The organism is Pedobacter jeongneungensis (assembly GCF_000633455.1).
GTDB lineage: Bacteria > Bacteroidota > Bacteroidia > Sphingobacteriales > Sphingobacteriaceae > Pedobacter > Pedobacter jeongneungensis_A.
Genome location: NZ_AYMG01000004.1, coordinates 57,672 through 115,342 on the forward strand (window position 1 = coordinate 57,672; position 57,671 = coordinate 115,342).

Consider the following 57,671-nt stretch of genomic DNA (forward strand, 5'->3'; position numbering starts at 1 on the left):
GATGAGTATTAACCTCTACGTTACCGGCCTGATTATGTTTTATGCAGGTCAGCTGGCCTATAAACTGAGGAATGAAATTGTAAAATCAGAAGATGCACCACCAGCGGTTAAAGCCATTCCGCCAAAAATAAAAATTGCATTTGCAGGTAAAGGCGCCAGAATATTCGATTGGTTTACCGCGGTAAATCCGGCCGCAGCCGATGATTATTATACGCAGATGTTTATCAGGGGAATGGGCGGAGAAGCAGTGGCCAAACAAACCATTAGTCCGATCACCACAAGCCCCTTAAAAATAATCGATATCAATTCGCAACGTGGAACAGACAATGCCGATGTTAAATACGAAGTATCGAAAGGTTTGGCCATCCCAACCAATATCACCAGTATTCTGGTGCCGACCAACAAACAGGCCATTGAAATATTGGGCGAAGACAATTTCTGTGTGGTTACGCCAAATGGCGAATTTAAATACTTAGAATCAACCAATTCCATTACGCCGGAAATGCTGGAGCACATTGGCAATCATTTTATCTGTTTGCCACAGGAAGGCAAACCGCACTGCCCAAGGTTTATGGATTTTGCGGATCTGTTTTACAAGGTATCATCCAGCATGTTTGGTTTAAAAATGAATGCCACAGATTTTATGGCGGGTTTTCAGGATATGAACATCGAAAATTACATCAAAGGAGAGCCTGATTTTATCAAAGCACAAAAGCGGAAACACGATGATCAGAAAGATTTCGATTATGTAGCGCCAATCATCATTCTGGAAGGGATGAAATTCTTCGAAAAACACCTGCTTAAAGGCATTCAAAAACAATAGTAATGATGGGATTCTGTGTATTGGCAAAAATATCGAAGCGGACGGTTACTTTCTGGTATCAATCAGACAGTAACCCTTATGCCCCATTAAAAATGAGGGAATCGAACGAGATTCCCTTATACTTTTATGTAAATGGCAACGATTTTATTTTTGGTGCTGCCGCCAGGGAACGCTTTTACAAAAACGATCCATACGCTTATGGCAATTATTTCGAAATTGTAAAAGATCCGGCGAAACATTTCAGTATATATGGCAACAAAAAACCTGTTAAACAGCTCTTTTATTATGGTGTTGAACAATACTTATCACACTTTTTAAACACCGTATTATACAAATCCGATTCTATCGAATCGTACAGGCAGCAGTTTCCTTTGCGCTTTTTATTTGATGATGATATTGAAGACAATGAGAAATCGCTGATTGAAAACCTGTTTCAGGAGGCTGGCTATTTTAATTTAGACCGCATTGCATATCACCATACCCTTTTTAATATACTGGCCCAAAAACAGATTTTATCAAACAACAAGGCTATTTTATTCATGAATGGCATTGATGATGTACTTTATTTAAACCTTTACAAAAATAGTAAGGCCGAAGCGCTTGGATCGGCAAGACTGCCAGGTCAGGGTGCCGACCCCAGGGTAAAAATCCTGGCCGATATGATTGTAGAATATATCATCCTGCAAAATTCTTATCTGTCGGTTAATAAAGATACCGAAATCGCTTTCCTGCTTCCGTTTTGCGCTGCTTTACTCCAAAACATCAGCCCGATTATTAAAGGCGAAGCCGAACTATCTGATGGAAACCGGTATTGGTTTAATGTAAGGGAAAGAAACCTGAACGACAGGCTGCAATATTATGCCAATGACGGGATGATTTTTGCCGCAACAGACGATCTGCTGAGGGCAAACAATTTACAGGCCGATGGGGTAATGATCCTGCTTGGATCAGAAGAAATCAGCACCCCGTATTTTTCTGATAAACTGCTTAAAAAGTATCATCATGTTATCGCCTTGCAACCTGTTGATGTTAAAGATAGCATGCTGGCTATTTTTCAGGCCATTGCCAATGCTGGTTACAGCGTTAAAGCAAAAGTACCCACTGCGCCTCCGGTACTCTCGCGGCCAGCCCTTCCAACACCAAAACTGCCTCCGCCGTTACCACCCAAAAAGCAAAGCGATGTTCCAAAACCGGTAAACATTCCCAGGTTACCCGAAATAAAAGCAACACCAAACAATAAAAACAATCCTGTAAAACCACCGCCTTTACCTCCAAAAAAAAGTTAGGGCATATAAAATCTAAAACTTAACAAAATGGCTATACAAATAGAAAAAAGAAAACCCGTTTCCCTGATTGGGGAAGAACCGGGCTTAAATCACCTCATTGCAGGCCTGGGCTGGGATACTGCTGTTGTAAACGGGCACCCGGTAGACCTCGACCTCTCTGTGTTTATGCTGGGCGAAAACGGTAAACTCCTAACCGATGAATACTTTGTTTTTTATAACAACAACACAAGCCCTGATGGTTCTACCCATTACCCGGGCGATAGCAGGGGTGGCGAAGGCGACGGCGATGATGAGGTAATCCATATCGATTTATCCAAAATAGATCCGAAAGTGGAGTTCCTCTATTTCGCCGTAACCATTGATCAGAGTGAAGAAAGGGGCCATCATTTTGGCCACGTTCAAAACTCTTATATCAATATCAGGAACAATGCCGATAAATCGGTTTTATGCCAATACCTGCTTAAAGAGGAATTTACCAATGAAGATTCCCTGATGATTGCTTCCATCTCCAGAAACGGGGGAGCATGGAATGTAGAGGCTCTTGGGCAGGCCTTCTCTGGCGGCCTTAATACATTAATAGAATTATATCAATAAAAAGATGAGCAGTTTTAATTTAAATAAGGGAGACAGGTTCTCTCTATCCAAGGCAGCGCCTGGATTAACCGTTGTAAAAATAGGAATGGGCTGGGATCCTAATGAAGAACCCGGCGGTCCGGAGTTCGACCTCGATGTTTCGGCATTTTCAATTGGTGGCGATTTCAAGATCCCTTCTGATTCGTACTTTACCTTTTACGGGCAAATCCGTATGGGTAATAAAATTGAGGATAAAGTAGAGAAAGGCCTCTTTAGGCCATTTACCGAAGACGGGGCAATTATCGGCGCCATTGATGATCCGGATGGGAGCAGAAGTGATGGCGACGACGATGAAGATATGTTTATCGATTTGTCTAAAGTCAGCGATAAAATCGAACAGATTATTATATGCTGTACCATCTGTAAATATCCTCACGACAATAAAAAAGACCGGAGAACATTAGACCTGAATTTTGGAAAAGTAAATGACTGTTACATCAGGATTGTGGATGAAAGCAATGGTGCTGAAATACTGCGTTACGACCTGAAAGACCAATATACCAACGAAGATGCGGTAGAATTTGGGCGTTTGTTCCGTGCTGGCGAAAGCTGGGAGTTTGAAGCCATGGGCAGGGCACATACGGGCAGTTTGCAAACTTTGGTTGATATGTACACCTAAAAAATAAAATTATGGCATTCGATTTAAATAAAAATGATGGCTCCAAAAAAGAGCCATCAAAATTTGATCTTTCAAAAGGAGAGATTGAAAAACCCGCTGGCAAATCAAGCGGCTGGTTAATCGGTTTATTGGGGATACTGGCTGTTGCTGGCGGCATCTGGTATTATGCATCAGGCAAAACAGATCCTGCAGCAAAAACACCTGCTTCAAACGTTTCTTCCGATCCGGCTTCGGTTGTTGTACCTGCTACACCAGTAAAAGAAAAAGTTAGCGGTATGGATACCACTGCTGTAGCACGATTAAAATCACCGGCGAAACAAGAAGATTCGATCAGTAAAACCAGTATTGATACAGCCCCTGCTAAATTACCAACAAAAGCACTCAAAACATTAAACCATGCTGTGCCTGTAACATTTGTTCAGGGTTCATCATCTTTTGCCAGTACCAACAGCGCTTTAATCAAACGCATTGTCGCTTATTTGATCAAAAACCCTGCTGCATCCATCCATATTGATGGTTATGCCAGCAGCGATGGTCCGGTAGCCCTAAATCAGCAGATCTCGCAGGCAAGGGCCGATGCATTCAAAAATCATTTAACGGCATTAAATATTGAAGCAAGCAGGATAAGTACCACAGGAAAAGGTATTGAAGATCCGATTGCTTCAAATCATACTGTTAGTGGGAGAAAAAGGAACAGGCGTGTTGAAATTACATTGCTATAAACCTAAGTTCGATTATTAATATAATTATAAAGGATTTCCATTGAATATTTTTAACTCATAGCCATCATCCTGCCCTGATGAAAAATCCTATTGTGTGGACGCAAATACATTTTTTTCCCGCTCTATGCCGCGGGGGCATGGTACTTTGGAGCGCCAAAGTACCCAAAGCGCTTCGTCAATCCAGCAATGTGCTTTCGCGCAAATCCATCTCACATCAAAAAAACAGCGGCACTTTGTTTTGTGCTATAAGTGCTTGATTAATGTTTGTGGAAAATGTGCACAAAACCACTGCGTTTTAGGTTTGGTAGTGCCCGTTGTTCTATTTCGCAACTGTTTTTTTGATTTCCCTGCACTTGGGATTGACCGGCGTCCTTCGGTAAAACCTGTTTGTTATCAAAGCAAGCTAGCATAATCCTTTAAAAAGACGTGTCTATACGATAGGGACAGGATGGCAATCGCGTTAGGAAAAAGAAGCTAAACATATTAAAACTCTTAAAGATTAACCAGACTCAAGTTATGAGTTAATTATTAAAAAGAATTAATGGCAAAAAGAAGAACCAGAAAAACAAAACAAAGGGGTTTTAAAGAAATCTTAATCTTATTGGGGATGCTTTTTAGCTGCATCCTCTTTATCATCAAAATCATTTTCGGGCGCATAGGCTGGTTAGAAGTTTTTGCGCCTGTGATCGTCGTATTTCTGATCCTTTTTCTCCTCTCGGTATTAAAAACGGCAGTGAGGAAAGTATAGCTCGAAAAAGCAAAAATTTAATAAACCCTGCTCCAACCGGGTATAATCGCCAGTTAGGGCAGGGTTTAATGGTTAAGCCTGGGGTACGGTAAAACTGCCCAGGTATTGACTGTTAGACACCACATTGTTTTCGCGCTTAATGGCAAAGGCCCAGGCATAAAGCACATCGCCTGCAGCGGTATTACCTACAATTGCCGTGTAGGTTAAAGCTGCCCGTTGCGCATCTTCGTACACGAGGTACATTTTTTTGGTATCGTTAAATAATACCACCATCAGCATATCATCGTCGAAAGCATTGTAACGGTTCGAAATGCCCTGCCAGCTGAGCACAATATCAGTCCCCTGTAAAACAGCACTTAAACCATGGAATACGGAGAGTGAACCTTTACTGATTACGATCTGCGAAAAATCGATTGTAAAATCAGGGTAATCGCCAACAATGGCATTGTTTAAAAAAATCTTTACCGCAGCGTTGTAACCCGTGGTTTTATTGAGCTGTTTATCTTTGAAACCAATATTTAAAATGTCTTTAATTGGGCTGAGGTAAATTGGGGCGAGGGCAAATTTGCGCCGTTGTGCCAGCTGAAGGTCGGAACTTTGTTTATTGCTTTTTTTCGGCAGACTTTTAAGGTAATCTACCCCACGCCAGTTGCTCCCAACAATACTGCCTACTTTACCTGAGAATGCGCCATTGGCGCCTTTTGAATACGTTGCCATGATCAGTTTTTTTAAGTGAAAAGATGTTTAATTAAGGACCCTCCCCTTTTATCAGGAATTTTAAATCCATACCCAAACTTAGCTACAGGCTTTCATGATGTATTATTTTAGACTTTAATGGGCCAAATTGAACCCCTTATGGGTAGGCTTGAGCCAAAATGAACCTTTAAAAACTCAAGCTATAGACAACATACTCCCATGGTAGCATACAGCTGGTGTAGCACCTAACCCTATCGCAGGCATAAAAAGGCCCCGGTATTACTTTTTTGGTAAACAACAGGTAATGCCGGGGTAAACAAAAGGTAAAAAACAGGTAAGCAAAGGGTAGAGAACAGGTACAGAAATGGTAAACATGGGCTTAACCTGGTACCTGCAAAACGTAAAAAACAGGTACAGGATCAGTACCTAAATGCGTCCTTTTCTTTGGCTTTCTAAATAAGCGGCCAACAGGTCTTTCAGGTAAAAACGGTCGCCGCCCGGTAATTTTATGGGTTTTAAAGTGCCATCTTTTACCTTACGTTTGTAAGTACTTTCGCTTATTTTAAGGTAATCTTTTACCTGCTGGCGCGTGAGCTGCTCGTTGGGGCTGCCAAATAGATCGATAAACGTAAAAGGCCGGTTTTCTTTATTGAGTACGAGATAAATATTGTACAAAATCTGTACAAGCGCTTCATAATCTTTCATGTGTATAGTGTTTAAAAAACATGAAAACATTCTGCTAAACTTTTAGGGACATTCAGGTTCTAAAAATGTTTCAGTCGTTCCTGTGCTGAAGGTTAAGCCAATCGTTTTGAAATCGCTAAAATCTCATCAAAATGGTTATTTACAATTCGATTTGAGCAGGTAAACAAAAATCAACTGGTATTTAATCCTCAGCTAATTCAGGTTAATTATCATTTTGTGTGTGGTGTGTGTAAATTGCGGTTGTGCATGGGCTTATGGATAGCCCCGACTCAGCCCAATCAGGCCAATACAAGATCTAATGCACAACACCTTCTGCGGGAGCTGGCAGTGTGCATCAACGAGGAGAGCATGCACAAATTGGGATGATTTAACTGTTAGGGATGGGATAAAAACTTGATTTCGTTTTTCCATCAATGTAAGTTTAATTAGTAATTAAACAGCAAAATAAGCGACGCTGTATATCTTGTATAACGAAAGGAAGTTTTGGAAAGTATGTTAAGCTAAAGGTTACAAAAGATTTATTTTTTCAACAACAGGATCGGCTCGTTTTTTAATGGTGATATATTCATTTATAGCGGTTTAACAAATCAGTTTTTGTTAAACGGCCTTTTTCTTAAGAGATATCTTCAATGAGGCATTGGGGGCATTACGTTTAATGGCATCAATGCCATTTTCCCTGTTTGCGGCGGTAGTATAGTTCTCGCTTCGACCGATGATTTCGCCATTGGCCGCTTTTAGATTAAAGGTATAATTGCCAACGGCATCTTTACACATTATAAGAATTTATTAATTGAGATAACTAATAATATAATCATTTGGCTCATAATTAAATATACTAGATAATTGTCGAAATTTTATCCATTTGGTATAAAGTTAAAGGTATATGACGCTCACATCTGACTACCTCAGAGAGAATTAGGATAAAATATTTATGTAGATCAAAAAATATTTTTGAATTACTCAAATTTTTATCATTTTCGTGATGTTCTTCAATCAAGATATTTATTTATCCCTACTTTAATTACTCTCAAAATGATATTTAATTGGCCATGGTCAAAAACTAGAAAACATCGATGCCTCGATGGTTCCGTCAAGCTTATTTTTAACAATATTGATGATGCATTTCCATTAGCTTTAAAGGATACTAATATCAAAATTGAAGCCGAGGGAGCTGTGCAAGAAGCTGCCACCGCGAATTTAAAAGCAGAGCATCAATCAAAAATCCAGAGTTTGTTATTTAGTATTACAGACCAAAATCAAAGCTTGATGATGACATTCCGATCCGCTTACATTGGATATACTACAGATCCATGTGGAGATGGAGGTTTTTTTACCCGTCAAATCGAGTCAATTACACAAAGGCAGTACAGATTGATGGAGCTTAGAACTCAGATTACTGGTTTAATTTCTCTAGCTGAAATGTTCCCAGACAACTCACAACAGATCACAAATACTTATTTTGAAATCATGAACCAGCTAGGCGGTAAGGGAATTGCAGAAATGGCTAAGGTTGAAATTAAAGAAAATCGTGAGAATGCTCAGGAATGGATAGGAGGTCAAAATGGCTAAAATAATCTGCATGGCAAGTGCAAAAGGTGGTTCTGGTAAAACTGTCTTAACTTCTACCTTTGCGTCTTTTCTTTGTGCTTTGGGTAAGAAAGTTCTTATGGTTGATACAGATGCCTCAACGAACGGCTTGACTTTGATGTATCTGAAAGAGGTCATGGTCCAAGCAGAGCTGGCCCGTTCGGAGAAAAGGGAACCTAAAGGGAGTTTTGAAATTAGCATTCTCAAAAACTATGCTGAAATTGTTTCTCTTGAGAGTGGAATTGATTTAATTCCGTCAACATTTTCTTTTCAAAATACTGAAGAATGCGAAATCGCTAAATTTCGAGAAGGTTTAAAACAAATTCTTCGTGACCATTCTGGAAATTATGACTTTATCTTTCTTGACGCTCAGGCTGGTTCTGATAGTTTTGCAGGATTCTGTATGAAACGAGGCGTTTCAGATCAGGTCATAATTGTAAGCGAATATGATCCATTGTCAGCAGCGGGTATAGAAAGGTTAAAAGGTATTTTTCGCGATGATCTAACTTATGATAGAACCTGGGTCTTGTTGAATAAAATGCTTCCAGACTTTGTTCAGTCATTCAGCGATTTTTTAGAAGTAGCAAAATATCTTTCCCCAATTCCATGGGATGCGGAAGTCGTGAAATCTTATGCACGACGTAGATTAGCTTTGAATCTCGAGTCTGGAAATGAATTCACTCTGGCAATAATTCAAACTTTACGTTCGTTTATTGGAATAGAAATAGAAGACGAAGTAAATAACTGGTTAAATAGTCGATCTGCACTGTTGCGTGAACCTATCGAAATACAATATGACGATGCTAATCGTGAAATGAAGCTTCTTTTTAAGATTATTAAGTCAGAAGAAAGGAAACAGATCCGTAAAAGATGGTTAACACTTTCTATGTTCTTGTCCGCGGCCTTTTCATTGTTTTTTGTTATTTGGAATGTTACAGATGATGGAATGACTAGAAGTTTTTTCAAGCAAAAGATAAATAATGAACAATTATTACTGGTGCTTCTTGGGATTGTGACAGTATTTATTCCTTTTATTTTGAGGGATTTTATTATTCCAAAAACTTCTATAGAGGATGAAAATACTAAGGATAGATTGCGTAGGTTACAGGATCGTCTGGAAAAACTTGACAGCCTAAGGCGGGCGAATGTTGACGTGCTTATTAAATATAATATAAAAAATTCAATTATAAACTAAGCGAATTACTTAGAGTGGTAAAGTCTTGACGTTTTAATAATAATTTTAATCACGCTAGACGAGTGATTTTTTTATCGTCGTAACCACTCCTTCCGCCAGTAGTTACGTATAACTGCTGGCGTTTTTGTTTTTAAGGCGGCGAGAAATAGGGAGAGAATATTACATGGAATCGATTGAATATGACTCATTTTAAATTTTGTATAAACCTATCATTCTCTTAGAATGAAATCTAGCTATAAGATGAATGTCTTCAAGAATAATTGCTCATATTCTTATTGAAGTTTTAATCCTAGAAGTCCCAAAAGATAAGTGTATAATATTTCCCCTTGCAATTCTGTCTGTTGATTCAGCATAGATTGAAAAGAATCATGGTCGTAATTTAAAAAATAATCTTTCCCGTTTGCAACGGATGGCTTATTATGTTTATTAAAAGGACCTATTTCGACAGATAACCTATAGATCTCTTCAATCTTTTTAATGCATTTCACCAATGATTCTGGAAACTGCTTTTTGTCCATCTTCATATCGACTAAAAAACTAGAATCAACAGCAGATAGGTCTTTTACCAATACACCATGTATCTCCCCAATTAACCTAAGCACCTGATCCAATGAACCTTGCGGAGCAGCGTGCCGCAGTTGCACACTTATTGTTTGATTTCTAACGACTATAAAGCCTTTATTTTCCAAGTATTGCTTTAAGATAATTTGATAATCATTAAGCCCCACTTGATTTGTAGTAAAAATGGTGTCCAACTTCAGTAATTTCATTGTTGAAATAGCGGATGCCAAACTCATTTGAATACTCTGATAAACAACCATCGTATTTTTTGCACACAAATCCAAGAGTTCATTTTTCGAATAAAAATCAGCATAGGTTGCATACATTTGCTGTTTATCCTGTTCGTAAAATTGTAAATAGTGCTGAAGGTAGCTGACAACAACTTGCTTGATATTACTACCCTCACTTTCCAAAGCCTGACGAAAAAATTTTCTGAGCAATATAGAGATTTCTTTTTGACACGCAGAAGCTTTCTCTGAAGGCATGACGTTACTCCTTGAAACGTCAAAATCAATTCCGCCTGGCTTAAAATTAATTTCTCCACCAATGATATATGGGAATTTATAAGGAATAATTGGCAATGGTAAATCTGTAATAATAAAACCACTATTTGATGCTATCAGATTAATGGCATGAGGAGATAGGCCCAACTTTAATTCATAACGGTCATTTGTCTGAACCTCTGTATATAAACATGATTCAATATTCCAACTCTCGTGTTTTTGTACTCTAGAACCATTTTGGTAACATTCCAAATTCGCAATATGGCGACAATAATGCATCGCTTGACTAAATGCAACTTGAGGTATATATCCCTGTTTGAGATAGATTCTCACAATTGTGCCAGTTGTCTGAAGACGATTTTCCAAATTCGACTGAGAATATTCAAATCCTTTAAAGACATTTTTTATCTTAAACGTAACTTGTTCATCCATTTCGTGTTTGGTTGAAATTTGGATTTTATCAGCAACGATAAATGTGCTAATGAATCCAATACCAAACTTAGATATTAAACTGAAATTTCCTGTATTATCATTAAACTCTTGACTAATACTCTTTCCGATTACCGAAAAGTGATTTTTAAGAACTTCTTTAGACATCCCATCTCCCTCGTCAAGCACTTCGATATAATTTTCAGTCGTATTCAGACTAATAATAATTTTAGGGGATAAGTGCGTATGAACTTGCTTTACACGATTGCACGCGTCTACTGAATTTTGGATTAGCTCTCTGATAAAAATATAAGGATTTGGATAAAGGGATTTGCCAATAAGAAGTTTGACAATACGATCCACATCTGCAGTATAGCTGTCCGGTAAATTTTTATCATCATTATTTGATTGCTCTGCGAGTTCGTAATATCGATTTTTTATAGGAAGCTTTCCTGAATGGCAACCATTGGGAAGAGAATCAGTATCTTTGTCAAAACGATATCCATTGAGGATAAACTTTCTAGCTTGAATTTCATAAGTTTGGTGATCAACATCTACGTCAAGTACGATGTACCCAGGCTGAAAAACACTTGAAATTTCCTTTGAATTATTGAAAGCAGAACGTCCGTTGATTGTGAGAAATCCTCCATTAGCTGAATGCACAGATTCTGCACGGTACTTGTGACTGTGCCCGAAAAAAGCAACATGAAAATCTTGGGCTTTAAGTATTGCTTCAATTTCTTCTGCCTCCGCACTATTTATTGCTTCTAGTGGGTGATGAAAAAGTGCAATATTTAGTTTCGTATGCTGAGCTGCAAACCGTTTTTTTGCGTTGAACAGTTGGTTTATTCCAATAAAATGCTGTTCTTTTTTTAGATCCACAGAACACCTCCAAGAATCATTGATCATTACTAATCCAACTTTGTTTTCTCCATCACTAAGTATCGCTACAGATTCATTATTTGAGTAAAAATAATCAGGAGTAGATAAATGAAATTTTTTTTCAAAATTTTTAAATAATTTAATACGCTCATTGTAAGTATTGAATTCATCTTTCATATCATTTAGATAGGTATTAGCCATATCCTTATCGAGTTTTTCAGCTAAATAATATTCCGAATGTTTCTCTACCTTTTGTCGCTCAATGTCATGATTTCCTGGTATCATTAATATTTGCGAATTGGAAATACCTAGCCCTAATGCCAAACGAGAAATCACTTCTTGCTCAAAGATTTGATAGGGGTCAGTTCCTAAAGAATCTCCTCCTTTGTCAACCAAATCTCCGGTAAAAATAATAACATCGATCGGCTTTTTAAGGTGCTCAGCCTTCAAATCAGATAAAAGAGCTTCCATAAAATAATTTTGAAGGTTAGTCAAATTACTGTTGGATAAGTGTATATCAGAAAGTTGGATAATCTTCATATTTAGTTTAATAATTAGTATCCTCAAATGTAAACAATACTATATAGTATAAAAAGGTAAGCTACAGTTTAATTCGATCTCGGACCCCTGAGTTTTAAATGAATATATGTATGTATTTACATTCTTCCCATAAGTCAGATTAAATATTTCAACTTGTATAAATTTAATTTCAATGGAAAATCTCAATAAGTTGGTAAGGGTGGTTCAATAGTCGAATTAGACAGCTACACTATAAAAGCTTAAGGGAATATCTAATCCATAGATAGCCTCGACCTAAATATTAATTGATCTGAGGTTAGAAAGGGCTATAGCTACTTCGAGTTTTCCAAAATCTTAATTATTTAACAACTGCTTCCGCGGTTTCCGCCACTCCCATGGCGCTACCGCATCTGCTTCCTCCCATAATCCTATTTTATTTTTCCTGGCGGTCATTTCCAGTTGCGCATAAAGCGGATCGCTGGAGTACTTTTTAAAATGCCAGGCCATACCCAGTTTAACCATTTCCTGATTAAGCACCTGTTTTTTATCGTTAATCACTACAGCAATCAATCTTTTATAGCGGTCGTATTTTTGGCCCTGCACAGTAACCATTTGTCCGAAACAGAGATCGGAAAGGGCTTGTTTCGCTTTGGTACCAAAAGGCTGGTGGCCACGTTTCTCGGGGCAATCGATATGTGCCAAACGGATTTTAACGGGCTGGTCCTGATACAATACTTCCATGGTATCTCCATCTAAAATGCGGATGACCCTTGCCGTAAAAACAAGATTACTATAATTAATGCCTTTATTTCCAGCTGGCCGGATGAAGCAGGACTGAAGCGTGAGCAACAACAGCAGCAGGCTTACTTTTCCCAGCCGCATAATGTTTTGCCGTCTTTTTTGGCTTTTTCGATATCCACTTTTACAATTTTATAAGTACAGTTACTTAAGCCTTTGCAACTGGAGCTGTTATGGTATCTTTTTGCATTCGGACTGTTGCAGATGTATACGGTTGTACTTTCTTTGCAGGTAATAATGTTAGCAAAGAAGAAGATGAGTAGCGAGAGTGTTTTCATGATGAGGGGATGATTTTAAATGAGTTATGCTATTTTAACTTTAGTGGTGGATTGGTTATGATTTATTACCTCCTGAAATAATTTCTTGTAGTACAGGTGCTAAATTGGCAGGCAGATCAGCCGTTTTTAAATAGTATTTTTTCACTTTCATGGCTTTGAACCAATCTGTCCAATACTGTTTAATTATATCTTCTTCGTATGGGCTTTGCTTTGACGGATTAATGCCTAATACAATAACCTCGAGGTTTTGCAAATTGCCGGTTGCAGGGATAAAACCAAGATTGTTCTTTTTTATGATCGCCCTATAATCAGCGGAGGTGAGCTTTTTTGCCTGGATAAATGCCGGTGTGATGTAAGAACTTTTTCCATTATCTAAAAACTTACTGTCTTGATGGTACATGTAGCCATCGGTTAGGATAATCAAAATATTTCTATGCTGATCTTTAATGCAATAATCCTGAACATTGTTTTTGAAAAATTTCCAGATATCGGAGCCTACATAATGACCATATTTAATAGTATGCTGATAGATTTTTGCAGAGATCTGTGTGTACGAGTTATCCACACTTAAGATGTCTTTTTTACTTGTTTTTGGATTAAAACTGACTTTTAACTGTTGACTCAGCAGATTGATATTCGGAATTTTAGGTATTGGATCGAAGAAAACCTGCATCTGATCGTTCAAAAGCATCATCTTTTTCCCTTTTACATGGTTTACAAAAGCTGTTTCTATCGATTTTATGTAGCCTAAGTCTCTTTGATAAAGATCAGGATTCTTTTTAGGATCTATTCTGTCTGATAAATCGAGTAAAAAGCTGATGTTAAGGTTCTGTTGCGCTGGCTGGGCTTTACCCTCTCTCGCAAAAGCAGCTGTAATTAAGAGCGGCAGTAATATGTTTAGTAATGTTGACTTCATGATGCCTGATGGTTATAAAGTAGTGACATAAACAGAATTTTGCGAATCTTCGCTGGCGCCTACACTTTTAAGGTTTTCGTGATAAGTTTCCATACATTCAGTTTGAAGAACAATTTTTTCGTGTTGGGAAATGCGGAGTTTTTCATTAACGAATGTAATCCAGCCCTGCATGTACTCAGAAGCATATAATACATATTCTTTAGTAGGGATAATTACGGCATCGATGATGTTCTGAAGGGTAGCAATGCGCCCCTGAGCTTCGAGCGAACTTTTCTTGATGCCGCTAAGTTCTTCTATTAATTTTGCTTTTTGAATTTCAATATCGCTTATCCTATCCTGATGGATCTGGATGTCTTTTTTCCTCCGAAACTGTTCGTGTTTTATTTTATCTTTCTCGCGGTGTTCCTTCATGATAAAATCGAATACCACACCCCAGATGAGGTACACCACAAAACCGGCAAAGATGATTCCCCAGAACTGGATTTTGCCAAAGGCAATAGGGATATTAAATTCAGGTGTATTAAACGTTTTGGTTAGCTCGTAAATCTTTTCTTCGATCTGGTAAGCCAAAATGGCATCGAAAACAAAAGTGGTAAGTAACAACAGACCGATTTTAATGTAATTCCCAATGCTTTTAACCTCTCCGAACATGTGTATTAAATAACCCAGTCCTAAAAACACAAAAGGGATAAAGGTTACAAAAGCACCTTCGAGCGAACCATCGTGCCAGGCCTTTTCAAAAGCTTTCGAATCGAGCACATTCATGATGATGGTGCTGGTGGCATCGAAGGGTTTAAAAAAGGCAGAATAAGAGGTAGAAATATAAAAGGTAAATAAATACAGGCTTAAAGGCATGAGGATGATTAAACCGATCCAGAATTTGCTTGAAGCACCTTTTGAAGCACTGATGTGGTATTTTTCGGGATTCCGGGGCAGGTCGTTAATTTCGAATTTCAACTCTTCAATATTATCCTTTACCTCCCTGATATCGGTTTCTACCTTGTTAATCTGCTGTTCCTTACTTTCTTTACTGATGACCAGTGTTTTTATTTCGGTTTCTTTAGTTTTCTGCTCGTTGATATAGGGCTCTTTGGCCAGTTGCTGCTTTTCTACCAATTCCTTTTCTTCATTTTGGAACCTGGCGTAAATGGCGTTCAAACATATCGAAAGTGCCAGCGGACTACCACTGTTTCTCGATCCATCTCTGAAACCCGCTTCGTGGTAAGTTCTTTTTCTTACCTCCTCTGTTTCTTCGGAAGCCGGCTCCTTAATCTCTACATTTTCATCCTGAGGCGGATCGGCTGTTTTTGGGTTAAAAAATTCTTCTATTTGGGCAATCATAACATTAAGTTTTAGTTTGATTTATGATGTGATTAGTGTATTTCTCTTTTTGCCGAAACAATCCGGTCTCTGGAGTATGTTTTTTGAACGGGTAAAATTTCAGTCGCTTTTTCTTCTTGTTTTGCAGGTTCACTTTTCTTATAAAAGGCAAAGATTAAAAACAAGAGCCCGGTGATGATATCAAGTGGGATCCAGATGCTTTTTCTATGCAGGTAAACGGGGAACAGGGGATTAAAAAGGATGAGTATGATAACAAAAACAACTGTTAAAGCGTAGTTTTTTTGTTTTGTCCAAACGTAAATAAGCAGTAAGGCTCCCAGCGAAACTATTGTTCTCAGAAAGGTGTAATATTCGATAGGTAATTTTAGTATAGCTACGAAACAGCAGAGGGCACAGATAACAAGAAAAACTTTCATAATTAGGGAATTGAATGTTTTAACCTCTGAATACAATTGCCTCATTAAGTGCACTTACAATATTCTGAACATATAATCTGTCTTTCGAAACAATACTGTTCACTTCTCCGGCATTTGTACTGATCCTTACTGTAAATTCATTTTTATTGAGGGTCAGGATTAAAATACCTACAGCCAGCACAATAAAACCTAAAATCCGTATGTCATTTGCAAAAAGCATTAGTATTCCCGTAATAATCATCAAAACTGGCGCTGCTTTACTTTTTACGATTTCAAAAATATGGACAGAAGATATGTTCCGCATTGCATAAGTTTTTGAATTGGTAACATACCTCGATTGAGTAACCGTAACATTTACATCTTGATAAAATGTTACTTCATTTTGTAATTGTGTTTCCATGTTTAGTTATAAGAGTGTTTGAGTTTGTTGATCAAAAGTATACAAGCCCAAGCCCTAAACCTTACGGGAACCCGTAACGCAAAAAACTATTTTCATGATACCTGCAATCTAAACAGACATTAAAAAACACTAAATATCAAACAGTTAAACAAAACTTAAATCACAGTGAACAGTAAAAGAAGTATGACTATATTTTCTCAGCAGATTTCTCCACTGCGGTCGAAATGACGACCTATCGAAACCTATAGTTTAAGATTGCTTTCTTGGCTGAAAAAGCCTCCTCAAAATGGCGAATCATCACAAATTATTCCTTCGGCTTCATATAATCTTCCGATTTTTCTTTCTTCCACCAATTGTTATCCAGGCGTTTAACAGAGGTAAATGTTCGGGTAATGCCGGTTTTCATGGTGGCGGTATCGAGGTGCCTGGGCCATACGTGGATAATGGTATCTTTCCCGATGCATAGCCACCAGAATGTTTTTCCATAACGTTTGGTGGTGTAAACTTCGCTGATGGTTCCGTTAATTACTTTGGTGTTAAAACCCGGTTCCATTAACTGATAGGTTAAAATTTTCTGTGCATGGGCGGTTGCTATCGCGGAGGTGATTAACAGCAGTATCATCAGGTTTTTCATAGCGCTAAGGTATTCAGGCTAGAAACGGATTCTTTACGGCTAACCTTAGGGTAATCCTTCAACTTCATCCGATAGCTATCGGATCAGGATGACGAGCGCTTTTTAACCACAGAGATCCACTGAGATAAGATACGGAGATCACAGAGGTATTAAATTATGTGATATAGATTTCTCTGCTCCCGAATTCGGGACAGGTTACGGTCGAAATGACGGTGAGCGGTGAGGGTTTCGCAAGCTTAAATGATCTTATATTTCTTATATGGTTGAAAATGTTAATAGTTATTTAAAAGATTCTTCGACTCCGCTACCAAGGATAGATTTAAATAAAAAGGGGCGTCATTAATAGGCACGAAGCAATCTTAATGCGCACGCTGGTAGCGACCGTTGTAAGATTGCTTCGTCGGCTGAAAAAGCCTTCTCGCAATGACGACCCTTCTAAGCATATTAATTTAAAAAAAGCCACTGTCATCTCTATCGATTTTTATACAATAAATTATCCCTCAGGATGACAAATCGCGGAGCGTTTGCGTATTTAAAATGAGAGGTCGCCCTGTCCTGCTCCCAAAACAGGCCAAAAAGCAACCCCTGCATTTTGTGAGCGTGGAGCGTTTAATTAATAATTCGCTATGGTTTGATGGAGCTGATCCCTGTAGTTATAAAGCTCATCAAGGCTAAACAACTGTTTTTTCTCGCCCGCATCCTTTCCGTTCTGAAAAGTTTCGAGGTATTTATTGGCGGTATTAAAATGGAACCTGCAGATTGGTTTGCGGTTATTGTCATCCAGCAATACACCAAAGTAAGATTGCGTATCGCGGGCTGCAATACGTGCCGAAGGAATCTTTTCGCGCAAAATGGCTTTTACAATCTGGAAAGCTTCCAACTCTTCCTCTGTGGTTACAATTTTTGAAGCCTCAGGATCTTCGACAACAGGAATTACTTTACCCTCTTCCTTTTTCTCGATTTTCTCGTTGATATTCAGGGCGGATTTCAAACGGTCGCTGATCGATTCGTTAATGGAAATGGCCAGGGCTTTTTTGGCGTATTCTTTAAAAGCAATCATCCGGTTTGCCGTGAGTGGTTTGTCGAAAAACCGGTTCACCAATAATTTCACCATTTCGTCGGAGGGGTTGTCGATCTCTTTTTCAAATTCCTTCCTGATAGCTTTGATGTATTTTAAACCTTCGGCCGAATCGAGGATCGTTTCTAAATTATATTCGTTTTTGGTAAAACTTTCGAGGATCTTAATGGCATTATCTTTCAGGTCTTCAATATCGATGGTGAGGAAAGGTTTCTCGTCCATAATATTTGGCTTTTCCAGATCGGCGTAAAAGTTATAAACCGTACCGTTGGTTAATACACCAAACCTGGCTTTTGAAACGTGGTAATAGCGATGCAACTGCGAATTATGGGCGTCGGCACTTTCTTTCCAGTGTTTACATTCAAAAATGAGGATGGGCTCATTGTTTTTACGGATCACGTAATCTACTTTCTCGCCTTTTTTGGTGCCGATATCGCAGATGTGTTCGGGTATTACTTCTGTTGGATTAAAAATATCATAACCAAGGATTTGGATAAAGGGCATTACAAATGCATTTTTGGTGGCTTCCTCAGTATTGATCTGATCTTTTAACCCGACCACACGCTGATGCAGCTGTTCTAACTTTAATTTAAGATCCATAACTTTTTGCATTAAATGGTTTCGTCTTCTACTGATGCATTAGGCGAGTTCTCTTTAACCGATTCAATGCCGTTATCACGCGTTTCGGCAGTGCTGTACATTTGACTGGTACCGATAATTTCGCCATTTGCGGCTTTTAAATTGAAATAGAATGAATCATTTTTGGCGGCTTTTCTATCGTACCTGGTATCGGTTGGGGCATTGGTTTTTACAGATTCGATGCCTTTATGGCAAGATGCTTTTGCAGTGTACCCCTCACTGGTAAGGATAACCCTGCCGTTTGATGCCTCAAGGTTAAACTGGTATTCGCCGTTTGTTCTTTTAGTAATGATAAATTTTCCCATAGTTAAGTTTTTTTAGCTGCTCAAAATTATGAGGGGAATGTGGTGGATCCTTACGGGAAACCGTAGTGAGGTGGGTTAACTGGTTAATTGTTGAAATTGGTTAACTGATCCAAACACTAGCCCTATTTATCACAGATCCTTAGACTCCGCTTAGGATGACAAGCGCTTTTTTTAACCACAGAGAACCATGGAGAAGGGCACGGAGAGCACAGCGCTTGTTAAATGGCTAAGATTCACTTTCCATCTCAAAAGATCCTTCGATTATGCTACCATTGGCAAAATCCATTAGCACGTCCGTCATTCCCGCGCAGGCGGGAATCTTAATGCAACCTACAAACCCTACCAAGGCATTACGATTCCCAATCGAGTTGGGAATGACGATCTCTCGCAACCTACCATTCGCAAAAAAAAATGTCATTTATATTGATTTTTATAAAATAAATTATCCCTCAGGATGACAAGCGCTTTTTTTAACCACAGAGAACCATGGAGAAGGGTACGGAGAGCACAGCGCATGTTAAATGGCTAAGATTCACTTTCCATCTCAAAAGATCCTTCAAATATGCTACCATTGGCAAAATCCATTAGCACGGCCGTCATTCCCGCGCAGGCGGGAATCTTAAAGCGCTTGCATTACGATTCCCAATCGAGTTGGGAATGACGATCTCTCGCAACCTACCATTCGCAAAAAAAAATGTCATTTATATTGATTTTTATAAAATAAATTATCCCTCAGGATGACAAGCCCTTTTTTTTAACCACAGAGAACCATGGAGAAGGCACGGAGAGCACAGCACTTGTTAAATGGCTAAGATTCACTTTCCATCTCAAAAGATCCTTCGATTATGCTACCATTGGCAGACTTCAATAGCGCGGTCGTCATTCTTCGCGCATGCGGGAATCTTAATGCAACCTACAAACCCTACCAAGGCATTACGATTCCCAATCGAGTTGGGAATGACGATCTCTCGCAACCTACCATTCGCAAAAAAAATGTCATTTATATTGATTTTTATAAAATAAATTATCCCTCAGGATGACAAGCCCTTTTTTTTAACCACAGAGAACCATGGAGAAGGACACGGAGAGCACAGCGCTTGTTAATTGGCTAAGATTCACTTTCCATCTCAAAAGATCCTTCAACTATGCTACCATTGACAGAATCCATTAGCACGCCCGTCATCCGATAGCTATCGTTGTAAGATTGCTTCGTCGGCTGAAAAAGCCTTCTCGCAATGACGAATTTGGCGGCTTATCATTGCGCTAGGATTTGTCTGTCATCAATATCGATTTTTATGCAATAAATTATCCCTCAGGATGACAAGCGCGCGGAATTAACTGAAATCAATTGACTCCAGACTATGGACTGAAGACTTAGGACTCATCAAATTATCCCTACATCTTTACAGTAAGCGATCAGTTGTTCGTTTTTGGAGAAACCGAGTACCTCTTTCATCAAATTCAAACGCTTTTCAACGCTGCTGAGCCCAGAGGGTTTAATATTGTTTTCCTGCAGGTAATAAGGAATGTTTTTCTGGGGTGTTCCATCAACCAATTGAGAAATGATGGCGATATCCAGGTCTGTAAAATCGTGCGAATTATTTTCTTTTCTGGCCAGTTTTAAATCAGGCGAAAGGTATTTTTTATCGTTATAGATGGCGTTTATGGCCAGTTTTAAGTATTGGGCATCGTGACGGGCTTTTCGCACATAACCATCAATATGCAATTCTTTAAATAACATATCGATTACAGCAGATTTATTTTCGACAGAAAATACAAGGATTTTTAAACTGGGTTGTACTTTTTTCGCAGCTTGTATAAGTTCAACACCACCCGCAATTCTTTGTTTATTATGGTCTTCTACAAAGGATAGATCAGTAACTAACAAGTCATAAGGCTGTTCTGCTCTGATGGAATTTTTTATCCAGGTAAGTGCATCATCACAATAATAAACGTATTCGGGTTTTTCTATACTCAGATCAGCTAAGGTTGTTTGTAGCGAAATATTCTGCGTTTCTTGATCTTCGGCAATAAGTATTCTTTTAAACATATATCATACAATTAGGAAACCGGAAAAGAGATTTGGATTTTAAGCCCCTTTTCAACTCTGGTATCAAAGGTAATTGTACCACCAATTGCATCAATACGGGTTCCCGTATTTGTGAGTCCATTATTAGGCTGCACTTCACCCGAAATGCCTATACCGTTATCGGTATAATAGATATTTATTTTTCGTTGGGCCTGTTCAAATTTGATCACCACATCACTTGCCTGGCTATGTTTGCCCATATTTACCATCAGTTCCTGAAGGATATGTTCTATTTCCTCCCGCGCCTGTTCGGATACTTTTTTCCATAACAGAGCTGAATTTCCGACAAGTATTACCCTTGTATTTTCGGAAGCGAAGGATTTTAACAGCTCAGATATTTTTTCGTTAAAAGGTTGGTTTTTCGATTTTGGCTTTTCGTAAGAGAGATCACGCGATTGCTCATAAAGTTCTTCTATTTCGTTAACAATAGGATTGTTTTTTAAGCTTTCCTGATTATCGAGTTTATTCATGATCCTGTACAATCCGTTGGCAACTACATCGTGTACTTTTTGAGAGGTTTTGAGTTTATTTTCACGGATGGAGTTTTGAGCTTCAAGTTCTAATCTTTGTTTTCTTTTTTTATACCAAAGGGTACCAGCGATAGTGAGTAAAAGAATACCAATGATGAGTATGATGATCTGATACCTTTTGCCTTCATTGTCTTTTTGCAGCACAAGATTATCGGCTTTGCTTTTTTCTGTGTCGTAACGAATAAGTGCAAATTGGTTTTTAGCCGCGCTGCGGGCGGTTTGCAAACTATCGTCAATTTTTTGGTACTTTTGAAAATACTGTTTAGTTGCCGCAGCCGGACTAAGTTTGATTAATTTCTGGAGTGCTTCGAGCCGATCGTCAGGACTATTAAGTTTTGTTGCAATTAAATACATCTTTTGCGCATAATTAAATGCTGAATCAGGTTTTTTCTTTTCGTAATAATCAGCAAGATGTGCATAGCTGGCATTTTGCCCCCACTCATCCTTTTCTGAATAGCGAATCTGCAATGCTTTTGATAAATCTGCTATCGCATTATAATTTGGATTTTGAAGCCATTTAGCTTTTGCCGCATTAGAAAGTACTCTTGCGTATTCTTTCTTGTCCCGGATTTTTCTCAGAACTTCACTGTAAATATCGATTGCGTTTGAATAGGCTCCACTTTTTTGATATGCTAATGCTTTATTATTGAGGAATCGTAATCTATATGCCTCGTTTCTACAAAACTTTAGTGCCAAATTGTAATAATTTATGGCATCGGTATATTTCTTGAAATATGTACTATTTAATCCCAGTTCATTATAATTAGAAGCAATACAGGCAAGGTCAGTTTGTTTTTGTTCATTTAAAAACCTTAATGATAATGTTAAGCTTTCCTGCCCTCCAAAATAATCTCCGGCATCTGATTGTATCACTGCCATGTAATTATAAGCCATGGCCACTTGTAAGCTATCTTGAGCAGTAGTAGTTACTTTGTTGAAGTAATAAAATGCAGAGTCATTATTTTTAAAAAAAAATGATTCTGCTCTCTCAAAATTTTGGTTTTTAACAAGTGCTTGGGTGCTGCTTTTTTTCTTACAAGCAAATACAACCAAAATAAAAAATAAGAGAATGTATGTTTTTTTCAAGAGCGAGAGTAATTATTTATTCAAATATAAAAAAACAGGATAGTTTTTGCTTAGATATTTCGGGATAGTTTTATAAACAAAAAAGTAAGGCAACATTTGCTGCCTTACTTGTTAATAATCGAGATAGTTTATAATATCAGATGATTGCCAACTATGGATTTTTTGGCGGAACATGTGAGCCCTCACCACCTGTATCATCACCACCAGGGTCGTTACCCGGGTCATTACCTGGATCGCCAGGGGTATTACTGTTAGTGGTTACCGTTGTACCGTCATTGTGGGTACAGTTGCTACTTGTATTCGATGGGCTTACAAAGCCTAATAATATGGCAATAAAAAGTGGAATAAACATGATTCAAAAATTTAAAAAGTGATGTACACGTAGTTCCCCACGCCCCATGCGTGGGGGTTGCTACAAACTGTAAATCAGAAGGCCTTCTGAAATTTTTGGGAAGTGGTGAGTGTCTGTCGCGGGAGCTAATAACTGCTTCCCAAACCGGCTAATAACGACCGCGATTTCTACTCTTTTATTAATCAGTTTTTTATTTTAGCTTTGATAATGAATCGCCGCCTGTGCTGATCAACGATACAAATATGGGGGCTTCAAATCGCTAGTTATCAAAAGATTCCGTTCGTTCCTGTCATTCCGTTAGAATTCCGGTTAACCGTAAAAATTCCGGAAATTCCGTCTTATTTTTACGACTAAATTTTTGAAAAATGCCCGAAGAGTATAGAAAAGTTGTATTTGATGCCTATCAAAAGAAAAAGAGAGAAGGCAGTCTTTCGTCAAATTTATTGGATCCAACTCCTGGAAATGTACGCGAAGAATGTTTAATTATTTATCGAGAAAGAGAACGTGATCCTAAAGATGACGAGATATTCAAACAATTTTTCAAAGGAGTAGATAAGGATAAAGGGTATCTTACTGTTCTTGAGAATTCTTTAGCAGAAAAATTTAAACAAATGCCAAAAATTTTAAAAGGAGGTGTACCGAAGTATGGGCTGAGGTATGCTGAACTTTTGGCATGGTTAATAGATTTCCAGCCTAGACCAAGTACATCTTATTATACAAGTTTTTATAAAGACAAGCCATCAGATATAGAAGAAGTTATCGATACAACTGATGTTAAAATAGGTGAAACACTTACTACGATAACAGGTGGAAACGGTGACGGTACTCAGAATCCTGAAAATGAAAAAATAAATAAAGACGAAGGAGAAAATAAACAAGACGACATAGTTGAAGAAGTAAAGGATTCCATTGTTGAAACAACTGATATGGGTGTTACCGGTCAACTTATTGATATAAAAGAAAAGGAAAAAGAAGATACTAAAGTCGATTTTCCTGAACCAGAATATGTCCGTCTCTTCTCAACCCGCTACATCACCATTTCCTGTGTCATTTTGCTATTGATTGGAACCACTTCTTTTGTGGCCTGGGAAACTAGTATCGCTTCAGTTCGAATGCCAAAAGAAGATGAGAAATGTATGTATTGGAATGAGGATCATTACGAGCCGGTAAAATGTAATGCACAAATAAATGGGGTTACTATAATTCCCTTAGATCTAAAAAAATTACAGCATCAAAGAAAAATTAATTTACCCGATACCCTCACCACCTATTCGTTAGGCAAAGTATGGTATAAAGGTTTTGTAAAAGACCATGAGTTTTTTACCGATAGCGGTGCCTATCCTCAAGATATACAAAGGGTATTAAAACCACTTACTAACACGATTTTAACCAAGTACACTTCCAATTACAGGTATATGCTTACCCGTTTAGTATGGTTTTTATGTGCAGCTCTTTTTGTAAGTCTTTGCGGTATCGGAGCCAGTAAGACCAAAAAGAAAATTAAAGTTGGCAATCAGAATGAAACAAGCAATAGTCATATTCAGGATTTACTAAAACAAATAGCCCAATAATAACTTAGTTACTATTGGGCTATAAAGGTCTGTTTTAAAGGTTAAGAATAGTTTTATTTTCCCCAGTTTACCTGGATATTGTGCTCCTGGGCATATATCTTGCCTTTTTCCATTAACGCATTAAAATGTTGTTCGAAACGAGCTCCGTATTTTTCATCGATATTCTTAATGATTTCATCTTTAGCTGTTTGGCTGCCTTTACTATCGCACAATTTAGCGTAAGCCAGGTATTCGTTTTTATAAACAGGGATAACGAGCTCATATAATTGCTGGGAGAGGGCTTTAATTTCTTTTTCTTCTTCTCCTGAAGCCGAAAGTTTTTTCACTTTTTCGAGCGATTGTTCGAGGTATAATATTTTGTTATTGAGGCTAACCGCAGCTTCGTCGCCTTTCTTTTTACTGGATGGAATATCCTGGTATTCTTTGGTTTCATCGTTAATATGACGGGCCAGATCGACGCTGGCAAAATCGTTGATCATATTGGTGTTCAGGATGGCAATGTCGAAGAAACGTTCAGGGGTTTCGGAACAGGCGGAGAAAAAAAGAGTTAGGAGAATTAAAATAGCGAATCTTGATTTTTGGGATAGTGCTTGTAATTTGTTCATGATCTAAATGGGTTTTCCTTATTAAATTTAAGCTTCGGTAGGAGCAAAGATTGAGCCGTTTTTAAGTTGGGAGCAGGGAGATGGGAGTCTGGAGTGGATTAACCGATTGATCAATTCAGAGTCGGAAGTCTGGAGTTGGTTTACAAAAGATGTTTTTAACATTAAGAGGTTAAGCACATTAAGATAACCAACTAGCCTGGTGTTCTCTGTGGTCTCTGTGGTAAAAAAAAGCAAGGAGTCCGAAAGTCCGAAGACCGGGGTCCGAAGTTAATAGCGCAAAAATAGCCACCAGCTTTGTGTTCTCCGTGCTTTTTCTCTGTGGTCTCTGTGGTAAAAAAATGCAAAGAGTCCGAAAGTCGGAAGACCGGGGTCCGAAGTTAATAGCGCAAAAATAGCCACCTGCTTTGTGTTCTCTGTGGTCTCTGTGGAAAAAAAAGCAAGGAGTCCGAAAGTCAGAAGACCGGGGGTCCGAAGTTAATAGCGCAAAAATAGCCACCAGCTTTGTGTTCTCCGTGCTTTTTCTCTGTGGTCTCTGTGGTAAAAAAATGCAAAGAGCCGAAAATCGGAAGACCGGGGTCCGAAGTTAATAGCGCAAAAATAGCCACCAGCTTTGTGTTCTCTGTGCTTTTTCTCTGTGGTCTCTGTGGTAAAAAAATGCAAGGAGTCCGAAAGTCAGAAGACCGGGGTTAGAAGTTAATGGCGCAAAAATAGCCACCAGCTTTGTGTTCTCCGCACCCAGGCGCTGCGAAATTGCGATTAAATGAGCTAATATCAGATAGCTATCCGGCAACTATCTTTACTGCGAGAATGTGTTTACAGATGCCTCTTTTGCCCTGATAAGCTGTAAACCACTCACAGGTACAGCGATAGCCCTGCTGATTAATAACCACTTTATGCTCTACACCTGTTCCCTTAACCTGGGCTTCGATATAATCGTTTTCTTTTTTTAGGATCTGAACCTGCTGTTCATCAATCAGTTTTTTGGCATTTTTAAGTCGGGGGTTTAAACTTAAAATCCTTTTGGTTTTAAAAGGAAGCTGACGGTAAAAGTGGCTTCTGCCTACAACATCGTAACCAAGCAAACCAATAGATGATAAACTTGAAGTAAGCTGGTCCATTGTACCAAAATCGATATCGTGCTCTATGGAGAGTAAGGTAGGATCGAAATTTTCGTTTGCTTTAAGTAAACTATTCAGTCCATATACCCACTCAACCGGTAAGCTTTCCGTCATCTGTTCAAGTGCCTTACCTTCACCCGAAAATCCGCGGTATGCATCAGGAGAGAAAGCCATCAGCAATTGCATTTTAACAAATTCGTATACAAAAGCCACTGTTTGCTTATCGGCCGATTCGTAAATGTAAACCTTATCGGCAATGGCCAAAACCCCATCCAATAAACGCAGACGGTGTAAACCGCCTATACGCACAGCATCAGCAGTTGCCAGAGTTGAAAACATAAATTTACCAGCTCTTTTGGAAATGAAAAAATCGCCTTTAACCGTTCCTTTCGGCATATTTTGGAAAAGCTGTATGGTTTGTATCTTATTTAGCTCAAACTTTAGCTCCATATCGGCAAGGTAAAGCTGTACACTGGTTAAACCTTTAATCCAACGGGTTGGCAGCGTTACCTTTTTTTCTACTACTTTGCTTTTTGTGGTAATTACCTGTACTTCCTGCTGACCAACGGCCAGGGTTACTTTTTCGTTTTTCTGAATACTGTTCAGGGCATTTAACATCGGATCGTTAAAATCGACGTTAGTAGTACCATTTGCAATAAATTCACCCTCGATGGATTCGGGTTTCATATCGAGTCTAACGTATACGCCATTGCATGAGGAAAAACCTTCGAACCTGATGCGTTCGGTACCAGCGGTAACTATGGGATCGCGAAGGCTTGGAGGGATTGGTCCAAAGCTTGATCTTACCACTTTAGCAATGGTGCTCCAGCACTTAGCTGTAATATAAGGATCGGTTAAATTGCCCCAAAAAAAGCAGGGGATACTGTTTACAGATTCTATTTCAGTTTGATGGGCCAAAACCAGATTATTTATCCCTTTTGTTTTGGTAAAAGTAGAAAGCCCATTATAATTGTATTGCAGATCGGTCATGTTAAGCCTTGATGATTTGTTTAATTAAACCTTTAAGAGAAGCATTATCTTTCCATCTTTCGAAAAAATTAATTGCTGCGGCCGAAGGTTGTTCTTTGGTTTTGTGAAGGATATCGATATAATGCTCAACCAGTTTTTTAAAATTCACCGGAAGTTTTTCGGATACAACCAGGTGTTTAAAAATGGCTTCGACCAATTGCAGGAAAGCCGAATTATGCAAAGCAGAAACATCTTTCAATGCACTGATACTTTCTACCAGGCGTAAAAATGCTCCATATTTGTTCGAAGCCAGATACGCCAGTTTAATGGCAAAAAGTTCGATATCAATGTTTCTTTTTTCAATGAGATTGATCAGCACCTCAGAAGCCATTAACCTGATCTCTTTCTTATCCATAAAAAACATACAGGCAAAAACAAGCATAGAAATATTAGAAAAACGGAAACCTTTACCATTGGTTACATTTAGAAAACCCTTTAATTCTTGTACCCCACCACTGGCATGTACACATGCCGATCGTAAAACAAACCAGCTCAATGCATCGTTGTTCTGCGGCATCAGGCTGTTCCAGTAATAAATATTTCCCTCGCCACTTGTCATGTATTCCCAGCTATTTTTTCTGCCATAAATGTCTAAACTGAAAAGGAAATATCCATTTTGACCGTTATAAACAGGAGAATCAAACTCTATCGCATACCAGGAAGGTGATCTTTCCTTTTTCTTTGTCTGGTAATTCATATACTCATTCCAGTGTTCTTTGATCCTGACCTCCGGTTTAAAAGGTGATACAGCCATAGGATGATCTTTAAGATATGTATTCTTAAATTCCATAAAAGTTTCCACAGGATAATAAGTACGTGCTGCTACTGCCCACACACTTTTAAGGCTTGCATCTGCTGTATTATTGATTTTAGTTAACAGTTTATTAAACATGTTATCCGATTTGAAAACAATCTCTTTAGTGGCGCGCAGGCAAAAAGCCATTAAAGCTTTAAGCTCTCCAGTAAGCTTGTTTAATAAAGGGGTAGCTTCGTCTACCTGTTTGCGTGGCATCCGGCCTATGGCGATTGTTAAATCGAGTGGATGGATTTCTTCCCCATTTTGCTGATAAGCAATTAATCTTTCTAAAAGTACTTTCGGAGCTATCCAATGTGGGTAATGACTAGGGAATGATAGCATGGGCAAAGCGGTATTGCCAGCCATTCTCTTTTGCACGAGATCTAAATAAGGCCTGATGAGCAAAAGTGTGTTTATTTTGTGATAGGTGCTTTTCGCTATGGTAAAAACTGAATCAATATTTTTTATTTTTTCGCGTAGAAATATGCTGATGTAATTTTTATGAATACTCTCAAAATATTTTTTTTCAACTTGCTGTCCGTAAGGTGCTAGTTGTTTAGCATAATCGGCCGGGAATAGATGTTTTTGTGTGATGTAGGTATTTAACAGTATTTCGCCATCTGCTATTTCTTCTGAAGCAATAAATTTTCCGAAGAGGTAAATAATGTCATTCCAATCTTGAGGTAATACAACCGCTTCATTTAATACCAGCTCCTCTTTTGGTTCAAAATGATAAGTTTCTAAATCATCATTTGCAGGCAGAAGATCATCTGTACTTAACAAATTGCTTAATCCAGTACGCACATTACCCAGCATGAGTGCTGCGTAGCCCGATAATTTATCGCGCAGCGCTTCATCTTTTGGAGCCGCAATTTTTAATAGCAGTTTATTTGCCCTTTCCTGTAGGTTAAGATCGGGTACCACATAAACATCGGCAATGAGCGACGTAATTTTTTTATTTAATTTAGGATGAAATTTATTGAGTTTTTCTAAAACAGGTAAGACATTTTTAATGGCAGTTTTATTATCATTGCTCATCATTAGCGGTTCGAGCCAATCGAGAAAAGAATTTACATTAAATTTTTTCTCCCCATAAATCTGTTTAATCAGTTCCATAGCCCCGTTAACAACAGGTGCATACGCATATTGCAAACAGGCAAAAATATACTCCTGATTAACAAGAAGTTCTTCAGGGCTTGGATTTAAATCGATTAATCTTTTGCGATAAAAAGATTTAAGGTTATTGTTCCATTCCTTGGTCTGGATTAAAATCGATTGTTCTATAAACTCCTGCCGGTTTAACTTCCCTTCCTTTAACAGGGTATTATAAATAATTTCCCAAACAGAAAAGTGGTTATAAGGCTGCGTATCGTTGTCTCTGAAATGAACGTTCTGTAAACCTGTTTCATAATTGTACAAATTGGGCACGTCGCGTTTATAAGCCAGCTCATCATTTAAAATGTACCCGATAAAATCCCTTGATTTTAACTTTGCTGTATATTCGTTATAGTTAGCCAAACATAGCGCATAAAGTTCATCCCGTACGGTTATTAAACCATTGCTTTCTAAAAACCGCAGGGTTTGGTAACTGAAACCCCGCCACTCATTCTTTTTTATTTTATCGAGCAAATAATCATTAATCCAATCGGGTTGCACCCACTCTAGTAGTGTTAAAATAGTTTTCTTTCTTTCAACCTGGGCAAATATATCGAAAGCTTCATCCCAGGGCATAATGTCTGTTTTACTCATTATACCTATCGCCGTAAGGGTGATTATCTCCTTTATTTTTTCATCGCCCCTGGTCCCCCAGCTATAATTTTTTCCTTTAAACTGGGGCTCGTTGGTTAGATCAACAAACGACATCCAGTAACGCTTTTTAGCCCTGATATGCTTTTTAAGGACTTCAATATTTCCTTTGGTATTTTCCTGGAGAAATGGTAAAAGTGCTGCAAGATTTTTCTCTTCTAAAATGGCATCGTAGGCAGCTAGAATTTCTTCAGTTTTTTTACTATCGCTATTCTTCGATGATGATATGCTCTGGCTAATTATCACCTCTCCTGTTTCGGAGTAACCCTTTTTTATTTTTTCGTTTAGCAGTTTCTCCGCAGCTTTTAAGCATTGAACATCATCATCAAAACTTTTAACCTGCGAGGTACCGCTTGTTCCATTTCGCCCGTAAGTGACGGTATAACTATTGTTGAGTACTTCGATCTGCCAGAATTTGTCAGAGCTACCATCAATATATTTAAGGTGTTTTTTCATGCCGGAAGCACTATTTTTAGAATTTGAGATACGATAATTGTATAGTTAGCTAAACTATTCAATTTTTTCTAAAATAGAGAAGTTTTAGGTTCGTACTAAATCAATTAAGTTAGACGGCTAAAGTTTGGCGCCGATAGGTGAGTGCCCTGCCATAGTTAACCGATTAACCTAAGGAAACGATCAAACTATACACTTCCCCTTCATAAACTCTCTCCAATAATTGCACTGCCATTTTGCTCCGTTGCCCGGTTTGGCAATAACATACCAGTTTTTTATTCTTTGGAATGGTTTCAAGAGAAGCTGTTAATTCATATAAGGAAATATTCACTCCACCAATGTTCCCTTCCTCATGTTCATAATCTTCACGAACATCAATCAGAAAAATTTCATCAGAAGATTTTGAAAGCCATTGATCTAAAGTTATTTTATCAATTTCTTTTGTAGTTTCAATTATAGCTTCTTTTTTAACTATTTCCAGTTGTTTTTCCTGAGCAATTTTAAATACGAGCACCATATTGTTCAATGCATCGATGGTCATTAATTTTCCCGAAAGGGTTTCGCCTATTCCACAGATCAGTTTAATCGCTTCGTTGGCCATATATAAACCGATTATTCCAGGCAAAATTCCTATTACTCCGCCTTCCACACAGTTGATGTTTTCAGTTGGTGGTGTTGGATAAAGATCCCGGTAATTTGCACCGCCATGATGGTTAAACACCGCAACCTGACCTTCAAACTGTAAAACGGAGCCAAAAATGAGTGTTTTATCTAAACTCACGCAAGTATCGTTTACGAGGTAACGGGTGGTAAAATTATCAGAACAATCGATCACCAGCTCATAATCCTGACAAATAGCTATGGCGTTATCAGCGGTAAAGCGTTCGTGATAGGCAATGGAACCTACATGCGGATTAAGCAATTTAAGTTTTGCTGCAGCAGTTTTTGCCTTAGGCAGACCTATATCGGTATGGTTATATAAAATCTGACGGTGCAGGTTGCTCAGTTCTACCACATCATCATCTACAATTCCGATTGTTCCGACCCCAGCTGCGGCCAAATATTGCAATACCGGACAGCCTAATCCGCCGGCACCAATAACCAATACTTTGGTGGCTTTTAACTTTTCTTGTCCTTTTAAGCCTAATTCTGGCAAAATCATCTGCCTGTTATAGCGGCTCAGTTCTTCTTTTACTAACATGATTTACTGATCAAACTCATATCCCAATCTTTCCAAATTGGCTCATAACCTTGTTTTCTGATCATCGCTGCAATTTCCTGTGCCGAACGTTCATCAGATATTTCGAACTGCTCCAATGATTGAGGTTCTACTTCGTAACCACCGGGATTGGTTTTAGAACCCGCACTAATGGCCGTGATCCCCAATTTAATTACCTGATTTCTGAATGCCTGCGTTTCGCGGGTAGAAATAGAGAGTTCTACTTCGCTGTTAAATAAGCGGTAAGCACAAATCAGTTGTACCAATTCTTTATCGTTCATCACCACTTTGGGTTCTAAACCACCGCTAAAAGGGCGTAACCGTGGGAAAGAGATACTGAACTTACTCTGCCAATATTGTTTTTCGAGATAGGATAGGTGAAGGGCCGTAAAAAACGAATCGGTACGCCAGTCCTCCAGGCCAATTAATACGCCCAATCCCATTTTATGGATGCCTGCCTGCCCCAAACGGTCGGGAGTTTCTAAGCGGTACATAAAGTTAGATTTTTTGCCTTTTGGATGGTGTTTTCGGTAATCGTCCTGGTGATAGGTTTCCTGGTAAACCAATACGGTATTTAAGCCGTGTGGAATCAATGTTTCATAATCGGCTACATCCAGCGGCTGCACTTCCATCGAAATATGGGCAAAATGCGGACTGATCAAGTCCAATACTTTTTTAAAATAATCGGTATGCACACTTTGATTAGCTTCACCTGTTACCAGCAGCACATGATCATAGCCCATACCCTTAATTACAGCCACTTCCTGCATAATTTCCATTGGGTTGAGCGTTCTGCGCCTTACCTTATTGTCATAACTGAAACCACAATAGGTACAGATATTATTACATTCGTTGGAGAGGTAAAGCGGGATGTACATCTGGATTACGCGGCCGAAGCGGTCTAAAGTTAAACGTTGACTGATCTGCGCCATATCCTCAAGATAAGGCAGTGCAGCGGGAGAAATCAGCGCTTTAAAATCCTCCAGATTCCGCTGTGTATTGCTCAAAGCTCTTTCTACATCAGCAGCCGTTTTATCATAAATACTGGCTTTGGTATCGTCCCAACTGTATGATTCGAATATTTCGTTAAAACTCTTCATCTAAAAATGCGGTTAGTGGACTGCTTGCCGCAGCATAGTGTGTTTGCGCGCCTAATTTAGATTCGAAAGCCATTCTACCAGCTTCTACAGCCAGTTTAAAGGCAATGGCCATATTGGTTGGATCTTTAGCTATGGCAATGGCAGTGTTCACCAAAACAGCATCTGCGCCGATCTCCATGGCTTTAGCCGCATCAGATGGCGCGCCAATACCTGCATCCACAATTACCGGCACCCGGCTCTGGCTAATGATAATCTCTAAAAAATCAATCGTTCTTAATCCCTTATTACTGCCAATTGGAGAGCCTAACGGCATCACCGCTGCGGTACCCACATCTTCCAAACGTTTACATAACACCGGGTCGGCATGGATATAAGGCAGCACCACAAAACCAAGCTTAACCAGTTCTTCAGTAGCCTTTAAGGTCTCAATCGGGTCGGGCATGAGGTATTTGGGATCGGGGTGAATTTCGAGCTTGATCCAATTGGTTTCTAAGGCTTCGCGCGCCAGTTGAGCGGCGAAAACGGCCTCTTTTGCATTACGCACGCCAGAAGTATTGGGTAATAAATTGATGTGCGGATATTTAAGGTGATGAAGAATATCGTCGTCCTTATCTTTTAAATCTACACGCTTAAGGGCCACGGTAACGAGTTCGGAAGCCGAGGCAATTAAGGCACTTTCCATCTCTTTTGCCGAACTGAATTTTCCGGTTCCGGTAAAAAGGCGGGAGCTAAAGGTTTGATCTGCTATAGTTAACATATCTGTAATTTTTAAAGCGAATGAATATTGAATTTGCTATTGATTTCTTCAAGAACTGTAGCGGTTTGTGTTTGGTTAGTGAGCGCTGCTGAGATGGCAATTCCGTAAATTCCGGTTTCGAGTATAGCCGGAATATCTGCAGCTTCGATACCGCCAATGGCGATAATCGGCGTTTTGATACCGGCCCTTCGTACTTTCTCCATTAAGTGCTCGTAGCCCTCTAAACCCACAATCGGACTCAGGTTTTCTTTTGTACGCGTAAACCTGAATGGACCCAAACCGATATAATTGGCTCCTTCAGTTACCTTTTGCCGGATATGTTCGAAAGTATTTGCGGTACCTCCGATGATCTGGTGTTTGCCGATAATTTTTCTGGCTTCCAGAACAGGCATATCCTGCAGCCCCAAATGCACGCCATAACTATTTACGGCTTTGGCCAGGTGTGGATAATCGTTTATAATCAGTTTGGCACCATAATTTTCGCATAAGGCCTGAGCGGCTTTTGCAAAAGGCAGGATTTCGACTTCGGCCTGATTTTTAATGCGGAGTTGGATCCATTTTCCACCGGCCTGAAGCACCTGCTCAATGGCATCGATATGGGTGCCTGTTTTAGGGGCTTGCGAGATATATTGTAAGGGCTGAATCATGGTTATATGGTTAAATTTTGAGCATAAGCAAGGCATTTTGCCTGTGCTTTTTTAAAAGTGGTTAGCGCTTGCGAAGGATTGTTCCAAATGCTGCCCAATAGTGCAACACCATCGAAATTCATCTCTTTTACCTGATCAATCTCGTTTAAACCGATGCCGCCAAGGGCAATGATTTTCGGGGCGGCTTGTTTTTTCTCCAAATGGAAATCTGGTGGAATTACGCCCTGATAACCAGGTTTGGAAAGGCTGTTAAACACTGGACCAAAGAAACTGTAATCGTATTGCCCAATCTGTTCCATATCAGCCAAGTGATGGATAGAAGTGCTGTAGGTCTTATTTTCTGGCAGTTCCCCATTATTCCTATCCTTCCTGAAATTTTCTGTGTGGTGGATCCGTTGAATATCGTAATCGTTAGTAAGCGAATGATGGTGATGCAAAACAATCCGTGAGTGATACTCAGGCAAAATGCCGTCAATAATTTTCCGGTATGCTGCCCCATCAACATTTTCTTTGCGCAAATGAAAAACCCGTAAACCGGCTTCGAAAAGCTGGTTAATCAGGTTACTTTCTTCTTTAAAAACGGTCGGTTTGGCGATTACAATCAGTTCCATGGTAGGTTAAGAATAAATTTCGCTTCCTTTTTCGGTAAACTCTTTCGATTTTTCCTGCATACCTTTGGCCAAAGCATCTTCTGCTTCTACAGCTTGTTTTGCAGCATATTCACGCACATCCTGTGTAATTTTCATCGAGCAGAAATTTGGTCCGCACATGGAGCAGAAATGCGCAATCTTCGCACCTTCTGCAGGCAGGGTTTCATCATGGAACTCTTTTGCCGTATCCGGATCGAGCGATAAATTAAACTGGTCTTCCCACCTAAACTCGAACCTGGCCTTGCTCAAAGCATTATCACGGTATTGCGCACCTGGATGACCTTTAGCCAGATCGGCGGCATGTGCGGCAATTTTATAGGTAATTACACCATCTTTTACATCTTTTTTATTCGGTAAACCCAAATGTTCCTTAGGCGTAACATAACAAAGCATCGCCGTTCCGAACCAACCAATCATAGCCGCACCAATGGCCGAGGTAATGTGATCATAACCAGGCGCAATATCAGTAGTCAGGGGGCCTAAAGTGTAAAAAGGAGCTTCTGAACAATGTTCAAGCTGCTTCTCCATATTGGCTTTGATCAGGTGCATTGGCACGTGACCAGGTCCTTCGATAATGGTCTGCACATCATGTTTCCAGGCGATTTTGGTCAGTTCGCCCAGGGTTTCAAGTTCCGAAAACTGCGCGGCATCATTGGCATCGGCAATACAGCCCGGCCTTAAACCATCACCTAAAGAAAAAGCCACATCATAAGCTTTCATGATCTCGCAGATTTCTTCAAAATGGGTATAAAGGAAGTTTTCCTTATGATGCGCCAAACACCATTTGGCCATAATCGATCCGCCGCGCGAAACAATTCCGGTTATTCTTTTGGCGGTTAAAGGCACATAACGAAGCAGTACGCCAGCATGTATGGTAAAATAATCTACGCCTTGTTCAGCCTGCTCAATTAAGGTATCTCGGAAGATTTCCCAGGTCAGGTCTTCGGCTTTGCCATTTACCTTTTCCAGGGCCTGATAAATCGGAACGGTACCGATGGGTACTGGTGAATTGCGGATAATCCATTCGCGGGTTTCGTGGATATTTTTCCCCGTAGAAAGGTCCATAATGGTATCTGCACCCCAACGGCAGGCCCAAACAGCTTTTTCTACTTCTTCTTCAATGGTAGAGGTAACCGCGGAATTGCCAATATTGGCATTGATTTTCACCAAGAAATTACGCCCGATAATCATCGGTTCGAGCTCAGGGTGGTTAATGTTACAGGGGATTACCGCACGCCCGGCGGCCACTTCATCCCGCACAAATTCTGGCGTAATATAGCCTCTTGGGGTATTGGCACCAAAACTATTGCCTTTATGCTGGTGGTTCATTACCTCGTGCTGATCACCCAATTGCACATTTAACAGTTCGATCTGCTGGTTTTCCCTGATGGCAATGTATTCCATCTCGGCTGTAACAATGCCCTTTTTTGCATAATGCATCTGCGATACATTGGCACCCGGCTGGGCTTTATAAGGTTTATTGGTATAATTAAAACGCAAAGCATCAAGTTTTTCATCCGCAAGGCGTTGTTGCCCGTAAGCAGAAGATAATTGATCAAGCTGTGTTACATCCTGCCTGTCTTTAATCCATTGTTCCCGTAATCGTGGAAGTCCTTTCCGTACATCAATAACCGCATTTGGATCGGTGTAAGGGCCACTGGTATCATACACGGTTACGGGTGGATTGGGTTCGGTTAAACCAAATCCATTGTGAATTTTTGTTTCGGTTAAACTGATTTCGCGCATGGCCACCTGGATATCGTGGATTTTTCCAGGCACAAATATTTTGCGTGAAGCGGGAAATGGATTACGACTAATAACTTCCTGATTTGGTGTTTTTTCTTGTTTCATGTTAGATGGTTTTATCCGCCTTGAGTGGCTTTAATGAGTATAACCTGATCGCCTGGGTTTAATAGATGGCTATCCCAAACAGATTTGGAAATGATGATTTGATTAACGGCGATGGCAAGGCCATTTGTCTCCGTTGAAATGACAGCAGCAAGCATCTGTTCGATGGAACAGGCTTCGTTCAGTTGATGGTTTTGATTGTTTATAGTTACTTCCATATTTTAAAAAATTGGAAAAACTAAAGAGATTGCCCCAAAATGGAGATCGAAAAGACAGCAACGGTATTGCTTTCACTTTTCCCTTCGGCAGTACTAACTGCATCAGGTTCAAAGGGTATTTCTCAGCACGTAGGCACCCCTAAAGTTTTTTGTAAATATATGTGATTAAATTTCTAATGCAAATAAAAATTGATATAGATAAAATCTATATATTAAACGCAACAACATAGTTTATAACTGTATTATGATTTTTGTCATTCTGAACGCAGTGAAGAACCCGGAGGCTCTGCGAAGCAAATCTTTAACCGGTACAACACAGAACCTAAAGCTGTTCAATAAAGATCCTTCGTTGCACTACCATAGACAGAATCCATTAGCACTGTCGTCATTCCCGCGCAGGCGGGAATCTTAAAGCGCTTGCATTACGATTCCCAATCGAGTTGGGAATGACGATCTTGCGCAGCGTATCATTTTGCCAAAAAGATCTGTCTTTTATATTGATTTTATGAAATAATTATCCCTCAGGATGACAAATTGAAAGGAATGAACGCTAATTCTTCGTTTCCCAGATTGCCGACTTAGAACTAAAGACTATGGACTGGCCAACCGCTTTTCGCAAAACGCAAAAATTCACTACCTTTGCATCATCACCAAATCCCCGATACATGTAAGATTCATTTCTTTTCAGAAAATAGATAACTGGCAGAGCGGTTCCGTTCCTGCAATTATTTACCAATAAAAAAAGAAATTTATGCTTAATCTACAAGGGGCTGGCTATATCCATGCTAATGGAGATTTACTGTTTTCAGATTTAAATCTCACCATCAACAAATACGAAAAAATTGCCCTCATTGGCCATAATGGCGCAGGGAAATCGACACTTTTAAAAATTTTAGCGGGTAAACTCATGCCAACTGCCGGATCTGTTAAAACAGAATCGAAGCCTTATTATGTACCACAGCTTTTTGGCCAGTTTAATGATTTCACCGTTGCGCAGGCTCTCCGGATTGAAGATAAATTAAAAGCGCTAAACGAAATCCTCAACGGAGAAGTAACTGACGAAAACATGGTTATGCTTAATGATGACTGGACCATTGAAGAACGCTGCGCGGAAGCTTTAAGCGATTGGCGATTGGAAGATTTAGACTTAAACCAGAAGATGGAAAGTTTAAGTGGTGGACAAAAAACCAGCGTATTTTTAGCTGGCATTGCCATAAATCGTCCGGATATTGTTTTGCTGGATGAACCGACCAATCATTTGGATCTGGAAGGCAGAAACCTGTTATACAATTATATCCGATCGACCAGGGCTACTTTAGTGATAGTGAGTCACGACCGTACTTTATTGAACCAAATTGAGAAAGTTTGCGAATTAAATCAGCGGGGAATAACCCTATATGGCGGAAATTACGATTTCTATGCTGCACAAAAGAAAATTGAAAATGAAGCGCTGAACAATGATTTAAAAGCAAAGGAAAAAGCACTGCGTAAGGCTAAAGAAGTGGAAAAGGAATCGCTGGAGCGGCAACAAAAACTTGATGCCAGAGGGAAGAAAAAACAAGAAAAAGCAGGATTACCGACCATTTCGATGAATACTTTAAAAAACAATGCAGAAAAAAGTACGGCAAAACTTAAGGGTGTACATGCAGAAAAGCTCGGCCATATATCTTCTGAATTAAGCCAGCTCCGGTCCGCATTGCCTGATGCAGATAAAATGAAAATCGGTTTCGATCAGGCTACACTGCATAAAGGAAAAAGTATTGTGGAGGCCAAGGAGCTCAATTTTGCTTTCCACGATCGGTTGCTCTGGAAGGAGCCAATTAGCTTTCAGGTTTTTAGTGGTGAGCGTTATGTGATCAAAGGCCGGAACGGATCAGGCAAAACCACCTTGATCAAGCTTATTTTAGGCCAGCTGCAGCCTTCGATGGGAAGTTTAAATCAAGCCGTCATTAGCTCCATGTATATTGATCAGGATTATTCGTTGATCGATAATCAACTTACCGTTTACGAACAGGCCCAGCGATACAACTCGGGTGCGCTGCAAGAGCATGAAATAAAAATCCGTTTAAACCGGTTTTTATTTGGTAAAACCGACTGGGATAAACCCTGTTCGGTCTTGAGCGGTGGCGAGAAAATGAGGTTAATCCTTTGTTCGTTAACGATCAGCAACCAATCGCCCGATCTGATTATATTGGATGAGCCTACCAATAACCTCGATATCCAGAATATAGAAATTTTAACGGCAGCCATTAACGAATACCAGGGAACGCTTCTGGTTATATCTCACGATGAATATTTTCTAAATCAGGTTCAGGTAGCACATACCATTCATCTTTAAAATAAATATATAGCCTTATCTTCGTTTCAAATTATAAAACCCAGTACACCTATGCAAAACCTGTTAGCACTACAAAGTGGCGAAATAAAGGGCGCGGTATCGTTAAAACTTTCTGAAAACCTGACCGAGTTTCCAAAGGAAATATTCGAGCTGGCCGATACCCTGGAAGTGCTGGATTTATCATTTAACAAATTAAGTGCGTTACCGGCAGATTTTGGCCGGTTAAAAAAGCTGAGAATTTTCTTTTGCTCAGAAAATCTTTTCACGGTTATGCCTGAGCAATTGGCCGATTGCCCTGCACTGGATATTGTCGGTTTTAAATCCAACCGGATTGAAATCGTACCGCCGAAGTCGATCAACCCGAATTTACGCTGGCTAATTTTAACGAATAACAACATTGCTGAACTGCCTAAGGAAATTGGTCTTTGCAAAAGGATGCAAAAACTGATGCTTTCGGGTAACCGTTTATCTACACTGCCTGAAGAATTGAGCAATTGCCGGAATTTAGCATTATTGCGGATTGCAGCCAATAAATTGCACGAATTGCCTCAATGGATTACGCAACTGCCAAAACTATCGTGGATTGCATTTTCAGGAAATAATTTTAGTAAAACGCCTGCTGTTGAAACACTTTCATTGATCAACTGGCATGATTTAGAAATTAGTCATTTGTTGGGTGAAGGCGCTTCGGGCGTGATTTCGAAAGCCAACAGAACCATTGGAGAAGAAACCAGCGAGGTAGCGGTTAAAATATTTAAGGGCAATGTAACCAGCGACGGTTTGCCTGAAGATGAAATGACAGCTTATATTGCTGCCGGTTATCACCCGGGTTTAGTCAACCTGATAGGACAGATCGCCTTACATCCGGAAGATAAAAAAGGACTGGTAATGGATTTGATCCCGCATCATTTTTATAATCTAGGCAATCCACCAAGTTTAGAAAGCTGCACCAGAGATGTTTTTCCTGCTGATCGGAAACTTTGTGAAAAACAGATCATCAGTATCGCTAAAACCATTGCTTCCTTAGCGGCTCAATTACATGAGGCCGGCATTATACATGGCGATTTATATGCACACAATACCTTGATTGATGATGAAGGCAGTACTTTATTCGGTGATTTTGGCGCGGCAAGTTTTTACGATAAGACAGCTAAATCTGCCGCACAGCTGGAGCGGATTGAAGTAAGTGCTTATGGTTATCTGCTCGATGATTTGCTTTCTTTAAAAAATGAAGAGGTTGGTGAGAAAGTGTATAAAACGGTAAGCGAACTTAGGGATGCGTGTTTGGATGCAGTGCCTTCAAAGCGACCAGGCTTTAATGAATTAGTTGATCAGTTGGCTCAGATTTAATTACAATTGCTAGAAAGGTCGTCATTCCCGCGCAGGCGGGAATCTTAAAGCATTTTACATTAAGATTCTCAATCAACCCGATAGCTATCGGGTTGGGAACGACGAAGCAATCTTTCATGCTTTTAGCACCCTTGCATTAAAGATTGCTTCACCCAATGAAAAATTGGCTTCGCAACGACGATTTCGCTAGTCAAGAAAACTGGATTAATTCTGCTGCTTTTTTGCCCAATCCAACCTGCGCTGATCGGGTGTAGTTGTGACCTTAAAATTTTCGAAAGTCGCGTTAAAGCCCTTACCATCAGGGCAGGCGGCTACCAAACCCACCATAACCGGGGCATTATCTTTAAAATAACAAGTACGGATCATGGTATATTTTTTGTCGTCTAACGAATAGAAAATTTCTACCGCGTCCAGTTTTCTAACGGCTTTCATCCATATCGATGCTGGTGCCTGTGCCAGTTCTACCACGCTCCAATCACTGGTTTTGTGTGTTACTACCGCACTTACATTTTGCTTCCCATTAACAAATTCCACTCCGGCTTTAATCCATTCTTCTTCATTAATGCGGAGCATCAACCCCATCTGATCGAAAGTGGTTACATAGTTTCCGGTAATTTTTACTTTCACTTCAAATTCTCCGCCATAGGTAGCATAATAAAAAGGTGCATCATCAACCGTAAAACCATAATGAGAAATACGCCAATAATCTGTTTTTGCGGGCACAAACATGCTAAAGGTATTTTTATCTTTAATTTCCCATTTTTCGGGTTCGTTAAACCAATTCATTTTAGCCAGGCTTTGGGCATTTGCTTTTTGAGAAATAAAATAAGATAGGATGGCAATTAAGGTGAGTAATTTAAGTTTCATTTGTGTGTTATAGTTGGTTATTGAGTGTGTGTGTTGCAAACATAATGCAAGCACAAATTTTTGGAAAGGACATACATCACTATTTTTATGTGATGATTGTCACGCCTATATTGGGCAGCAATTTTACCAGGATTATAAATCTTCAATAAATATTACCTTTGGTATCAGAGAAACATGGAAACTAATTTTTTAAGAGCGCACATTCATCAGATCGTTTGTTTAACAGATGAGGAATTTGAGTATGCAGAATCCTTTTTTACAAAGCGTAAATACAGAAAACACCAGTATATTATTCAGGCAGGCGATGTAGCCAGTCAGGAACATTTTGTAGTAAAAGGCATTGTAAAATCTTCTTATACCGACCATGAGGGCAAAGAATATATTTTACAGCTGGCGATGGAAGAGTGGTGGTTTTCCGATCCGAATGCTTTTAACACGGGTATGCCTGCAACCTTAAACGTGGATTGTATTGAAGATACTGAAACGCTTTCAATTTCTTTTGAGAACAAGGAAAAACTCTGTGCATCATCCAGGAAGATGGAATATTTCTTTAGAAAAAAGTATACTACAGGGAATATGGCCTTGCAAAAACGGGTATTGGCTTTATTGAGTAATAATGCAGGTGAGCGTTACAAACAATGGCGCAATCAATATCCATCTTTACAGAAAAGGATTTCGAAAACCCTTATTGCTTCTTATCTCGGCGTAACCAGAGAAACTTTGAGCAGATTATCGCTTTAAAATTTCTGTGCCTTCGCTTTTTTACCACAAAGACCACAGAGAAAAGGCACGGAGTACACAGAGTTGGGTTGCATAATGGAGATTCTCTTTTCGCTGCTCCAATGATCAGATCAACTCCAAATCTGTGTTTATCTGTGTTCATCCGTGGTTAAAAGGCCTATTTCTCACCCTCTATACTCCACTTATAGCCTGGCAAGCTTGCCAACACCAAACTCGAAGCGCTTACAACGAAAACCGAATAATTAAAAGGCGCCCTATAATTCGCAAAGATCAACATCGATAAGGCAAAGGTAAGCGTAAGTAAAAAACTACCAATAGCGGCCAGTTTAATTTTATAACCGATAATGAGCAACAACCCGAAAAGCAATTCGCCAGCGGTGGCAATAATGCCCATAACATTGGCCAATGGACGGCTTAAATAGGGCATAAGCGAATGGGTATAATCTACAAATATAGCCCAGCTTCCCCAGCCTACAGTTGGAGAACCCGGTGCACCCAGCCACCCAAAGCGATCCATTACAGGTAATATAAAACCAATGCCCAAGGCGAGCCTAAGAAATAATTGTGCAAAATGTGGTGTGTTTTTCATCTTGTTTAAGTGAATAGGATATCCGCAATTTAGGACCTATCTATCACAACTTTCTTAAACTAGATTAAGAAATGAGCTATTTAGAAAAATCAGTCTAAAAACACTCTACTTCCCAAAACCTCGACCACTTTTCGCCAATAGCCAACTTAACAATACCTTCTTTATGCTCCAGTTCCTGATCGTGGTTAACACTATCGGCCACACCGCACCAGGGTTCTAAGCAAACAAAAGGGGCATCTGTTGCCGCCCATATCCCAAAGAAAGGAAAATCTTCAAAATGAAAATGAAGGCCATAATCGTTTTTGGTATTTAGTAAGCTAATGCAGTTGCTTTGCAGCGTTTTAAACACCAGTGCATCATTGTAGAAAAGGTCGTGTTTAAGGTTTAATTTATGATAACTCAGCTCAATGCTCTCGGTTTCATCTGCAACTAAACCATCATCCAGCTTCCAATAAGTTAATTTCTCGTCGGTATTAAAGGCAAGGTAATAATCTTCGTAAACCGTATCAGGTGTATTAGGAACTGCAAATGCAGGGTGCGCCCCTAATGAAAACAGCAGTTCTTCAGTACCCGTGTTAATTACTTCGTAAGTTAAGTTCAGCTTTCGGTCTATCAATTGATATTTCAGCTTCAATCCAAAATAAAAAGGATAAACTTTTAAAGTTTCATCCGTTTGGATCAAGGTAAAAACCGCTTCAGTTTCACTTATTTTTTCGAAATTAAAAACATGATCGCGTGCGAAACCATGCCTTGGCAATTCGTAGTTTTTACCCTGATAATTAAAACTGTTGTTTTTTAAGGAACCTACAATAGGGAACAAAACCGGACTATGCTTTGCCCAATATTTGGGATTGGCATTCCATAAATATTCCAATCCGGTTTCTTTGCTAAATAAGCCTTGCAATTCTGCGCCCTTAGCCGCCAGGCTAACTTTTATATAGTCGTTTTCGAGAGTAATCATTTGCAATCTAAATTAGGAAAAAGAAGGGCTTTAAAAAGATCTTTTTTTTAAATAAGGAGAATCATAAATCTGAATCGATTTCAGACTCATGACATTGGACTGCAGATTAAGCCCTTTCTTCCCAAATACACGCAATATTAATAATCGTTTGCACTGCTTTTTCCATATCCTGCACGCTTACCCATTCTTGTTTACTATGAAAAGCATGTTCTCCGGCAAAAATATTCGGACAAGGCAAACCCATATATGATAACCTTGATCCATCGGTTCCACCACGAATACTTTGCTGCTTGGCTACCACGCCTGCACGCTCAATGGCCTCAATTCCATACGCTACAATTTTTGGATGCTGATCGAGCACTTCTTTCATGTTCCGATATTGTGCCTTAATCTCTAAAGTGTAGCTTGATTTTGGATATTTCGCCATCACCTGCTTTACCGTTTCTTCTAAAAACTGTCCGTGTGCAGCAAGTTTTTCATTGGTAAAATCACGAATGATAAACTGCGCTTCAGCTTCCTCTACCTGCCCGTGCATGCTTACCGGATGGATAAAACCTTCCTTTTGATGTGTTGTTTCAGGCGTTAGTGTATCTTTTGGTAAGGAGTCTAAAATTTCCGCGAGGATTTTAATGGCACTTTCCATTTTTCCTTTTGCAAAACCGGGATGGGTACTTACGCCATAAATTTTAAGGGCGGCACCATCTGCAGAAAATGTTTCATCTTCAATAGAGCCCAGCGTTTCACCATCAATGGTATAACCAAAATCAGCACCTAGTTTTTTCAAATCAGCCTTATCTACCCCTCTGCCTATTTCTTCGTCTGGTGTAAAAAGAACTTTAATAGTTCCATGTTTTACATCAGGATTTTTCATAAAAAAGGCCGCAGCTTCCATAATTTCGGCTAAACCTGCTTTATTATCAGCGCCCAACAAAGTGGTACCGCTGGCGGTAATAATATCATTTCCAATCTGGTGTTTCAGGTCTTTATGATCGGCCATTTTGATCACAATTTTAGGATCGTCTGGTAAGATCAGGTCCTGCCCTTGATATTTGTCATGAATAATCGGCTTTACATTTTCTCCACTGGAATCCGGCGAAGTATCCATATGCGAGCAGAAAAAAATCACAGGTAATTTTTTATCTGTATTGGAAGGAATAGTGCCATACACATAGCCGTTATCGTCCATTTCTGCATCAGAAACGCCAATTTCCAATAATTCCTGCACCAATTCTCTTCCTAAATTCTTTTGCTTTAGGGTTGATGGGCAAGTAGGAGAATTTGGATCCGATTGCGTATCAATTTTTACATATTTGATAAAACGCGCTTCTAAGGTTTTGTTAAAGTTGCTGTATGTGCTCATAATTCAAAGGTAAAAGTTATAGATATTCGATAAACATATTATTTTTGTAAAAAAACGATATGATTTTTAATTTGCTGAGAGCTACTTGTATAACCCTTTTGCTTGTTTTTATTGGAAGTTTTTCTTTTGCCCAATCCAACTATTTTAAAATGTCGTACGGTTTCGGTGGTGGAGTGAACAAATCTTATACCGATGTGTACAAAGGAGGGTTTGGCTACACAGCTTATGGCGTATTCGATTATCATATCACCCCGTTTGTAACATTAGGCCTGGAGGGGCAGTATGGAATGGTTCAGGGTGGCGATATTGAAACCGATCCGCACAACCGCCAGTTTGTAAACAAATACAAAACCCTTTCCGTTAATGTAAAATTGATGCTTGGCGAAGTGGTTGACTATGATAAAAGTGAGTTTTTATATAATATAAGAGGCCTGTATTTAGGTCTTGGAGTAGGTGTAGTAAACAATAACATTACTGATATTGTAAGATACAAACCAAGCTGGGCAGCTTACGATCCAGGTTATGGTCCTTTCCCGGGGCAAGATAAAAGCAACAACCTGCTGGTGCCTATAAACTTTGGCTTTAATTATTTCATCAATGATGGTTATGGTTATATGAGGTATATCATCAATATCAATGCACAATCGAACTTTACTTTTGGAGAAGGATTGGATGGTTATAACGACTCGAGTACCAAATTTAAAAACTATTCTCCTGACGTTTATAACTCCTATACCATAGGCTTTAAATATATGCTGGGCAGGATTAAATCTTATCGTAAAACACTTTAATAACAGCATTTCATTTCTTAGCTTTAAGGCATGAGAAAACTCTTTGTGTTATGTTTGCTATCGATGAGACTAAAAGCCATCGCACAAAAAACACCTTTCGAATTAAGCGGAAAAACCGAAACCACAACCTACACTGCAGCAATATCTTATTACGAAAACCTGGCTAAAACTTACCCCGAAGCCAGACTATTGACTTATGGGATTACAGATTTCGGAAAACCTTTGCATGTATTGGTTTTATCACGCGATAAGGTTTTCGATCCGGCGCAGATTAGAAAAAGCAACAAAAGAGTATTATTGATCAATAACGGGATCCACCCGGGCGAACCAGAAGGAGTAGATGCTTCGATGATGCTGGCCCGCGACCTGCTTAAAGCGGGGAAACTCCCAAAAGACGTGGTGATCTGCATCATTCCGCTTTATAATATCGATGGAAGTTTTAACCGTACGGGCACATCGAGGGCCAACCAGAACGGACCAGTTGCCTACGGATTTAGGGGCAACAGCAAAAACCTCGACCTGAACCGTGATTTCATTAAAACCGACTCGAAAAATTCGGCGGCATTTCAACTTATTTTTAATACCTGGCAGCCTGAAATATTTGTAGATACACACACCAGTAACGGTGCCGATTATCAATATGTGATGACACTTATTCCGACGCAAAAGGATAAGTTAAATCCGATAGTTGCTGGTTATTTAACCCAAACTTTGGTGCCCGATCTGTACACAGCAATGGAGAAAGTTGGTTATCCGATGATTCCTTATGTAAACTCGATCGGCGAAACCCCGGAAACCGGAATAACCGGATTTATTGATCCTCCGCGTTACTCAACAGGCTATACCACACTTCATAATACCATTGGCTTTATGCCTGAAACGCACATGCTAAAATCGTATGATTTGCGTGTGGATGCCACTTATAAACTTCTGGAAAGCTACATCAGGATTGTAGAACGGGATGCCAAAATTATCGGCGAGAATAAACGTAAAGCCGATGAAGCTGTTGCTGCGCAAAAGGAATTTCCTTTAGAGTGGAAATTAAATAAAACGGAAGTAAACGATTTAACCTTTAAAGGTTTTGAGGCCGGACAAAAACCCAGTACAGTAAGCGGTGCCGACCGTTTATATTACGACCGTAGCAAGCCTTACACCAAAACGATAAAAGAATGGAATAAATTCGAGCCTGCAGTTTCTGTTCAAAAACCGGTTGCTTATATTATTCCAAAAGCCTGGGACCGTGTAATTGCCCTGCTTAAACTGAACAATGTTAAAATCAGCGAGCTAAAAGCCGATCAGAAAATTGCAGTGGAAAGTTATTATATCGGCGATTTTAAAACAGGCACCAGGCCCTACGAAGGGCATTACCTGCACTCGGCCGTAAAATTGAATACCGTAAAACAGAACCTCCAGTATTATGCCGGCGACTTTGTAGTGTACACTAACCAGCCTGTTAACCGTTATATTATAGAAACACTGGACCGCAGGCCACCGATTCTTATTTCAACTGGAATTTTTTCGATTCTATTCTGGATATGAAAGAGCATTATTCGGCTTATGTGTTTGAAGATACCGCAACAGCACTGCTTAAAAACAATCCGGAGCTGAAAAGTAAACTGGAAGCTAAAAAGTCATCTGATCCTGAATTTGCAAAGAATGGGGCTGCACAACTTGATTTTGTGTATAAAAATTCTGATTATTACGAAAAAACACATAATAGATATCCGGTTGCCCGTTTGGTTACAGACGTAAAACTTGATTTAAAATAGCACTAATGGAATACTTCAATATCGCACCAGTTGCATCCTTAATCTTCGTTTTTACCATTATTACCAGTCTTTACGCTTTCTACGATCATTCGGTTTACGGAAAGTTTATGCTGCATCCGTACAGCGTATCAAAAGGACAGAATGTATACACATTAATCACCAGCGGACTTGTGCATGCCGATTGGATGCACCTGTTTTTTAACATGTTTACTTTTTATGCTTTCGCTTTTACACTCGAAAGTTTAATGGGCAGCTGGCGCTTTGGAATACTTTACTTTTTGGGTTTGGTGTTAAGCGATCTGCCAACGGTTTTTAAACATAAAGATCATTTCAACTACAATAGCCTGGGCGCATCAGGAGCAATTAGTGCTGTTCTTTTTAGTTATATTTTATTTAATCCGATGTCTAAAATTTACATCATGTTTATTCCAATCGGGATTCCTGCTGTCGTTTTTGGAATTTTGTATCTCATCTATTGCGCTTATGCTTCACGTAATTCCAGAGATCATATCAACCACGATGCACACTTTTTCGGAGCACTAACCGGATTGATTTTTACGATTATTTTCGTTCCGGGGATTTTACAGAACTTTATTGCCATGTTAACGGGTGGGAGATAATATCCATTGGGAAGAATCGTCATTTCCGTGAAAACGGGAATCCTAATGCAATATACAATAACATCTTTCGGTTTAAGATTCCCAATCAATTTAAGAATGACGGATTCCAAAAAATCGGGCGTCATTGCGAGGAGGAACGACGAAGCAATCTTTCCAGCTTGCGATAAAGATTGCTTCAGCCAATGAAAAATCGGCTTCAAAATGACGACATCCTTAGAAAAATCTATGATTTAAACTCATCTGTTTTTACAAAAAAACTGACCTCTGGGAATGATGGTACGCAAAAAACTATCCAGCAGTAGGCAAATAAGGTTTCTCGAAGAAACTCATCGGCTCATCGGGGTTTTTAATAATCTCGAACACCACATATCCCCAGGGTTTCCAGAAATTTTCCAGTACCTGCGCATATATTTTATTTTGCCAGACATCAAAAAGTGGTTTGGTCATGTTTCCGCGTAAGGGCATCGCTTCGATATAGGTAGTGCCTTCAACCGGCATAAAAGTATATTCGGGCAGGCGGTTAAAAAGATAAGCTGAATAATAAAAACGGGCACTCAGTTCCTCAAACTGTTCGGCGGTTAAAGCTTTTCCTTTTACTTCGTTGATAATTTCCTGATGATAACGTTTATTGGTGCCATTATCCTGCAGGCAGGCGATAATACCAAAATCTTTCATTTTTAAAGAGAAAGTCAGCGTATTAATTTCATCGCGGAAACTAAAAGGCGTTTCTCCGTTTTCTAACTTCACTACGGTAATAGACCATGGCGAGAAATCCTCAAACTCCAAACTGGTGTACAGGTTCTGCATCATGAAATTCAGGTTGGCAAATTTCATCATTAACGATTGCGACATGTTTAAACCATCAGCAGTCATTTCTTTCCGCAAAGCCGAATGCATTTCGATGTATACAAAACCATATAAGAACTTACCGATCCAGTTAAAAAGATCCAGTTCGGGCAGTGCAGAAACCGCATCATACCCCTTTGCAAATGCCATTTCGATCTTTTCTTCAAGCGGATTTAAAAACTGCTCATTTACCTCGCTGTTTACCGGAATCACCAGGGTGTTGTATGAACGGATGCTTTCATCCAAAAACTGAATCTGCTCTTCGCCGCTTAAACCTGCCTGTTCCAACAACCATTTTGGTAGTAAAGGCACCTGAATTACAGGAGAATTAAAGGTTTTTCCGCTTAAAAAGCAGGTTTTATATAAAAAATCGAAATTTTGGAAAGGATTGTATAAGCCGGTATTCATCACTGCAATATTAGCCATTATATTTTTAGGGCTAAGCAACGATGTTTTATTTTAACGCAGGGATTACAACCACCTCACCCCGTGGACGGGTTTGCTTTAACCACTGCAGCAGCTTCCCTCTCCTACAGGAGAGGGAGACAAAGGACATTGCGGTACCAGCGACCTTAACAGGGTGAGGTGGTTAATAATTATTATAATAATACCCAATATCATCCACCAACTGATTGTAAATTGGTTTTGTAAATTCTAAAAACAACGCACTTGGTGGTGGCGGTAGTTGTTCTTTTCTTCTGGTGATGGCCAATTGCTGGTTACTTAAAGCCCTGTCATCGCCTTTATAACTGGCCCAACTATCCCTCCAAACATAAGTACCAGGAAATTTCTGCTGGCGCACCAGTTTTCTTGTTTTCCAATCGGTAATGCTCATATCCAATAAACCCGATGAAGAAATATTCTTTTCAAAAATGCTTAAGGTGGCTTTTACCGTTCCATAAACAGGTTTTTTATCACGGGTTTCACCGATAACCACGCTATCGCGTTTAAGTTTTTCAACCCTTTCCTTTACATAAGTCTGTCCAACTACAAAATCATCGAAGTTCAAACTTAGTACCTGATCGGGAACAACTTTTTGATTGGTAGCCTGTTCTTCACCATAAAAAATCACAAACTTATTTTTGGAGTATTTTGCGATATACTGATCAATCTGTTGTTGAAAATAATCAGCACTTAATTTGTACAAACTGCTGTTTACAATAATTGGCTGCACCACAACCCTCGTTACTGCGGCCCAGTAAGCATCTTCCATTTTTGCTTTGGCATCTTTGTAGCCAGGCTGAAGATTTAACGTTTTCTCAAATTCGTAATATGCTTTTTTAGCGGCCTGACGGTTATTTTCCCTTAAATAACCTAAACCAGAACTATACCTCGCACCAGCAGCATTATATTTACTATCAGCCAGTTCGGTAATGTACTTTGAAGGATTTGGAACGATCGCCAAACAGGCCGGACAGCTATTGATATCATCCGCCAGTTGATTTATTTTTTGATAATCGTACATCACCGATTCCCATCTGAATAAATCGTTCGACATTTTGGCTTCATCTATTTTCCGCAAATGATCCTGCAAAGCCAGTCCGTATGCCGTTTTTAGTACTTCCATGGCTTCGCTATTTTTTGGCGAATTTTGTAACCTGCTTACCGATTTTTCGACCGAAGCATCATAATCACCTTTTTGCAAGGCTTTTTTCCCTGTGGTACATCCTCCAATAATTATTAAGGATAAATAAATAAAATACCGTAATCTTGAAATGTTTTTCATGGCAGGAATATTTGCGTTAATAAACAAAGATAATTTGTAAGACGATAATTACCTCATTTATTTAGAAGACGATTGATAATGAAAATTAGTTGCAAGCAATTTGAGTTAGAGTTAAAACATCCTTTTTCAATTTCGAAATTTACCCGAACCAGTACACCTTTAATGTTATTAAAGATCGAACATGAAGGCGTTGCGGGTTATGGTGAAGCCTCTATGGTGCCATATATGGGCGAAAGCTACGAAAGCGCAGGTAATTTTCTTAAGCTGGTAGATTGGGATAAAATTCAGGTTCCATTCAATTTCGAAGAAATTATCGCTTATCTGGATAGTCTTGCGCCTGGTCAGCCAGCCATTAAAGCAGCTATTGATATTGCCCTTAACGACATTCAAGGCAAGCTTTTAAATACACCCTGTTACGAAATTTATGGTTCCGACCCGGCAAAAATGCCTGTAACTTCTTATACCATTGGAATCGATACCCCAGAGGTAATCCGCGAAAAACTGAAAGATGCCGAAGCATTTAAAGTAATTAAGGTGAAGCTGGGCAGGGATAATGATCAGGAAATTATCGAAACCATCCGCAGCATGACCAATGTGCCACTTTATGTGGATGCAAACCAGGGCTGGACCGATAAAATAAAAGCAATCGATTTAATTTACTGGCTGCATAACCAAGGTGTGGTTTTGATTGAACAGCCCATGGATAAAAACAACCTGGATGGAAATGCCTGGTTAACCGAGCGTAGTCCGATCCCACTATTGGCAGATGAAGCAGTGCAACGTTTAGCAGATATGGATAAGCTAAAGGGTGCTTACCACGGCATCAACGTAAAGCTGATGAAAAGCTGTGGCATGTATGAAGGCAATCAGATGATTTTAAAAGCCCGCTCTTTTGGCATGAAAGTGCTGATTGGTTGCATGAGCGAAACCAGTTGTGCAACTTTAGCAGCCGCAGCTTTGGCACCATTATGTAACTGGGCAGATCTGGATGGCCCCTGGCTCACCAAAAACAACCCATTTACCGATCCTGCTTTTGAAAATGGAAAATATATCCTCAAAGATTTACCCGGTTTAGGGCTGGAAGGTATTACTTCGGATCTTTTTCTTTAAAGCTTTTTCTAAGCTCTTTAGTTAACTGATACTTGAAATAAAACAAACAGCATACTACACCAACCAAAAATGCGGCAGGCAGGTATTTATGGTTGTTATAACACCAAACCAATCCAAAAATTGAAAGGATAATGGCGAGGTTATAAAAGATATTTAAAGCAAATTTTTTACCCACAATGCGGAAATTTATCGTGTATAGAATGGAATTAATTAATGACCAGGTTACAATAACCAATTATCAAACCTTAATAACACGATAGTTAGTTTGATAATTGGAACTTGATTATTGGTTATTTCTAGTATACCTGCATATTCGGATCAAAAGCTTCTTGCCAGGCTAAAATCCCACCTTTTAAGTTATAAAGATTGTCAAATCCATATTGTTGCTCTAACTGCATTACCGCTGCTGCGCTCCTTTTTCCGCTACGGCACTGAATAATTACCGGTTTATCTTTAGCAACCTTGTCGGCCTCGATTAAAATCCCTCCTAAAGGAATATTTTCCCCGTCAAGATTGGAAACTTCATATTCGAACGTTTCGCGGACATCAATTAACTGAAAATCTTCTTTGTTATCGATTTTCTCTTTTAGTTCTTGTACCGATATTTCTTTCATTTTATTAAATGTATTTATGCAAATATAGGAAAATCAGCTTTACACTCCCCATCAAAAAAATGCCATAAAATTTTACTTAAAACTGTAACAACTGAAACCCTTAGGCGTTTAAATATAAATAGTTACAAATGGACAAACTGAACCGTTTCTTCTGGTTTTGCTCTGGTGCGCACATCCCAACGCTCGAGAAATACCCTTCGGAACAAAATAAATATACCGGCATTGGTGCCACAATCTTCTTCACGGGTTTATTTGCCGCACTTTCTGGCGGTTACGCCATGTATTTTGTATTTAAAGGTGCCGATCTGGCCGTAATTTTCGCCATTGTTTTTGGCTTTTTATGGGGTGCAGCCATCTTTAATATGGACCGCTACATCGTTTCGAGTATTAATAAAAGTGCAAGCACCAATAAACAGTTGCTACAGGCTACACCACGTATTTTACTGGCCATTATGATCGGTATGGTGATTTCACGCCCTATTGAACTTAAAATCTTCGATAAAGAAATCAAAGAACGTTTAAAAGTAAGCTACCTCAATGGTCAGCGTGCTAAAATTGACACGCTGAACAAAGCTTTCGAGAAAAAATACCAGGTAGAATTCGGCAGGTTAAACCAACAGAAAGCGACCAGAGATTCGCTCGAGAAAGGCATTAAAACCGACAGACAAAAGCTGAATTTCGAGATTTTTGGCAACAAAACCACCGAAACTTCGGGTGTGATGGGTTATGGTCCTTATGCAAAACGTAAAGAAGCCGAAATTGCACAGCGTACCACAGAACTCGATTCGTTAAAATCAGCCATCAATAAATCAGAAAGTTTTGTTGATAAACGCAAAGAGTTTGATGGTTTGTTTACCGAAAAATTATACACTAAAAAACAGTTAGATAGCTTATCGGATATTGCAGGTTTTGCCGACCGCAACTGGGCTTTAGGTCAGCTCAAATTTAATGTAGATGGAACCAGCGATAACAATACGGCCATTGCAGTTACTTTTATCGGGCTACTGTTTATTTTCTTCGAATGTTTACCGGTGTTTGTAAAATTAATGAGTGCCCGCGGACCTTATGATTATGCCATATCAGATGGTGACGAGGTAGCCATTTATCACTCTAAAAAGGATAAGGATTTTCATTTCGAGGTAGCGGATAATATTCATGAAACCAGGGTCGATTCCGAATCAACCAAGAAAAAAGAAATTATAAAAGGAAAAGCCTACCGCGATCTGGAGAAATACGATTGGGACGGAGAGTAGATGGATAATGTAAGAGGGATGAGGTAGCGAATGATCCATAGTTAAATAGTTCATGGTTAGATGGATCATAGATCATGGCCAAAAGCGATACACTATAAACCATTAGGCTATCAACCATGAGCAATCATACCATGAACAAAAAACCATCAAACCATTAACCAATAAGCCATCACCAAAAAATCACCAAATTACCAACCAAAAACCTTAATTTTCCTTAAATTCACCCTCTATAACTTATTATATGAAGAAAATTCTCTTTTTTACACTTGTCGGCATGGCAAGCTTGCAGCTTAAAGCGCAAAACATTGATAAAATCATCACACGTGAGTATACCGATCACCTGATTAAAACCTTAAGTGCAGATGATATGCAGGGACGTGCAACATTTACGCCTGGTATCGACAAAGCAGCAACTTTTATCGAATCTGAATTTAAGAAAATTGGCTTACAGCCTTTAACTGGCGAAAAAACATTCCGCCAAACGTTTAACAAATACCAGGTTGCCAACCAAAGTATCAGTGTTAAAATAGATGGACAAGAAATTGCACCAGAAAATTTAATTGTTTCGGGCGTAACTGCAGAAAGTGTAACGCTTGATAAATCGAATACCACTGTTGTTAAATTAGATCCGGAGAAACCATTTGTGGCTCAATTGAGAACGATGATGGGTGCTGAGAAAAATCAAATTGTATTGGTAGATAGTAAATTTACCGATCTTTTTAACCGTTACAGAGGTTATTTCGGTAAACCGGCAACTGTTGATGAAAAAGATATAAAAGCAACTACCAGTGCTGTACAGGTGTTTGTTTTAGGTAAAGATGCCGCGACAGATTTTTCGGCAACTTTTAAAAGCAAGGTAACCAAAATGCCATTGTTCAATGTTGCAGGTGTAATTCCGGGTAAATCTAAAGCCAAAGAAATTGTAGTGTTCTCTGGTCATTACGATCATTTGGGTTTCTTAAAGCCTGTAGATGGCGATAGCATTGCCAATGGAGCTGATGATGATGCATCTGGTACTACGGCGATGATTGCACTGGCAAAATATTACAAAGCACAAAAAAATAACGAGCGTACTCTGATCTTCGTTGCTTTTACAGCAGAAGAAATTGGTGGTTTTGGCGCAAGGTATTTCTCAGAAAAATTAAATCCTGATGATGTTGTGGCTATGTTTAATATCGAGATGATCGGTAAAGACTCTAAATTTGGCAAAAACACGGCATTTATTACCGGTTACGAAAGATCTGATTTCGGAAAGATTTTACAGAAAAACTTAACCGGAACTGAATTTACTTTCCACCCGGATCCATATCCGGATCAAAACTTATTTTACAGAAGCGACAATGCTACTTTAGCAGCACTAGGCGTTCCGGCACACACCATCAGTACCGATAAAATCGATATCGATAAATTGTACCACAGCGTGAAAGATGAATACAGCTCTTTAGATGTAGAAAATATCCTTTCTACCATTAAAGCCATTGCTAAAAGCGCTGTTACCATCGTAAACGGGACAGATACCCCAACCAGGATTCCGAAGTTGAAGCAATAAAAGGGGCAGTTAAACGGTCGTCATTCCCGCGCAGGCGGGAATCGTAATGCAGTAAGCTTTAAGATTCCCAATCAAGTTGGGAATGACGAGCCGCCCAGTACAACTACAACAAAAAATGGCCAGTGAAAAATCACTGGCCATTGCTACTTATAAACCTTTGTAAGCAGATTACTTACTCAAGTACATCGATTTGTCTTTGTAAAGCTTGCGGAAGTAAGGATCTTCTAAATCTTTAATGAAACGGATCGCCTCACCTGTAGATTTCATTTCAGGACCTAATTCTTTTGCTACTTCAGGGAATTTTTCATAAGAGAACACCGGTTCTTTAATCGCATATCCTTTAAGCTTGCGCACGATCGTGAAATCTTTCAGTTTCGCTACACCCAGCATAATTTTAGCCGCAATGTTGATATAAGGCACATCATAAGCTTTAGCAATGAAAGGAACCGTACGCGATGCCCTAGGGTTGGCTTCGATTACATAAACCTTTTCGTCTTTAATGGCAAACTGGATGTTTAACAATCCGCGTACATTTAAAGCTTTTGCAATTTTGATTGAGTATTCTTCCATCGCTTTAGTTACCGTTTCTGGTAAGCTAAAGGTTGGCAATACTGCGAACGAATCTCCTGAGTGGATACCTGCAGGCTCGATGTGTTCCATCATACCTACAATGTGAACATCATCACCATCAGAAATCGAATCAGATTCTGCTTCTTCTGCCCTATCTAAAAAGTGGTCGATCAATACGCGGTTGCCCGGTAAATCGCCCAGTAATTTTACTACCGCTTTTTCAAGGTCTTCATCGTTGATTACGATGCTCATTCCTTGTCCACCCAAAACATAACTCGGACGAACCAATACCGGATAACCAACCTCGTTTGCTACAACAATTGCTTCTTCAGCATTTTCTGCAACACCATATTTTGGATAAGGAATATCTAACTCTTTCAACAGGTCAGAGAAACGGCCACGGTCTTCCGCGATATCCATATTCTCGAAAGATGTTCCGATAATTTTGATTCCCTTTTCGGTTAATTTTTCGGCCATTTTCAAGGCGGTTTGTCCACCTAACTGAACAATTACGCCTTCAGGTTTCTCCAGCTCGATAATTTCGCGTACATGTTCCCAGAAAACCGGCTCGAAGTATAATTTATCGGCCATGTTAAAATCTGTTGAAACCGTTTCAGGGTTACAATTGATCATGATTGCTTCGAAACCCGATTCTTTTGCGGCTAATAAACCGTGTACACAAGAGTAATCGAATTCAATACCCTGACCAATACGGTTAGGACCAGAACCCAATACAATTACTTTTTTCTTGTCTGATGGTTTCGACTCGTTCTCTTCTTCGAAAGTAGAGTAGTAGTATGGTGTTTTAGCCGGGAACTCTGCTGCGCAGGTATCAACCATTTTATACACCCTGTTGATGCCTAAAGCCTTACGGCGATCGTACACTTCATCTTCGGTAACATTGCCTAACAACCAGGCGATCTGAATATCAGAGAAACCTTTTTGTTTAAGTGTTACGAAGAAATCCTGAGGGATATTATTTAAAGAGTATCTTTTCAATTCAGTTTCAAGCAACACAAGTTCCTGAATCTGGTTTAAGAACCATTTATCGATTTTGGTCACCTTACGGATCGATTCCAAAGGTACGCCCATTACCATGGCATCTTTTATTAAGAATAAACGGTTCCATGAAGCATGCTCCAAACCGTCCATAATTTCTTCAATATTGCGCACCTGTCTGCCATCTGCACCTAAACCTGCACGGTTAATCTCTAAACTCTGACAAGCTTTTTGAAGCGCTTCAATGAAAGTACGACCGATGGCCATTACTTCACCAACAGATTTCATCTGTAAGCCAAGTTCTTTGTTTGCGCCTTTAAATTTATCGAAGTTCCAACGTGGTACTTTAACGATTACATAATCTAAAGTAGGCTCGAAATAGGCCGAAGTAGTTTTGGTAATCTGGTTTTCAATTTCATCCAGGTTATAACCAATAGCCAGTTTAGCAGCGATTTTTGCAATTGGATAACCAGTTGCCTTACTTGCCAATGCTGATGAACGCGATACACGTGGGTTGATTTCGATGGCAATAATTTCGTCATTTGCCGGATTAACCGAGAACTGAACGTTACAGCCACCGGCAAAGTTGCCAATTGCACGCATCATTTTAATCGCCTGGTTACGCATTTCCTGGTAACAACGATCAGATAAGGTCATTGCAGGAGCAACAGTGATCGAATCTCCCGTGTGGATACCCATCGGGTCGAAGTTTTCGATCGAACAGATGATGATTACGTTATCGTTGCTATCTCTTAACAACTCCAACTCATATTCTTTCCAGCCTAAAACTGCTTTCTCTACCAATACTTCGTGTGTTGGAGAAGCCTCTAAACCGCGTTTTAACGCCGCATCGAATTCTTCTTTCTTGTGCACGAAACCACCACCAGAACCACCTAAGGTATATGATGGGCGGATTACCAATGGATAACCAATTTCTTGAGCAGCTTCTTTACCTTCTAAAAATGAGTTGGCAATTTTCGATTCTGCAACACCTACACCGATATCAACCATTAACTGGCGGAAAGCTTCAC

At 39.4% G+C, this 57,671-nt stretch carries 54 protein-coding genes and 1 riboswitch (2 of these 55 cut by a window edge); of the genes, 19 read left to right on the forward strand and 35 right to left on the reverse strand.

The window, feature by feature from the left end; translation table 11 throughout:
* From U859_RS0104300 to U859_RS0104325, 6 genes are all read left to right on the forward strand, one after another.
* A protein-coding gene (locus U859_RS0104300) for a hypothetical protein (RefSeq protein ID WP_025142194.1) crosses the window boundary here: on the forward strand, window positions 1-823 show its end. Its footprint begins 3,086 nt before the window's first position; only the last 823 of its 3,909 coding nucleotides appear in the window; the start codon falls outside the window, past its left edge; the stop codon is at window positions 821-823.
* 2 nt (window positions 824-825) lie between these two features.
* Complete coding sequence (locus U859_RS0104305) at window positions 826-2,109, forward strand: hypothetical protein (protein ID WP_025142195.1); 1,284 nt, start codon at window positions 826-828, stop codon at window positions 2,107-2,109.
* Window positions 2,110-2,136: 27 nt separating this feature from the next.
* Window positions 2,137-2,703, forward strand: coding sequence for a TerD family protein (locus tag U859_RS0104310; protein ID WP_025142196.1), 567 nt, complete (start codon window positions 2,137-2,139; stop codon window positions 2,701-2,703).
* 4 nt (window positions 2,704-2,707) lie between these two features.
* Window positions 2,708-3,361 (forward strand): TerD family protein, encoded by a 654-nt coding sequence (locus U859_RS0104315; RefSeq protein ID WP_025142197.1) that lies wholly within the window; start codon window positions 2,708-2,710, stop codon window positions 3,359-3,361.
* Window positions 3,362-3,372: 11 nt separating this feature from the next.
* The gene (locus U859_RS30900) at window positions 3,373-4,083 is read left to right on the forward strand and encodes an OmpA family protein (protein WP_025142198.1); all 711 of its coding nucleotides are present in this window, start codon (window positions 3,373-3,375) and stop codon (window positions 4,081-4,083) included.
* A gap of 541 nt (window positions 4,084-4,624) precedes the next feature.
* Window positions 4,625-4,831: a hypothetical protein gene (locus tag U859_RS0104325; RefSeq protein WP_025142199.1), complete on the forward strand. Its 207-nt coding sequence runs from the start codon at window positions 4,625-4,627 to the stop codon at window positions 4,829-4,831.
* A 72-nt stretch (window positions 4,832-4,903) separates the two neighbouring features.
* On the opposite strand, the gene U859_RS0104330 is transcribed toward U859_RS0104325, so the two are convergent.
* From U859_RS0104330 to U859_RS31550, 3 genes are all read right to left on the reverse strand, one after another.
* A complete protein-coding gene (locus U859_RS0104330) occupies window positions 4,904-5,548 on the reverse strand; it encodes a DUF6266 family protein (protein ID WP_025142200.1) in 645 nt (214 codons plus the stop codon).
* 405 nt (window positions 5,549-5,953) lie between these two features.
* Window positions 5,954-6,232: a helix-turn-helix domain-containing protein gene (locus tag U859_RS0104335; protein WP_025142201.1), complete on the reverse strand. Its 279-nt coding sequence runs from the start codon at window positions 6,230-6,232 to the stop codon at window positions 5,954-5,956.
* Window positions 6,233-6,829: 597 nt separating this feature from the next.
* A complete protein-coding gene (locus tag U859_RS31550) occupies window positions 6,830-7,006 on the reverse strand; it encodes a YegP family protein (protein WP_084153017.1) in 177 nt (58 codons plus the stop codon).
* Between the two features lie 177 nt (window positions 7,007-7,183).
* Here U859_RS31550 and U859_RS0104345 point away from each other — a divergent pair, with 177 nt between their 5' ends.
* The gene (locus U859_RS0104345; protein ID WP_162799854.1) at window positions 7,184-7,801 is read left to right on the forward strand and encodes a hypothetical protein; all 618 of its coding nucleotides are present in this window, start codon (window positions 7,184-7,186) and stop codon (window positions 7,799-7,801) included.
* Between the two features lie 10 nt (window positions 7,802-7,811).
* A complete protein-coding gene (locus U859_RS0104350) occupies window positions 7,812-9,014 on the forward strand; it encodes a ParA family protein (RefSeq protein ID WP_162799855.1) in 1,203 nt (400 codons plus the stop codon).
* 272 nt (window positions 9,015-9,286) lie between these two features.
* On the opposite strand, the gene U859_RS0104355 is transcribed toward U859_RS0104350, so the two are convergent.
* The 13 genes from U859_RS0104355 to U859_RS0104420 all read right to left on the reverse strand — a co-directional run bounded on the left by U859_RS0104355 (window position 9,287) and on the right by U859_RS0104420 (window position 22,770).
* Window positions 9,287-11,929 carry a metallophosphoesterase gene (locus U859_RS0104355; protein ID WP_025142204.1) on the reverse strand — a complete coding sequence of 881 codons (2,643 nt, stop codon included), beginning with the start codon at window positions 11,927-11,929 and terminating at the stop codon, window positions 9,287-9,289.
* A gap of 333 nt (window positions 11,930-12,262) precedes the next feature.
* Window positions 12,263-12,790 (reverse strand): thermonuclease family protein, encoded by a 528-nt coding sequence (locus U859_RS0104360; protein WP_025142205.1) that lies wholly within the window; start codon window positions 12,788-12,790, stop codon window positions 12,263-12,265.
* Window positions 12,772-12,984, reverse strand: coding sequence for a hypothetical protein (locus U859_RS0104365; RefSeq protein WP_025142206.1), 213 nt, complete (start codon window positions 12,982-12,984; stop codon window positions 12,772-12,774). The genes U859_RS0104360 and U859_RS0104365 overlap by 19 nt, the downstream gene beginning before the upstream one ends.
* 55 nt (window positions 12,985-13,039) lie before the next feature.
* The gene (locus tag U859_RS0104370; RefSeq protein WP_025142207.1) at window positions 13,040-13,900 is read right to left on the reverse strand and encodes a hypothetical protein; all 861 of its coding nucleotides are present in this window, start codon (window positions 13,898-13,900) and stop codon (window positions 13,040-13,042) included.
* A gap of 12 nt (window positions 13,901-13,912) precedes the next feature.
* Entirely contained in the window at window positions 13,913-15,241 is a 1,329-nt protein-coding gene (locus U859_RS0104375; RefSeq protein WP_025142208.1) for a hypothetical protein, read from the reverse strand.
* Between the two features lie 32 nt (window positions 15,242-15,273).
* Window positions 15,274-15,657, reverse strand: coding sequence for a DUF6804 family protein (locus tag U859_RS0104380; RefSeq protein ID WP_025142209.1), 384 nt, complete (start codon window positions 15,655-15,657; stop codon window positions 15,274-15,276).
* A gap of 19 nt (window positions 15,658-15,676) precedes the next feature.
* Window positions 15,677-16,057 carry a DUF6232 family protein gene (locus U859_RS0104385; RefSeq protein ID WP_025142210.1) on the reverse strand — a complete coding sequence of 127 codons (381 nt, stop codon included), beginning with the start codon at window positions 16,055-16,057 and terminating at the stop codon, window positions 15,677-15,679.
* A 304-nt stretch (window positions 16,058-16,361) separates the two neighbouring features.
* Window positions 16,362-16,679 carry a hypothetical protein gene (locus tag U859_RS0104390; protein WP_162799856.1) on the reverse strand — a complete coding sequence of 106 codons (318 nt, stop codon included), beginning with the start codon at window positions 16,677-16,679 and terminating at the stop codon, window positions 16,362-16,364.
* A gap of 625 nt (window positions 16,680-17,304) precedes the next feature.
* On the reverse strand, window positions 17,305-18,369 hold the full coding sequence (locus U859_RS0104395) for a type I restriction endonuclease (protein ID WP_025142212.1): 1,065 nt from the start codon (window positions 18,367-18,369) through the stop codon (window positions 17,305-17,307).
* A gap of 11 nt (window positions 18,370-18,380) precedes the next feature.
* Entirely contained in the window at window positions 18,381-18,713 is a 333-nt protein-coding gene (locus U859_RS0104400; RefSeq protein ID WP_025142213.1) for a YegP family protein, read from the reverse strand.
* A 1,384-nt stretch (window positions 18,714-20,097) separates the two neighbouring features.
* Window positions 20,098-20,763 carry a response regulator transcription factor gene (locus U859_RS0104410; RefSeq protein WP_025142215.1) on the reverse strand — a complete coding sequence of 222 codons (666 nt, stop codon included), beginning with the start codon at window positions 20,761-20,763 and terminating at the stop codon, window positions 20,098-20,100.
* A gap of 11 nt (window positions 20,764-20,774) precedes the next feature.
* The gene (locus tag U859_RS0104415; RefSeq protein WP_240183006.1) at window positions 20,775-22,226 is read right to left on the reverse strand and encodes a tetratricopeptide repeat-containing sensor histidine kinase; all 1,452 of its coding nucleotides are present in this window, start codon (window positions 22,224-22,226) and stop codon (window positions 20,775-20,777) included.
* A gap of 343 nt (window positions 22,227-22,569) precedes the next feature.
* The gene (locus tag U859_RS0104420; RefSeq protein ID WP_025142217.1) at window positions 22,570-22,770 is read right to left on the reverse strand and encodes a hypothetical protein; all 201 of its coding nucleotides are present in this window, start codon (window positions 22,768-22,770) and stop codon (window positions 22,570-22,572) included.
* Window positions 22,771-23,135: 365 nt separating this feature from the next.
* On the opposite strand from U859_RS0104420, the gene U859_RS0104425 reads away from it, so the two are divergent.
* Window positions 23,136-24,341 carry a hypothetical protein gene (locus tag U859_RS0104425; protein WP_025142218.1) on the forward strand — a complete coding sequence of 402 codons (1,206 nt, stop codon included), beginning with the start codon at window positions 23,136-23,138 and terminating at the stop codon, window positions 24,339-24,341.
* A gap of 53 nt (window positions 24,342-24,394) precedes the next feature.
* Here U859_RS0104425 and U859_RS0104430 read toward each other — a convergent pair whose 3' ends face one another.
* The 10 genes from U859_RS0104430 to thiS all read right to left on the reverse strand — a co-directional run bounded on the left by U859_RS0104430 (window position 24,395) and on the right by thiS (window position 36,587).
* Window positions 24,395-24,946 carry a hypothetical protein gene (locus U859_RS0104430; RefSeq protein ID WP_025142219.1) on the reverse strand — a complete coding sequence of 184 codons (552 nt, stop codon included), beginning with the start codon at window positions 24,944-24,946 and terminating at the stop codon, window positions 24,395-24,397.
* Between the two features lie 779 nt (window positions 24,947-25,725).
* Window positions 25,726-27,054, reverse strand: a complete 1,329-nt coding sequence (locus U859_RS0104435) for an SWIM zinc finger family protein (protein ID WP_025142220.1) — start codon at window positions 27,052-27,054, stop codon at window positions 25,726-25,728.
* A gap of 1 nt (window position 27,055) precedes the next feature.
* Window positions 27,056-30,151, reverse strand: coding sequence for a DUF6493 family protein (locus tag U859_RS0104440; RefSeq protein ID WP_025142221.1), 3,096 nt, complete (start codon window positions 30,149-30,151; stop codon window positions 27,056-27,058).
* A gap of 163 nt (window positions 30,152-30,314) precedes the next feature.
* Window positions 30,315-31,349 carry a HesA/MoeB/ThiF family protein gene (moeB, locus tag U859_RS0104445; protein WP_051584648.1) on the reverse strand — a complete coding sequence of 345 codons (1,035 nt, stop codon included), beginning with the start codon at window positions 31,347-31,349 and terminating at the stop codon, window positions 30,315-30,317.
* Entirely contained in the window at window positions 31,343-32,467 is a 1,125-nt protein-coding gene (gene thiH, locus U859_RS0104450) for a 2-iminoacetate synthase ThiH (protein WP_025142223.1), read from the reverse strand. The genes moeB and thiH overlap by 7 nt, the downstream gene beginning before the upstream one ends.
* Window positions 32,454-33,224 (reverse strand): thiazole synthase, encoded by a 771-nt coding sequence (locus tag U859_RS0104455; RefSeq protein WP_025142224.1) that lies wholly within the window; start codon window positions 33,222-33,224, stop codon window positions 32,454-32,456. The genes thiH and U859_RS0104455 overlap by 14 nt, the downstream gene beginning before the upstream one ends.
* 11 nt (window positions 33,225-33,235) lie before the next feature.
* Window positions 33,236-33,871, reverse strand: coding sequence for a thiamine phosphate synthase (locus U859_RS0104460; protein WP_025142225.1), 636 nt, complete (start codon window positions 33,869-33,871; stop codon window positions 33,236-33,238).
* A gap of 2 nt (window positions 33,872-33,873) precedes the next feature.
* Window positions 33,874-34,482 carry a thiamine phosphate synthase gene (locus tag U859_RS0104465; RefSeq protein WP_025142226.1) on the reverse strand — a complete coding sequence of 203 codons (609 nt, stop codon included), beginning with the start codon at window positions 34,480-34,482 and terminating at the stop codon, window positions 33,874-33,876.
* A gap of 6 nt (window positions 34,483-34,488) precedes the next feature.
* The gene (thiC, locus tag U859_RS0104470; protein ID WP_025142227.1) at window positions 34,489-36,372 is read right to left on the reverse strand and encodes a phosphomethylpyrimidine synthase ThiC; all 1,884 of its coding nucleotides are present in this window, start codon (window positions 36,370-36,372) and stop codon (window positions 34,489-34,491) included.
* Between the two features lie 11 nt (window positions 36,373-36,383).
* Window positions 36,384-36,587: a sulfur carrier protein ThiS gene (gene thiS, locus U859_RS0104475; RefSeq protein WP_025142228.1), complete on the reverse strand. Its 204-nt coding sequence runs from the start codon at window positions 36,585-36,587 to the stop codon at window positions 36,384-36,386.
* 62 nt (window positions 36,588-36,649) lie between these two features.
* Window positions 36,650-36,738: riboswitch (TPP riboswitch) on the reverse strand.
* A 600-nt stretch (window positions 36,739-37,338) separates the two neighbouring features.
* On the opposite strand from thiS, the gene abc-f reads away from it, so the two are divergent.
* Entirely contained in the window at window positions 37,339-38,925 is a 1,587-nt protein-coding gene (gene abc-f, locus U859_RS0104480) for a ribosomal protection-like ABC-F family protein (RefSeq protein ID WP_025142229.1), read from the forward strand.
* A 51-nt stretch (window positions 38,926-38,976) separates the two neighbouring features.
* Window positions 38,977-40,275, forward strand: a complete 1,299-nt coding sequence (locus U859_RS0104485; protein WP_025142230.1) for a leucine-rich repeat-containing protein kinase family protein — start codon at window positions 38,977-38,979, stop codon at window positions 40,273-40,275.
* Between the two features lie 204 nt (window positions 40,276-40,479).
* Here the strand turns inward: U859_RS0104485 and U859_RS0104490 are convergent, their stop codons facing one another.
* Window positions 40,480-41,142 carry a DUF1349 domain-containing protein gene (locus tag U859_RS0104490; RefSeq protein WP_029985452.1) on the reverse strand — a complete coding sequence of 221 codons (663 nt, stop codon included), beginning with the start codon at window positions 41,140-41,142 and terminating at the stop codon, window positions 40,480-40,482.
* Between the two features lie 174 nt (window positions 41,143-41,316).
* Here U859_RS0104490 and U859_RS0104495 point away from each other — a divergent pair, with 174 nt between their 5' ends.
* Entirely contained in the window at window positions 41,317-41,883 is a 567-nt protein-coding gene (locus U859_RS0104495) for a Crp/Fnr family transcriptional regulator (RefSeq protein WP_025142232.1), read from the forward strand.
* Window positions 41,884-42,040: 157 nt separating this feature from the next.
* Here the strand turns inward: U859_RS0104495 and U859_RS0104500 are convergent, their stop codons facing one another.
* The 3 genes from U859_RS0104500 to pepT form a co-directional block, all read right to left on the reverse strand.
* On the reverse strand, window positions 42,041-42,472 hold the full coding sequence (locus U859_RS0104500; protein WP_025142233.1) for a DoxX family membrane protein: 432 nt from the start codon (window positions 42,470-42,472) through the stop codon (window positions 42,041-42,043).
* A gap of 94 nt (window positions 42,473-42,566) precedes the next feature.
* A complete protein-coding gene (locus tag U859_RS0104505; RefSeq protein ID WP_025142234.1) occupies window positions 42,567-43,433 on the reverse strand; it encodes an aldose 1-epimerase family protein in 867 nt (288 codons plus the stop codon).
* Between the two features lie 106 nt (window positions 43,434-43,539).
* On the reverse strand, window positions 43,540-44,793 hold the full coding sequence (pepT, locus tag U859_RS0104510; RefSeq protein ID WP_025142235.1) for a peptidase T: 1,254 nt from the start codon (window positions 44,791-44,793) through the stop codon (window positions 43,540-43,542).
* Between the two features lie 149 nt (window positions 44,794-44,942).
* Between pepT and U859_RS0104515 the strand changes: the two genes are divergently transcribed.
* The 4 genes from U859_RS0104515 to U859_RS0104525 are packed head-to-tail and all read left to right on the forward strand — an operon-like array spanning window position 44,943 to window position 47,973.
* A complete protein-coding gene (locus tag U859_RS0104515; protein WP_037505227.1) occupies window positions 44,943-45,584 on the forward strand; it encodes a hypothetical protein in 642 nt (213 codons plus the stop codon).
* Between the two features lie 30 nt (window positions 45,585-45,614).
* On the forward strand, window positions 45,615-47,123 hold the full coding sequence (locus U859_RS30270) for a M14 family metallopeptidase (RefSeq protein ID WP_240183007.1): 1,509 nt from the start codon (window positions 45,615-45,617) through the stop codon (window positions 47,121-47,123).
* Window positions 47,120-47,353, forward strand: coding sequence for a hypothetical protein (locus U859_RS32330; protein ID WP_240183008.1), 234 nt, complete (start codon window positions 47,120-47,122; stop codon window positions 47,351-47,353). The genes U859_RS30270 and U859_RS32330 overlap by 4 nt, the downstream gene beginning before the upstream one ends.
* 5 nt (window positions 47,354-47,358) lie before the next feature.
* On the forward strand, window positions 47,359-47,973 hold the full coding sequence (locus tag U859_RS0104525) for a rhomboid family intramembrane serine protease (protein ID WP_025142237.1): 615 nt from the start codon (window positions 47,359-47,361) through the stop codon (window positions 47,971-47,973).
* Between the two features lie 288 nt (window positions 47,974-48,261).
* Here the strand turns inward: U859_RS0104525 and U859_RS0104530 are convergent, their stop codons facing one another.
* Window positions 48,262-49,245, reverse strand: a complete 984-nt coding sequence (locus tag U859_RS0104530) for a hypothetical protein (RefSeq protein WP_029985454.1) — start codon at window positions 49,243-49,245, stop codon at window positions 48,262-48,264.
* Between the two features lie 163 nt (window positions 49,246-49,408).
* Window positions 49,409-50,545 carry a hypothetical protein gene (locus tag U859_RS0104535; protein WP_025142239.1) on the reverse strand — a complete coding sequence of 379 codons (1,137 nt, stop codon included), beginning with the start codon at window positions 50,543-50,545 and terminating at the stop codon, window positions 49,409-49,411.
* 78 nt (window positions 50,546-50,623) lie between these two features.
* On the opposite strand from U859_RS0104535, the gene U859_RS0104540 reads away from it, so the two are divergent.
* Entirely contained in the window at window positions 50,624-51,655 is a 1,032-nt protein-coding gene (locus U859_RS0104540) for a dipeptide epimerase (protein WP_025142240.1), read from the forward strand.
* Here the strand turns inward: U859_RS0104540 and U859_RS0104545 are convergent.
* Together U859_RS0104545 and U859_RS0104550 are read right to left on the reverse strand one after the other, a co-directional pair.
* Window positions 51,633-51,830 carry a DUF6358 family protein gene (locus U859_RS0104545; RefSeq protein ID WP_025142241.1) on the reverse strand — a complete coding sequence of 66 codons (198 nt, stop codon included), beginning with the start codon at window positions 51,828-51,830 and terminating at the stop codon, window positions 51,633-51,635. The genes U859_RS0104540 and U859_RS0104545 overlap by 23 nt on opposite strands.
* A gap of 121 nt (window positions 51,831-51,951) precedes the next feature.
* Window positions 51,952-52,269: a rhodanese-like domain-containing protein gene (locus tag U859_RS0104550; RefSeq protein WP_025142242.1), complete on the reverse strand. Its 318-nt coding sequence runs from the start codon at window positions 52,267-52,269 to the stop codon at window positions 51,952-51,954.
* 128 nt (window positions 52,270-52,397) lie between these two features.
* Between U859_RS0104550 and U859_RS0104555 the strand changes: the two genes are divergently transcribed.
* On the forward strand, window positions 52,398-53,522 hold the full coding sequence (locus U859_RS0104555; protein ID WP_025142243.1) for a DUF4407 domain-containing protein: 1,125 nt from the start codon (window positions 52,398-52,400) through the stop codon (window positions 53,520-53,522).
* Between the two features lie 241 nt (window positions 53,523-53,763).
* Window positions 53,764-55,071, forward strand: coding sequence for a M20/M25/M40 family metallo-hydrolase (locus U859_RS0104560; RefSeq protein WP_025142244.1), 1,308 nt, complete (start codon window positions 53,764-53,766; stop codon window positions 55,069-55,071).
* Between the two features lie 168 nt (window positions 55,072-55,239).
* Here the strand turns inward: U859_RS0104560 and carB are convergent, their stop codons facing one another.
* Window positions 55,240-57,671, reverse strand: the 3' portion of a protein-coding gene (carB, locus tag U859_RS0104565; protein ID WP_025142245.1) for a carbamoyl-phosphate synthase large subunit. 406 nt of this gene lie beyond the right edge of the window; only the last 2,432 of its 2,838 coding nucleotides appear in the window; its start codon lies off the right edge, out of view — the gene reads right to left on this strand; it ends in the stop codon at window positions 55,240-55,242.

What these genes read in the sequence shown, in the direction of transcription:
- U859_RS0104305 (WP_025142195.1), top strand. Translation starts at nt 826, where the DNA reads ATGATGGGATTCTGTGTATTGGCAAAAATATCGAAGCGGACGGTTACT.
- U859_RS0104310 (WP_025142196.1), top strand. Translation starts at nt 2,137, where the DNA reads ATGGCTATACAAATAGAAAAAAGAAAACCCGTTTCCCTGATTGGGGAA.
- U859_RS0104315 (WP_025142197.1), top strand. Translation starts at nt 2,708, where the DNA reads ATGAGCAGTTTTAATTTAAATAAGGGAGACAGGTTCTCTCTATCCAAG.
- U859_RS30900 (WP_025142198.1), top strand. Translation starts at nt 3,373, where the DNA reads ATGGCATTCGATTTAAATAAAAATGATGGCTCCAAAAAAGAGCCATCA.
- U859_RS0104325 (WP_025142199.1), top strand. Translation starts at nt 4,625, where the DNA reads ATGGCAAAAAGAAGAACCAGAAAAACAAAACAAAGGGGTTTTAAAGAA.
- U859_RS0104330 (WP_025142200.1), bottom strand. Translation starts at nt 5,548, where the DNA reads ATGGCAACGTATTCAAAAGGCGCCAATGGCGCATTCTCAGGTAAAGTA.
- U859_RS0104335 (WP_025142201.1), bottom strand. Translation starts at nt 6,232, where the DNA reads ATGAAAGATTATGAAGCGCTTGTACAGATTTTGTACAATATTTATCTC.
- U859_RS31550 (WP_084153017.1), bottom strand. Translation starts at nt 7,006, where the DNA reads ATGTGTAAAGATGCCGTTGGCAATTATACCTTTAATCTAAAAGCGGCC.
- U859_RS0104350 (WP_162799855.1), top strand. Translation starts at nt 7,812, where the DNA reads ATGGCAAGTGCAAAAGGTGGTTCTGGTAAAACTGTCTTAACTTCTACC.
- U859_RS0104355 (WP_025142204.1), bottom strand. Translation starts at nt 11,929, where the DNA reads ATGAAGATTATCCAACTTTCTGATATACACTTATCCAACAGTAATTTG.
- U859_RS0104360 (WP_025142205.1), bottom strand. Translation starts at nt 12,790, where the DNA reads ATGCGGCTGGGAAAAGTAAGCCTGCTGCTGTTGTTGCTCACGCTTCAG.
- U859_RS0104365 (WP_025142206.1), bottom strand. Translation starts at nt 12,984, where the DNA reads ATGAAAACACTCTCGCTACTCATCTTCTTCTTTGCTAACATTATTACC.
- U859_RS0104370 (WP_025142207.1), bottom strand. Translation starts at nt 13,900, where the DNA reads ATGAAGTCAACATTACTAAACATATTACTGCCGCTCTTAATTACAGCT.
- U859_RS0104375 (WP_025142208.1), bottom strand. Translation starts at nt 15,241, where the DNA reads ATGATTGCCCAAATAGAAGAATTTTTTAACCCAAAAACAGCCGATCCG.
- U859_RS0104380 (WP_025142209.1), bottom strand. Translation starts at nt 15,657, where the DNA reads ATGAAAGTTTTTCTTGTTATCTGTGCCCTCTGCTGTTTCGTAGCTATA.
- U859_RS0104385 (WP_025142210.1), bottom strand. Translation starts at nt 16,057, where the DNA reads ATGGAAACACAATTACAAAATGAAGTAACATTTTATCAAGATGTAAAT.
- U859_RS0104390 (WP_162799856.1), bottom strand. Translation starts at nt 16,679, where the DNA reads ATGATACTGCTGTTAATCACCTCCGCGATAGCAACCGCCCATGCACAG.
- U859_RS0104395 (WP_025142212.1), bottom strand. Translation starts at nt 18,369, where the DNA reads ATGGATCTTAAATTAAAGTTAGAACAGCTGCATCAGCGTGTGGTCGGG.
- U859_RS0104400 (WP_025142213.1), bottom strand. Translation starts at nt 18,713, where the DNA reads ATGGGAAAATTTATCATTACTAAAAGAACAAACGGCGAATACCAGTTT.
- U859_RS0104410 (WP_025142215.1), bottom strand. Translation starts at nt 20,763, where the DNA reads ATGTTTAAAAGAATACTTATTGCCGAAGATCAAGAAACGCAGAATATT.
- U859_RS0104415 (WP_240183006.1), bottom strand. Translation starts at nt 22,226, where the DNA reads ATGGCTTATAATTACATGGCAGTGATACAATCAGATGCCGGAGATTAT.
- U859_RS0104420 (WP_025142217.1), bottom strand. Translation starts at nt 22,770, where the DNA reads ATGTTTATTCCACTTTTTATTGCCATATTATTAGGCTTTGTAAGCCCA.
- U859_RS0104425 (WP_025142218.1), top strand. Translation starts at nt 23,136, where the DNA reads ATGCCCGAAGAGTATAGAAAAGTTGTATTTGATGCCTATCAAAAGAAA.
- U859_RS0104430 (WP_025142219.1), bottom strand. Translation starts at nt 24,946, where the DNA reads ATGAACAAATTACAAGCACTATCCCAAAAATCAAGATTCGCTATTTTA.
- U859_RS0104435 (WP_025142220.1), bottom strand. Translation starts at nt 27,054, where the DNA reads ATGACCGATCTGCAATACAATTATAATGGGCTTTCTACTTTTACCAAA.
- U859_RS0104440 (WP_025142221.1), bottom strand. Translation starts at nt 30,151, where the DNA reads ATGAAAAAACACCTTAAATATATTGATGGTAGCTCTGACAAATTCTGG.
- moeB (WP_051584648.1), bottom strand. Translation starts at nt 31,349, where the DNA reads ATGTTAGTAAAAGAAGAACTGAGCCGCTATAACAGGCAGATGATTTTG.
- thiH (WP_025142223.1), bottom strand. Translation starts at nt 32,467, where the DNA reads ATGAAGAGTTTTAACGAAATATTCGAATCATACAGTTGGGACGATACC.
- U859_RS0104455 (WP_025142224.1), bottom strand. Translation starts at nt 33,224, where the DNA reads ATGTTAACTATAGCAGATCAAACCTTTAGCTCCCGCCTTTTTACCGGA.
- U859_RS0104460 (WP_025142225.1), bottom strand. Translation starts at nt 33,871, where the DNA reads ATGATTCAGCCCTTACAATATATCTCGCAAGCCCCTAAAACAGGCACC.
- U859_RS0104465 (WP_025142226.1), bottom strand. Translation starts at nt 34,482, where the DNA reads ATGGAACTGATTGTAATCGCCAAACCGACCGTTTTTAAAGAAGAAAGT.
- thiC (WP_025142227.1), bottom strand. Translation starts at nt 36,372, where the DNA reads ATGAAACAAGAAAAAACACCAAATCAGGAAGTTATTAGTCGTAATCCA.
- thiS (WP_025142228.1), bottom strand. Translation starts at nt 36,587, where the DNA reads ATGGAAGTAACTATAAACAATCAAAACCATCAACTGAACGAAGCCTGT.
- abc-f (WP_025142229.1), top strand. Translation starts at nt 37,339, where the DNA reads ATGCTTAATCTACAAGGGGCTGGCTATATCCATGCTAATGGAGATTTA.
- U859_RS0104485 (WP_025142230.1), top strand. Translation starts at nt 38,977, where the DNA reads ATGCAAAACCTGTTAGCACTACAAAGTGGCGAAATAAAGGGCGCGGTA.
- U859_RS0104490 (WP_029985452.1), bottom strand. Translation starts at nt 41,142, where the DNA reads ATGAAACTTAAATTACTCACCTTAATTGCCATCCTATCTTATTTTATT.
- U859_RS0104495 (WP_025142232.1), top strand. Translation starts at nt 41,317, where the DNA reads ATGGAAACTAATTTTTTAAGAGCGCACATTCATCAGATCGTTTGTTTA.
- U859_RS0104500 (WP_025142233.1), bottom strand. Translation starts at nt 42,472, where the DNA reads ATGAAAAACACACCACATTTTGCACAATTATTTCTTAGGCTCGCCTTG.
- U859_RS0104505 (WP_025142234.1), bottom strand. Translation starts at nt 43,433, where the DNA reads ATGATTACTCTCGAAAACGACTATATAAAAGTTAGCCTGGCGGCTAAG.
- pepT (WP_025142235.1), bottom strand. Translation starts at nt 44,793, where the DNA reads ATGAGCACATACAGCAACTTTAACAAAACCTTAGAAGCGCGTTTTATC.
- U859_RS0104515 (WP_037505227.1), top strand. Translation starts at nt 44,943, where the DNA reads ATGTCGTACGGTTTCGGTGGTGGAGTGAACAAATCTTATACCGATGTG.
- U859_RS30270 (WP_240183007.1), top strand. Translation starts at nt 45,615, where the DNA reads ATGAGAAAACTCTTTGTGTTATGTTTGCTATCGATGAGACTAAAAGCC.
- U859_RS32330 (WP_240183008.1), top strand. Translation starts at nt 47,120, where the DNA reads ATGAAAGAGCATTATTCGGCTTATGTGTTTGAAGATACCGCAACAGCA.
- U859_RS0104525 (WP_025142237.1), top strand. Translation starts at nt 47,359, where the DNA reads ATGGAATACTTCAATATCGCACCAGTTGCATCCTTAATCTTCGTTTTT.
- U859_RS0104530 (WP_029985454.1), bottom strand. Translation starts at nt 49,245, where the DNA reads ATGGCTAATATTGCAGTGATGAATACCGGCTTATACAATCCTTTCCAA.
- U859_RS0104535 (WP_025142239.1), bottom strand. Translation starts at nt 50,545, where the DNA reads ATGAAAAACATTTCAAGATTACGGTATTTTATTTATTTATCCTTAATA.
- U859_RS0104540 (WP_025142240.1), top strand. Translation starts at nt 50,624, where the DNA reads ATGAAAATTAGTTGCAAGCAATTTGAGTTAGAGTTAAAACATCCTTTT.
- U859_RS0104550 (WP_025142242.1), bottom strand. Translation starts at nt 52,269, where the DNA reads ATGAAAGAAATATCGGTACAAGAACTAAAAGAGAAAATCGATAACAAA.
- U859_RS0104555 (WP_025142243.1), top strand. Translation starts at nt 52,398, where the DNA reads ATGGACAAACTGAACCGTTTCTTCTGGTTTTGCTCTGGTGCGCACATC.
- U859_RS0104560 (WP_025142244.1), top strand. Translation starts at nt 53,764, where the DNA reads ATGAAGAAAATTCTCTTTTTTACACTTGTCGGCATGGCAAGCTTGCAG.